The 56,114-nt window shown below is 73.7% G+C and carries 51 protein-coding genes, 2 tRNA genes and 1 other RNA gene (2 of these 54 cut by a window edge); 29 read left to right on the top strand and 25 right to left on the bottom strand.

What is annotated here, in order from left to right:
* Window positions 1–200, top strand: partial view of an isocitrate lyase/phosphoenolpyruvate mutase family protein gene (locus ACFVVX_RS29385; protein ID WP_387949922.1) — the end only. It extends 583 nt beyond the left edge of the window; 200 of the gene's 783 nt are visible here — the last part of the coding sequence; its start codon lies beyond the left edge, outside the window; its stop codon occupies window positions 198–200.
* A 112-nt stretch (window positions 201–312) separates the two neighbouring features.
* Here the strand turns inward: ACFVVX_RS29385 and ACFVVX_RS29380 are convergent, their stop codons facing one another.
* Complete coding sequence (locus ACFVVX_RS29380) at window positions 313–810, bottom strand: carboxymuconolactone decarboxylase family protein (protein WP_387949920.1); 498 nt, start codon at window positions 808–810, stop codon at window positions 313–315.
* Between the two features lie 112 nt (window positions 811–922).
* Complete coding sequence (locus ACFVVX_RS29375) at window positions 923–4,165, bottom strand: BTAD domain-containing putative transcriptional regulator (RefSeq protein WP_387949918.1); 3,243 nt, start codon at window positions 4,163–4,165, stop codon at window positions 923–925.
* Between the two features lie 232 nt (window positions 4,166–4,397).
* On the opposite strand from ACFVVX_RS29375, the gene ACFVVX_RS29370 reads away from it, so the two are divergent.
* A complete protein-coding gene (locus ACFVVX_RS29370) occupies window positions 4,398–5,408 on the top strand; it encodes an NADP-dependent oxidoreductase (protein ID WP_387949916.1) in 1,011 nt (336 codons plus the stop codon).
* The gene (locus ACFVVX_RS29365; protein WP_387949914.1) at window positions 5,405–6,079 is read left to right on the top strand and encodes an NAD(P)H oxidoreductase; all 675 of its coding nucleotides are present in this window, start codon (window positions 5,405–5,407) and stop codon (window positions 6,077–6,079) included. The genes ACFVVX_RS29370 and ACFVVX_RS29365 overlap by 4 nt, the downstream gene beginning before the upstream one ends.
* Before the next feature lie 34 nt (window positions 6,080–6,113).
* Here the strand turns inward: ACFVVX_RS29365 and ACFVVX_RS29360 are convergent, their stop codons facing one another.
* Window positions 6,114–6,779 (bottom strand): NAD(P)-binding domain-containing protein, encoded by a 666-nt coding sequence (locus tag ACFVVX_RS29360; RefSeq protein WP_387949912.1) that lies wholly within the window; start codon window positions 6,777–6,779, stop codon window positions 6,114–6,116.
* Between the two features lie 96 nt (window positions 6,780–6,875).
* Between ACFVVX_RS29360 and ACFVVX_RS29355 the strand changes: the two genes are divergently transcribed.
* Window positions 6,876–7,322 carry a winged helix-turn-helix transcriptional regulator gene (locus ACFVVX_RS29355; RefSeq protein ID WP_387949910.1) on the top strand — a complete coding sequence of 149 codons (447 nt, stop codon included), beginning with the start codon at window positions 6,876–6,878 and terminating at the stop codon, window positions 7,320–7,322.
* 137 nt (window positions 7,323–7,459) lie between these two features.
* Entirely contained in the window at window positions 7,460–8,692 is a 1,233-nt protein-coding gene (locus tag ACFVVX_RS29350) for a PP2C family protein-serine/threonine phosphatase (RefSeq protein ID WP_387949908.1), read from the top strand.
* A 79-nt stretch (window positions 8,693–8,771) separates the two neighbouring features.
* On the opposite strand, the gene ACFVVX_RS29345 is transcribed toward ACFVVX_RS29350, so the two are convergent.
* The gene (locus ACFVVX_RS29345; protein WP_387949907.1) at window positions 8,772–9,596 is read right to left on the bottom strand and encodes an ABC transporter permease; all 825 of its coding nucleotides are present in this window, start codon (window positions 9,594–9,596) and stop codon (window positions 8,772–8,774) included.
* Window positions 9,593–10,648 (bottom strand): ATP-binding cassette domain-containing protein, encoded by a 1,056-nt coding sequence (locus ACFVVX_RS29340; RefSeq protein WP_387949905.1) that lies wholly within the window; start codon window positions 10,646–10,648, stop codon window positions 9,593–9,595. Before ACFVVX_RS29340 ends, ACFVVX_RS29345 begins: the two co-directional genes overlap by 4 nt.
* Before the next feature lie 72 nt (window positions 10,649–10,720).
* Between ACFVVX_RS29340 and ACFVVX_RS29335 the strand changes: the two genes are divergently transcribed.
* Complete coding sequence (locus ACFVVX_RS29335) at window positions 10,721–11,464, top strand: MerR family transcriptional regulator (RefSeq protein WP_387949903.1); 744 nt, start codon at window positions 10,721–10,723, stop codon at window positions 11,462–11,464.
* 434 nt (window positions 11,465–11,898) lie between these two features.
* On the opposite strand, the gene ACFVVX_RS29330 is transcribed toward ACFVVX_RS29335, so the two are convergent.
* The 3 genes from ACFVVX_RS29330 to ACFVVX_RS29320 form a co-directional block, all read right to left on the bottom strand.
* The gene (locus ACFVVX_RS29330) at window positions 11,899–12,156 is read right to left on the bottom strand and encodes a hypothetical protein (protein ID WP_387949901.1); all 258 of its coding nucleotides are present in this window, start codon (window positions 12,154–12,156) and stop codon (window positions 11,899–11,901) included.
* A 102-nt stretch (window positions 12,157–12,258) separates the two neighbouring features.
* Window positions 12,259–12,732, bottom strand: coding sequence for a hypothetical protein (locus ACFVVX_RS29325; protein ID WP_387949899.1), 474 nt, complete (start codon window positions 12,730–12,732; stop codon window positions 12,259–12,261).
* 855 nt (window positions 12,733–13,587) lie between these two features.
* Window positions 13,588–13,672: transfer RNA gene (locus tag ACFVVX_RS29320), tRNA-Ser, on the bottom strand.
* Window positions 13,673–13,816: 144 nt separating this feature from the next.
* Here ACFVVX_RS29320 and ffs point away from each other — a divergent pair.
* From ffs to ACFVVX_RS29270, 10 genes are all read left to right on the top strand, one after another.
* Window positions 13,817–13,907: signal recognition particle sRNA small type (ffs, locus tag ACFVVX_RS29315), an RNA gene on the top strand.
* A 72-nt stretch (window positions 13,908–13,979) separates the two neighbouring features.
* Window positions 13,980–16,283 carry a DNA polymerase III subunit gamma and tau gene (locus ACFVVX_RS29310; RefSeq protein WP_387949897.1) on the top strand — a complete coding sequence of 768 codons (2,304 nt, stop codon included), beginning with the start codon at window positions 13,980–13,982 and terminating at the stop codon, window positions 16,281–16,283.
* Between the two features lie 198 nt (window positions 16,284–16,481).
* A complete protein-coding gene (locus tag ACFVVX_RS29305) occupies window positions 16,482–16,823 on the top strand; it encodes a YbaB/EbfC family nucleoid-associated protein (protein ID WP_387949895.1) in 342 nt (113 codons plus the stop codon).
* Between the two features lie 203 nt (window positions 16,824–17,026).
* Window positions 17,027–17,626 carry a recombination mediator RecR gene (recR, locus tag ACFVVX_RS29300; protein ID WP_387949893.1) on the top strand — a complete coding sequence of 200 codons (600 nt, stop codon included), beginning with the start codon at window positions 17,027–17,029 and terminating at the stop codon, window positions 17,624–17,626.
* Complete coding sequence (locus tag ACFVVX_RS29295) at window positions 17,619–18,329, top strand: DUF5063 domain-containing protein (protein WP_387949891.1); 711 nt, start codon at window positions 17,619–17,621, stop codon at window positions 18,327–18,329. The genes recR and ACFVVX_RS29295 overlap by 8 nt, the downstream gene beginning before the upstream one ends.
* A gap of 413 nt (window positions 18,330–18,742) precedes the next feature.
* Complete coding sequence (locus ACFVVX_RS29290) at window positions 18,743–20,023, top strand: aspartate kinase (RefSeq protein WP_387949890.1); 1,281 nt, start codon at window positions 18,743–18,745, stop codon at window positions 20,021–20,023.
* Window positions 20,020–21,072: an aspartate-semialdehyde dehydrogenase gene (locus ACFVVX_RS29285; protein ID WP_387949888.1), complete on the top strand. Its 1,053-nt coding sequence runs from the start codon at window positions 20,020–20,022 to the stop codon at window positions 21,070–21,072. Before ACFVVX_RS29290 ends, ACFVVX_RS29285 begins: the two co-directional genes overlap by 4 nt.
* Window positions 21,073–21,367: 295 nt before the next feature.
* Window positions 21,368–21,910, top strand: a complete 543-nt coding sequence (locus ACFVVX_RS29280) for a SigE family RNA polymerase sigma factor (protein WP_387949886.1) — start codon at window positions 21,368–21,370, stop codon at window positions 21,908–21,910.
* Complete coding sequence (locus ACFVVX_RS29275) at window positions 21,907–23,271, top strand: hypothetical protein (RefSeq protein WP_387949884.1); 1,365 nt, start codon at window positions 21,907–21,909, stop codon at window positions 23,269–23,271. The genes ACFVVX_RS29280 and ACFVVX_RS29275 overlap by 4 nt, the downstream gene beginning before the upstream one ends.
* A gap of 129 nt (window positions 23,272–23,400) precedes the next feature.
* Window positions 23,401–24,207 (top strand): SURF1 family protein, encoded by an 807-nt coding sequence (locus ACFVVX_RS29270; protein ID WP_387949883.1) that lies wholly within the window; start codon window positions 23,401–23,403, stop codon window positions 24,205–24,207.
* 10 nt (window positions 24,208–24,217) lie between these two features.
* Here the strand turns inward: ACFVVX_RS29270 and ACFVVX_RS29265 are convergent, their stop codons facing one another.
* From ACFVVX_RS29265 to ACFVVX_RS29250, 4 genes are all read right to left on the bottom strand, one after another.
* Window positions 24,218–24,556, bottom strand: a complete 339-nt coding sequence (locus ACFVVX_RS29265; RefSeq protein WP_387949882.1) for a hypothetical protein — start codon at window positions 24,554–24,556, stop codon at window positions 24,218–24,220.
* Between the two features lie 230 nt (window positions 24,557–24,786).
* On the bottom strand, window positions 24,787–26,694 hold the full coding sequence (locus ACFVVX_RS29260; protein ID WP_387949880.1) for a S9 family peptidase: 1,908 nt from the start codon (window positions 26,692–26,694) through the stop codon (window positions 24,787–24,789).
* Window positions 26,695–26,841: 147 nt separating this feature from the next.
* Window positions 26,842–28,263, bottom strand: a complete 1,422-nt coding sequence (locus ACFVVX_RS29255; RefSeq protein ID WP_387949878.1) for an MFS transporter — start codon at window positions 28,261–28,263, stop codon at window positions 26,842–26,844.
* Window positions 28,264–28,363: 100 nt separating this feature from the next.
* The gene (locus ACFVVX_RS29250) at window positions 28,364–28,741 is read right to left on the bottom strand and encodes a nuclear transport factor 2 family protein (RefSeq protein ID WP_387949877.1); all 378 of its coding nucleotides are present in this window, start codon (window positions 28,739–28,741) and stop codon (window positions 28,364–28,366) included.
* Between the two features lie 168 nt (window positions 28,742–28,909).
* On the opposite strand from ACFVVX_RS29250, the gene ACFVVX_RS29245 reads away from it, so the two are divergent.
* Entirely contained in the window at window positions 28,910–31,699 is a 2,790-nt protein-coding gene (locus ACFVVX_RS29245; protein ID WP_387949875.1) for an ATP-binding protein, read from the top strand.
* 188 nt (window positions 31,700–31,887) lie between these two features.
* Here ACFVVX_RS29245 and ACFVVX_RS29240 read toward each other — a convergent pair.
* From ACFVVX_RS29240 to ACFVVX_RS29230, 3 genes are all read right to left on the bottom strand, one after another.
* Window positions 31,888–31,961, bottom strand: a tRNA-Pro gene (locus ACFVVX_RS29240).
* A gap of 100 nt (window positions 31,962–32,061) precedes the next feature.
* Window positions 32,062–33,003: a metallophosphoesterase gene (locus ACFVVX_RS29235; protein ID WP_387949874.1), complete on the bottom strand. Its 942-nt coding sequence runs from the start codon at window positions 33,001–33,003 to the stop codon at window positions 32,062–32,064.
* A 292-nt stretch (window positions 33,004–33,295) separates the two neighbouring features.
* A complete protein-coding gene (locus tag ACFVVX_RS29230) occupies window positions 33,296–33,958 on the bottom strand; it encodes a CGNR zinc finger domain-containing protein (protein WP_387949873.1) in 663 nt (220 codons plus the stop codon).
* 89 nt (window positions 33,959–34,047) lie between these two features.
* On the opposite strand from ACFVVX_RS29230, the gene ACFVVX_RS29225 reads away from it, so the two are divergent.
* Window positions 34,048–34,500 (top strand): GatB/YqeY domain-containing protein, encoded by a 453-nt coding sequence (locus tag ACFVVX_RS29225; protein WP_387949871.1) that lies wholly within the window; start codon window positions 34,048–34,050, stop codon window positions 34,498–34,500.
* A 203-nt stretch (window positions 34,501–34,703) separates the two neighbouring features.
* Here ACFVVX_RS29225 and ACFVVX_RS29220 read toward each other — a convergent pair whose 3' ends face one another.
* A complete protein-coding gene (locus tag ACFVVX_RS29220) occupies window positions 34,704–36,980 on the bottom strand; it encodes a transglycosylase domain-containing protein (protein ID WP_387949870.1) in 2,277 nt (758 codons plus the stop codon).
* Window positions 36,981–37,502: 522 nt separating this feature from the next.
* Between ACFVVX_RS29220 and ACFVVX_RS29215 the strand changes: the two genes are divergently transcribed.
* Window positions 37,503–37,826 carry a WhiB family transcriptional regulator gene (locus ACFVVX_RS29215; RefSeq protein ID WP_030240986.1) on the top strand — a complete coding sequence of 108 codons (324 nt, stop codon included), beginning with the start codon at window positions 37,503–37,505 and terminating at the stop codon, window positions 37,824–37,826.
* A gap of 137 nt (window positions 37,827–37,963) precedes the next feature.
* Here the strand turns inward: ACFVVX_RS29215 and ACFVVX_RS29210 are convergent, their stop codons facing one another.
* Both ACFVVX_RS29210 and ACFVVX_RS29205 read right to left on the bottom strand, forming a co-directional pair.
* On the bottom strand, window positions 37,964–39,148 hold the full coding sequence (locus tag ACFVVX_RS29210) for an ArsA family ATPase (RefSeq protein ID WP_387949868.1): 1,185 nt from the start codon (window positions 39,146–39,148) through the stop codon (window positions 37,964–37,966).
* Entirely contained in the window at window positions 39,145–40,269 is a 1,125-nt protein-coding gene (locus tag ACFVVX_RS29205; protein WP_387949867.1) for an ArsA-related P-loop ATPase, read from the bottom strand. Before ACFVVX_RS29205 ends, ACFVVX_RS29210 begins: the two co-directional genes overlap by 4 nt.
* 222 nt (window positions 40,270–40,491) lie before the next feature.
* Between ACFVVX_RS29205 and ACFVVX_RS29200 the strand changes: the two genes are divergently transcribed.
* The 5 genes from ACFVVX_RS29200 to ACFVVX_RS29180 all read left to right on the top strand — a co-directional run bounded on the left by ACFVVX_RS29200 (window position 40,492) and on the right by ACFVVX_RS29180 (window position 43,166).
* Window positions 40,492–40,650 (top strand): DUF4177 domain-containing protein, encoded by a 159-nt coding sequence (locus ACFVVX_RS29200; protein ID WP_387949865.1) that lies wholly within the window; start codon window positions 40,492–40,494, stop codon window positions 40,648–40,650.
* A complete protein-coding gene (locus tag ACFVVX_RS29195; protein ID WP_387949864.1) occupies window positions 40,647–41,117 on the top strand; it encodes a RidA family protein in 471 nt (156 codons plus the stop codon). The genes ACFVVX_RS29200 and ACFVVX_RS29195 overlap by 4 nt, the downstream gene beginning before the upstream one ends.
* 101 nt (window positions 41,118–41,218) lie before the next feature.
* Complete coding sequence (locus tag ACFVVX_RS29190; protein ID WP_387949862.1) at window positions 41,219–42,085, top strand: NUDIX hydrolase; 867 nt, start codon at window positions 41,219–41,221, stop codon at window positions 42,083–42,085.
* A gap of 86 nt (window positions 42,086–42,171) precedes the next feature.
* Window positions 42,172–42,348, top strand: a complete 177-nt coding sequence (locus tag ACFVVX_RS29185) for a hypothetical protein (protein WP_387949860.1) — start codon at window positions 42,172–42,174, stop codon at window positions 42,346–42,348.
* Window positions 42,345–43,166: an MBL fold metallo-hydrolase gene (locus tag ACFVVX_RS29180; RefSeq protein ID WP_387949858.1), complete on the top strand. Its 822-nt coding sequence runs from the start codon at window positions 42,345–42,347 to the stop codon at window positions 43,164–43,166. The genes ACFVVX_RS29185 and ACFVVX_RS29180 overlap by 4 nt, the downstream gene beginning before the upstream one ends.
* Before the next feature lie 82 nt (window positions 43,167–43,248).
* Here the strand turns inward: ACFVVX_RS29180 and ACFVVX_RS29175 are convergent, their stop codons facing one another.
* Window positions 43,249–43,923 carry a Crp/Fnr family transcriptional regulator gene (locus ACFVVX_RS29175; protein WP_030392646.1) on the bottom strand — a complete coding sequence of 225 codons (675 nt, stop codon included), beginning with the start codon at window positions 43,921–43,923 and terminating at the stop codon, window positions 43,249–43,251.
* Between the two features lie 152 nt (window positions 43,924–44,075).
* Window positions 44,076–45,086: a DUF5937 family protein gene (locus ACFVVX_RS29170; protein WP_387949856.1), complete on the bottom strand. Its 1,011-nt coding sequence runs from the start codon at window positions 45,084–45,086 to the stop codon at window positions 44,076–44,078.
* Between the two features lie 336 nt (window positions 45,087–45,422).
* Between ACFVVX_RS29170 and ACFVVX_RS29165 the strand changes: the two genes are divergently transcribed.
* From ACFVVX_RS29165 to ACFVVX_RS29150, 4 genes are all read left to right on the top strand, one after another.
* On the top strand, window positions 45,423–46,262 hold the full coding sequence (locus tag ACFVVX_RS29165; protein ID WP_387949855.1) for an isocitrate lyase/phosphoenolpyruvate mutase family protein: 840 nt from the start codon (window positions 45,423–45,425) through the stop codon (window positions 46,260–46,262).
* A 166-nt stretch (window positions 46,263–46,428) separates the two neighbouring features.
* Complete coding sequence (gene nth / locus ACFVVX_RS29160; RefSeq protein ID WP_387949854.1) at window positions 46,429–47,304, top strand: endonuclease III; 876 nt, start codon at window positions 46,429–46,431, stop codon at window positions 47,302–47,304.
* The gene (locus tag ACFVVX_RS29155) at window positions 47,301–48,065 is read left to right on the top strand and encodes an NUDIX hydrolase (RefSeq protein WP_387949853.1); all 765 of its coding nucleotides are present in this window, start codon (window positions 47,301–47,303) and stop codon (window positions 48,063–48,065) included. The genes nth and ACFVVX_RS29155 overlap by 4 nt, the downstream gene beginning before the upstream one ends.
* A gap of 46 nt (window positions 48,066–48,111) precedes the next feature.
* Window positions 48,112–49,296: a MarP family serine protease gene (locus ACFVVX_RS29150; RefSeq protein ID WP_387949851.1), complete on the top strand. Its 1,185-nt coding sequence runs from the start codon at window positions 48,112–48,114 to the stop codon at window positions 49,294–49,296.
* 132 nt (window positions 49,297–49,428) lie between these two features.
* Here the strand turns inward: ACFVVX_RS29150 and ACFVVX_RS29145 are convergent, their stop codons facing one another.
* From ACFVVX_RS29145 to nhaA, 4 genes are all read right to left on the bottom strand, one after another.
* On the bottom strand, window positions 49,429–49,638 hold the full coding sequence (locus ACFVVX_RS29145) for a hypothetical protein (RefSeq protein ID WP_387949850.1): 210 nt from the start codon (window positions 49,636–49,638) through the stop codon (window positions 49,429–49,431).
* Window positions 49,639–49,772: 134 nt separating this feature from the next.
* A complete protein-coding gene (locus tag ACFVVX_RS29140; RefSeq protein WP_387949848.1) occupies window positions 49,773–50,867 on the bottom strand; it encodes an alpha/beta fold hydrolase in 1,095 nt (364 codons plus the stop codon).
* 133 nt (window positions 50,868–51,000) lie between these two features.
* Window positions 51,001–51,477, bottom strand: coding sequence for a phage holin family protein (locus tag ACFVVX_RS29135; RefSeq protein ID WP_387949846.1), 477 nt, complete (start codon window positions 51,475–51,477; stop codon window positions 51,001–51,003).
* 224 nt (window positions 51,478–51,701) lie between these two features.
* The gene (nhaA, locus tag ACFVVX_RS29130; protein ID WP_387949844.1) at window positions 51,702–53,114 is read right to left on the bottom strand and encodes a Na+/H+ antiporter NhaA; all 1,413 of its coding nucleotides are present in this window, start codon (window positions 53,112–53,114) and stop codon (window positions 51,702–51,704) included.
* Window positions 53,115–53,616: 502 nt separating this feature from the next.
* On the opposite strand from nhaA, the gene ACFVVX_RS29125 reads away from it, so the two are divergent.
* Complete coding sequence (locus ACFVVX_RS29125) at window positions 53,617–54,945, top strand: serine hydrolase domain-containing protein (RefSeq protein WP_387949842.1); 1,329 nt, start codon at window positions 53,617–53,619, stop codon at window positions 54,943–54,945.
* Window positions 54,946–55,086: 141 nt separating this feature from the next.
* Here the strand turns inward: ACFVVX_RS29125 and acs are convergent, their stop codons facing one another.
* Window positions 55,087–56,114, bottom strand: partial view of an acetate--CoA ligase gene (acs, locus tag ACFVVX_RS29120; RefSeq protein ID WP_387949840.1) — the 3' portion only. 928 nt of this gene lie beyond the right edge of the window; only the last 1,028 of its 1,956 coding nucleotides appear in the window; its start codon lies beyond the right edge, outside the window; the stop codon is at window positions 55,087–55,089.

The following is a 56,114-nucleotide window of genomic DNA, read 5'->3' as shown; positions in this document are numbered from 1 at the left end:
TCCTCCACTCCCCGGCCGGCCCGGCGCTCGCCGACCTCGCCGCGCTGGGCGTCGCCCGGGTCAGCCTCGGCTCGCTGCTCTACCGGGCCGCGCTGGCCGCCGCGGTGGACGTCGCCACCGCCGTCCGCGCGGGCCGGCCCGTCACCGCCGAGGTGCCCGGCTACGAGGAGGTCCAGGCGCTCCACCGCGACGGGGTCTGACGGCTCCCGGCCCGGCTGTTCCTCGCGGTCGGGGGCGCCGGTGCCGGCCCGCTGCTCGTTCGGTGCCGGCCCCTGGCTCGTTCGGTGCCGGTCCGCTGTTCGCTCGTGGGTGTCAGCCTGCCGCCCGCTCGTCGGTGCCGGGGACCTTGGCGGTGCTGAGGGCGATCCGGTTCCAGGTGTTGATGGTGAAGATCAGGGCCAGCAGCCGGGCCAGCTCCTCCTCCTCGAAGTGCGCGGAGGCCCGCTCGTAGACGGCGTCGGGCACGCCCCCCTGGCCGATCAGCGTGACGGCCTCGGTGAGGGCCAGGGCTGCCTGCTCCTTCCCGGTGAAGAAGTGCGCGGCGTCCTTCCAGACCGCGACCATGTGCAGCCGCTCCTCGCTCTCGCCGGCCTTGCGCGCGTCGGAGGTGTGCAGGTGCAGGCAGTAGGCGCAGCCGTTGAGCTGGGAGGCGCGGATCTGGACGAGCTCGACCATGGCCGGGTCGAGGCCCTCGCGGGCGGCGGAGTCCAAGCCGATCAGGGCCTTGAAGGCCTTCGGGGCGGCCTTGGCGAAGTTCATCCGAGGGGCCTTGGCGCTGGTGGCGGCGGCAGGTGCGGTGCTGTTCGTCATGACCGTGAATCTACGGAGACATCGACCCCCGTGCCGGGTGCATCTCCATGTCGAAATCCTGGGTCAATTCCGCGGGGCGGGGATGGCACACACGGTCCTCGGCGGGCCGGGCTCAGCGAGGGCCGAGGGCGGGCTCGAACAGCTCCGCCTGGTCCTCGGCCGTGAGCGCCCGGCCCTGCGCGAAGGCGGCCGCGAAGCCCTCCGGGCCCAGCGCCCCGCGGGCCCGGGCCGCCGCACGGTCCACGTCGAAGCGCTCGGCCCGGGGGAGGGGCGCGCCGACCGAGTCCCGGAGGGCGGCGGCGGTGCCGAGCAGGGCCGCGGCCTGCTCGTGCCGGGCCGCGGCCGACCGTGCCCCGGCCAGGCCTTCGAGGGCGAGCGCCAGGGCGCGCGGATCGCCGGTGCGGCGGGCCGCGGAGAGGCCGTCCAGGTGGAGTGCCTCGGCGAGCGCCGCGTCGCCGCGCTGCTCGGCGACGTAGCCGAGTTGCGCGAGGACCAGGGCGGTTCCGGAGTCCACCCCGAGGCGGCGGTTCCACTCCAGCCACGGCCGCAGATGGCGCTCGGCGGCGTCCAGATCGCCGCGTCGGCGCGCGCCGAGGGCGAGGCCGGTCTCGGCGAACTGCTCGGCGGACCGCTGCGACTGTGCGACGGCGAGGCGCCTGGCCCGCTCGTGGAGCTCCGTGGCCTGCGCGTCGTCGCCGGTCAGCAGGGCGATGCGGCCCTGCCGGGCGAGCTGGTAGGAGGCGTGCGTCCAGAGTTCCAGCTCCTCGGCGCTCCGTACGCCGTCCCGGTGCAGGCGGGCCGCGGCCGGGTAGTCGCCGGAGATCTCGGCGAGCACACCCAGCTGCTCCGAGGCCTGCAACTGTCCCCAACGGTCGCCCAGTTCGCCGAAGAGTGCGGCGCTGACGCCGGCCTCCCGCCGCAGGCCGTCGAGATCGCCCCGGTACATGGCCAGGGTGGCCCGGACGCTGTGTGCGGCCGCCTCCCCCCAGCGGTCGCCGAGGGCGCGGAACTCGGCGGGCAGGCCGAGGAGTTCGTCCACGGCGGCCTGGTCGTCGAAGCCGCAGCGGGCGAAGGCGAGGAGCCACCGCCCGCGTGCGTCGGCGGCGCCGAAGCCGCCCGCCGGCACCTCGTCGCCGGTGAGCAGGGTGAAGGCCGCGAGCCGCACCCGGGCCGCGTCGGCCAGAGGTCCGGGGGTGGCCGGCGAGACCAGGGCGAGTGCGCCTTCGAGCGAGCGGAGCGCCTCGCGGAGGCGGCCGCGCAGCTGCCAGTACCAGGTGAGTGCGACGGTCAGGCGGAGTCCGAGGCCGGCCGCGCCGGTTGCGGTGGCATGGTCCAGCGCGGCCCGCAGGTTGGGCGTCTCGCGGTCGAGCCGACGCAGCCAGGCGCGCTGTTCGCGGCCGTGCAGCCGGGGTGCCGCGCGCTCGGCGAGCCCGGTGTAGTGGCGGGCGTGCCGGGTCCGGGTGCGGCCGGTCTCGCCGGCCTCGTCCAGCCGTTCCAGGCTGTAGGCGGCCACCGATTCGAGCATCCGGTAGCGGGTGCCGCCGCCGTCCTCGTCCGCCACCACCAGGGACCGGTCGACCAGCCGGATGACGGCGTCCAGCACCTCGGCGGCGTCGGGTGCCGTGTCGGGGGCCGGGCCTTCGGTGGCGGGCGCGTCCGCCGTGGCGCAGATGTACTCCGCGTCCTCCAGGGTGAACCCCCCGGAGAACACGGCCAGTCGGCGCAGCACCGTCTGTTCGAGCGGGGACAGCAGCTCCCAGCTCCAGTCGATCATCGCGCGCAGGGTGCGCTGACGGGCCGGGGCGTCCCGGCGGACCTGGTTGAGCAGCCGGAAGCGGTCGTGCAGGCGGTCGGCCAGGGTGTGCACGCCCAGCGCCCGGACCCGGGTGGCGGCCAGCTCCAGTGCGAGCGGAATGCCGTCGAGGCGGCGGCAGATGAGGGCGACGGCCTCGCGGTTGTCCGGGCCGAGGTGGAAGCCGGGGGCGGCCGCCGAAGCGCGGGCGGCGAAGAGTTCGACCGCCGCGGCCTCCGGTAGCGGTGCGACGGCGTCGAGGACCTCGCCGGAGATCGCCAGCGGTTCCTGGCTGGTGGCGAGGATGTGCAGCCCGGGCGCCCGGCGGAGCAGGCGCCCGGCGAGCGCGGCGACCGGTCCGATGACGTGCTCGCAGTTGTCGAGGACGAGCAGTAGCCGCCGGCCGGCCAGGACCCCGGCGAGCCGGGTCTCCGCCGTGTCGTCGTCGCGCTCCCGGGCGGCGTCGTCGCGCACCCCGAGGGCGGTGGCCACCGTCTCGGCCACCTCGCCCCTGTCCCCGGCGAGTTCGACGAACCGGACGCCGTCGGCGAAGGCGACCTCGCCGGGCCCGTCCGGCTCCGCCAGCCGGGCGGCGGCCGCCAGGGCGAGCCGGGTCTTGCCGACCCCGCCGGGCCCGGTGAGGGTGACCAGCCGGCTTTCGGCGACCAGTGCGCAGACCCGGGCGACGGCGTCCTGGCGGCCGATCAGCGAACTTGCCGGGACGGGGACGCCGGTCCGCGACCGTGCTTTCGCCGTGACGGTAACGGCGTTGTGGGTCAAGGTGGTTGAGGGGGTAGCGGGGGTCGGGTTCGGGTCGAGGGACGGGTCCTGGCGCAGCATCGCCTGGTGCAGGGCGGACAGCGCGGCGCCCGGGTCGACGCCCAACTCCTCGGCGAAGCGCCGATCCAGGGCGCGGTAGGCCGCCAGCGCCTCGCCCTGACGACCGGTCCGGTAGAGGGCCAACAGCTGGGCGGCCCGCAGACGTTGGCGCAGCGGATGCTCCGCCGCCAGCCCGCCCAGCTCGTCCGCCAGTGCCGCGTGTTCACCGAATCCCAGGCGCAGTTCGGCCAACTCCTCCTGGGCGGTGAGCCGCTGCTCCTCCAGCCCGGCGATCGCCGCCCGGGCGAAGTCGGCGTCCCGGAAGTCCGCGTACGCGGCTCCGCGCCACAGGCCGAGCGCGTCGGTCAGCAGCGCCGCCTTCATCCGCGGATCGGGCTCCTTGCCCGCGCGGCGCGTCAGGTCCGTGAAGCGGCCGGAGTCCACCGCCTCCCGCGCCACCCGGAGCGCGTAGCCCGCCGGACCGTACGCCACCAGGGCCCGGGCGCCGTCCTCGGCCTTCGCCAGGGCGCGGCGCAGCTGGGAGACCTTGGTCTGCAGGGAGTTCTCGGGATCCCCCGGCAGGGCGTCCCCCCACAGGTCGTCGATCAGGCGGTCCACCGGCACCGGTCGGCCGTGGTGTACCAGCAGGTCGGCGAGCAGGGCCCGGACCTTCGCCTCGGGCACCGGGACGGGCAGCCCGTCATCCGTCCGCACCGCCATCGGGCCCAGCACCTCGAAACGCATGCCGCCACGCTAACCCGTGCCCCTCGGGCGGTCGTGCGCGGACCGTCAGCGGACCGTGCGCGGGCCCCGGCACGGTAGTCCCGTGATCGCAGCCGATCGCCGAATACCACCGAGCACCACCGAGCACCGCCGAGTGCGACCGAGCGTCGCCGAGCACTGCTGAGCACCGCCGGGCGCAACCGCGCGCCGGAACCGTACGACGTCCGTTCAACTCCCCCCGGAGGGCAGCCCCATGACCGTGTCCCGTGAAGTCCGACTCGTCTCCCGTCCCGTCGGCGAGCCCGCCGCGGAGAACTTCGAGCTGGTCGCCACCGAAGTCCCGGAACCGCGCGAGGGCGAGATCGTCGTCCGGAACACCTGGATGTCCGTGGACCCGTACATGCGCGGCCGGATGGACGACGCCCCTTCGTACCTACCGCCGTTCGCCCTCGGCGCCGCGCTGGACGGCAGTGCGATCGGCGAGGTGGTCGCCTCCCGCACCGAGGCCGTTCCGGTCGGGTCGACCGTCTCGCACTTCCTCGGCTGGCGCGAGTACGCCGTCCTGGACGCGGCGGCGGCCACCGTGGTCGACACCGCCCTCGCTCCGGCGGAGGCCTACCTCGGCGCGCTGGGCACCACCGGGCTGACCGCCTACGCCGCGCTCACCCGGACGGCGCCGGTGCGCGAGGGCGATGTCGTGTTCGTCTCCGCGGCCGCCGGCGCGGTCGGCAGCGTGGCGGGCCAACTGGCCCGCCGACTGGGCGCGTCGCGGGTGATCGGCTCGGCGGGCGGCCCGGCCAAGACCAGGCGGCTGCTCGACGGGTTCGGCTTCGACGCGGCGGTCGACTACCGCCGGGGACGGCTCGCCGAGCAGCTCGCCGAGGCCGCCCCCGAGGGCATCGACGTGTATCTGGACGCGGTGGGCGGGGATCACCTCCAGGCGGCCGTCGGCGCGATCCGGCCGGGCGGGCGGATCGCCCTGGTCGGTGCGATCAGCGGCTACAACGCCACGGCACCGGCGCCGGGCCCCGACAACCTCTTCCGGGCCGCCGCCAAGGAGGCCACGCTCCGCGGCATGCTCGTCACCAGCCACTTCGACCTGTTCCCGGAGTGGATCGGCAAGGCCGCCGGCTGGCTGGCCGACGGCAGCCTGCACACCGAGCAGACCGTCGCCGAGGGCATCGCGCAGGCCCCCGACGCCCTCCTGGGCGTGCTGCGCGGCGCCAACACCGGCAAGATGCTGGTCCGGCTGGGGGACCGGTGACCGCGCCCCGGCCGCAGGCCGCCCCGGAGACCTCCCCGGAGACCTCCCTGACGCCCGCCGGGGAGACCTCCCCGGCTGCCCCGCGGACCGACCCGGCGGCCGGCCGGCACGCCCTGCTGGTCCTCGCCCACCCCCGCACCGACTCGCTGACCGCCCAGCTCGCCCACCGCTCCCGGGCCCGGCTGGAGGCCGCCGGCTTCACCGTGGACCTGCTCGACCTGCACGCCGAGGGCTTCGACCCGAGGATGTCCCCGCAGGACGAGCCGGACTGGGCGGACCAGGACAAGCGGTACTCCGCCGAGGTCCGCGCCCAGATGCGGCGGATCGACGCGGCCGACGTGATCGTCGCGGTCTTCCCGCTCTGGTGGTTCGGGCTCCCCGCGATCCTCAAGGGCTGGATCGACCGGGTCTGGAACCACGGCTTCGCCTACGGCCGCAGCAGCCCCCGCCTCCAGGGCAAGCGGATGCTCTGGATCCCGCTGGCCGCCTACCCGCAGGACCGCTTCGAGGAGCTGGGCTGGGCCGGCCTGGTCGACCGCCTGCTGCGCGAGGGCATCAGCGCCTACTGCGGCATCGAGGACGCCTCGGTCCACTTCGTCCACGACTCGCTGACCGCCGGCGAGAAGGGCCTCGACGCCGCGGACGACGCCCTCGACGCCTTCCTCGGGTAGCGGCCGGGCGGCACCGGCCGCCCCCGGAGGCGCGCTACTCGTCGTCGTCGACGGCCCCGGGGGCCAGCGCGGGGGAGGGGAAGACGTGGCGGGCCTCGCCGCCGGACCACCAGACGCCCACCGCGAAGACCGCGGCCGCCTCCAGCACCGCCGCGCGGTCCAGCCCGCCGCAGGCGAGCGGGACGCACCCCATCGAGGTGATCAGCTCCGCCGTCAGGGCGGCGGCCGCCGGGGCGTCGGTGCAGAAGGGCACCGCCAGCGGAGCCCCCTCGAAGACCGGCCGCGGCAGGGTCCAGATGCTCTCGTGGCAGACGCCGAACACCTTGGCGACCCGGGCCGCCGGTGCGGCGGCCGCCAACTGTGCGGCGACCGAGTCGGTGCCCCCGGCGGTGGTCAGGGCCGGTCCGCCGGGGCCGGGGGCCATCGGGACGGTGCAGTCCAGCACCGTCCGCCCGGCCAGCGCCGGTGCCAGCTCCGCGGCCAGCCCCGGCGCGGCCCCGGCGGGTACGGCGACCAGCACCCCCTCGCCGTACCGCGCCGCCCCGTCGGGCCCGCCGTGCCCGGCGGCGCCGATCGCGGCCGCGGTCCGGGCCGCCGCCGCGGCGTTCCGCCCGCCCACCATGACCTCGTGCCCGGCGCGTACCCAGGCCCCGCCCAGCGCCGCCGCCATGGCGCCCGTACCGAGAATGCCGATGCGCATGTCGTGCTCCCGTTCGCGTCGTGAATGCCGTGGGACAGACGCTAGGAGGGCCGATGGACACCGCGAGGTAGGCATCGGCCGGGGCAGGATGTCCGCATGGGAGAACCGGAGGACGTGGTCGACGCGGCGGCGGACGTGGTCGGCGCGCCGGGAGAAGCGGTCGACATGCCGGGAGACGCGGTCGACATGGCGGGGGACGTGTTCGCGGCGGACTGCCGGGCCCGGATCGCCTTCGAGGTCGTGGCGAACCGCTGGGACAGCGTGGTCGTCTACGTCCTCGGCGAGAGCGGCCCGATGCGGCCGCGGGCGATGCTGGACCGGATCGGCGGGATCAGCCCCAAGGTGCTCAACCAGGTGCTGCGCCGGCTGGAGTGCAACGGCCTGGTGGCACGCCACCGGTACGCCGAGGCGCCGCCCCGGGTGGACTACTCCCTCACCGAGGCCGGGACGGCGCTGCTCGGCCCGATCCGCGCCATGGGCGCCTGGGCGGCCGCTCACGGGGACGCCGTCCTCGCGGCCCAGGACCGGTTCGGCCGGTCGTAGCCGTCCTCGGCCGCGTACCGCCCGGGCCGGTCCGGTCAGCCGGGCGACGGCCTCGGGCACCGCTCGTCCGGCGGCCCCCCGGCTCCTGCTCCTATCGTTGAACCAGATCACGTGGTGCACGGTGAGGCGGGCTGATCATGAAGGGCGCCGACGCGGACATCGACTACGCGGCCATGTTCCAGGCACTGCCCGGCATGGTGGCGCTGCTGACCCCTGAGCTGGTCTACGCGGACGCGAACGAGGAGTTCGTGCGAGTGTCGGGCCGCCCGCGGGAGGCCCTGATCGGCCGCTACCTCTTCGACGTCTTCCCCGACAACCCGAACGATCCCGACGCGACCGGTGCGCGGAACCTGCTCGCCTCGCTCACCCGCGTACTGGAGACCGGGGAACGCGACGCCATGGCGCTGCAGCGGTACGACGTCGAGTCCCTGGAACGGCCGGGCACCTGGACGGAGCGGTACTGGAGCCCGGTGAACGCCCCGGTGCTCGGGCCCGACGGCCGGGTGGCCCTGCTGGTGCACCGGGTGGAGGAGGTGACCGAGCTGATCAAGGCCCGCGGCGCCCAGGACGGCAGCCGGGCCCGGGTCCTGGAGGCCGAGCTCTACACCCGGGCCCGGGAGCTGCAGGAGGTCAACGACCGGCTGCGGCAGGCCCACGCCCGGGAGCGCGAGGTGGCGCTCGCCCTGCAGGAGGCGATGCTGCCCGCCCCGAGGCCGGTCGGCCACCACCGCGCCGCCGTGCGCTACCGGCCCGCCGTGGGCGCGTTGAACGTCTGCGGCGACTGGTACGACCTGGTCGACCTGCCCGGCGACCGCATCGGGGTCGCCGTCGGTGACGTCGTCGGCCACGGCCTGCGGGCCGCCTGCGTCATGGGCCTGCTCCGCAGCGCGCTGAGCGCGGCCTCCCTCGTCGCCGACGGCCCCGCCCGGGCACTGGAGGTCCTCGGCCTGTACGCGCGCTCGGTCGATGGCGCGGAGAGCACCACGGCGGTGGAGACGCACATCGACTGGGACACGCACACCATCACGTACAGCAGTGCCGGACACCCGCCGCCCGCGCTGCTGCACGCCGACGGCACCCTCGTGTTCCTCGACCGGGCCACCGACCCGCCGCTCGGCGCCCGCCCCGAGCACGTCCCCCGCCCCGAGGCCGCCATCGCGTTCGACGAGGGCGACATGCTCGTCCTCTACACCGACGGCCTGGTCGAACGCCGCCGCGAGGACATCGACACCGGTCTCGCCCGCCTCGCCGACTCCCTGGTCCGCCACTGCGGCCTCGCCCCCGAACCCCTCGCGGACGCCCTCCTGCACGACCTGCTCCCGATCGGCGGCGCCACCGACGACACCGCCCTGGTCATCGTCCGGCTCTGACCGCACCGGCGCCCCCTGGCGGACCGAGGCCTCGGGGCACCGGAACCACCGGGACCACCGGGACCACCGGGACCACGCCCTAGCGGGCACGGTGGGAGGTGAACCCGGCGCGTGCCCAGAAGTAGCCGCCCACGGCGATGGCGATGCACCAGGCGATCGCGATGACGCCGTTGTGGCCGATCGGAGTGCCGGTCAGCAGGCCCCGGACGGTCTCGATGACGGGGGTGAAGGGCTGGTACTCGGCGAACTGGCGGATGCCGGGCGGCATCGAGCCGGCCGGGGCGAAGGCGCTGCCGACGAACGGGAGGAACACGATCAGCATGGGGCTGTTGCTGGCCGCCTCGGGAGTCGGGGACACCAGCCCGATCGCCACCGCGAGCCAGGTCAGGGCGAAGGTCAGCAGCAGGAGCAGCCCGGCCGCGGCGGTCCAGGCGGCGAGGCCGGCGGTGGGCCGGAAGCCCAGGAGCATCGCGACGGCGATCACCGATGCCGTGCTGGCCACCGTCGTGATCACACTGTTGACCACGTGTGCGGTCAAAATCGAACCCCGGGCGATCGGCATCGTGCGGAACCGGTCGACGATGCCCTCGGTCATGTCCACACACACCGCCACCGCCGTGGCCATGCTGCCGGAGGCCACCGCCATGATGATGATTCCGGGCGCGATGTAGTCGACGTACCCGCCCCTGTGGTGCCCGCCTGCCGCGGCCAGTCCGGAGCCCAGTGTCCTGCCCAGGACCCCGACGAACAGCAGCAGCATGATCACCGGGCCGAAGACGGACCCGAGCGTCATGGAGGGGTAGCGCAGGGTGTGCCGCAGGTTGCGCCGCAGCAGCGTGGCCGTGTCGGTCAGGGCGTGGCCGCGGGTGCGGGTGCGGGTCGGGGCGTGGGTCGGGGTGCTCATGCGGCGGTCTCCTTGTCGGTGGCGTGGGTGTGGGCGTGGGTGTGGGCGTGGGTGTGGGCGTCGGTGGCGCGCAGGCCGCGGTTGCCGCGCCTGCCGGTCAGGGCGAGGAAGACGTCGTCGAGGTCCGGGGTGTGCACCGAGAGCTCCTCGACGCCGACCGCCTCGGCCCTCAGCCGGTCGAGCAGGGATTGCAGCGACGCGACACCGCCGTCGCTCGGGATCTGCAGGGTCAGCGCGTCGTCGTCGCGGGAGGTCACGTCGAGGATCCGGGCCGCCGCCTCCAGCCGCGTCGCGTCGGCGAACCGCAGCCGGATGTGGCCGCCGGGGACGAGCCGCTTGAGCTCGGCCGCCGTCCCCTCGGCCACCAGCCGGCCCTGGTCCAGTACGGCGATCCGGTCCGCGAGCTGGTCGGCCTCCTCCAGGTACTGCGTGGTCAGGAAGATCGTGACCCCGTCGGCGACCAGCCCGCGGATGATCTCCCACAGGTCGCGGCGGCTGCGCGGGTCCAGGCCGGTGGTCGGCTCGTCGAGGAAGATCAGACGCGGGTCGGCGATCAGGGTCATCGCCAGGTCGAGCCGCCGCCGCATGCCGCCGGAGTAGCCGGAGATGGGCTTGCGTGCGGCCTCGACCAGGTCGAACCGCTCCAGCAGCGCATCGGCGCGGCGCCGGCCCTCGGCCCGTCCCAGGTGGTGCAGGTCCGCCATCAGGATCAGGTTCTCCCGGCCGGTCAGCAGGCCGTCCACGGCCGAGAACTGGCCGGTGACCCCGATCGAGGCCCGCACCCCGCCGGGGTCGCGGGCCAGGTCGTGGCCGACCACCTGCGCCTGGCCGCCGTCGGCCGCGACCAGCGTCGAGAGGATCTGCACCGTGGTGGTCTTGCCGGCCCCGTTCGGACCGAGCAGGGCGAAGACCGTCCCCGCGGTGACGGTCAGGTCGAGGCCGTCCAGGACGCGGTGGTCTCCGTAGGACTTGCGGAGGCCGATCGCGGTGATCGCGGCGGGTGGGGCGAAGGCGGCTTCGGTAGCCTGTCGATACGTTGGCGTCGTGTTCATGAACGGATCGTCTGACCCTGACGCAGGGTCAAGGTCAAGCGGTCCGTTCGCAAGTGCTCCGGGGGGTCGCGCGTGTTGACGATCGGCCAGGTCGCGGCCTATCTGGGTGTGACGGTGCGGGCGGTCCGCCACTACCACCAGAAGGGCCTGCTGCCCGAGCCCGAGCGCGACGTCTCGGGCTACCGGCGCTACGGGGCCGACGCGGTCGTCACCCTGGTGCGGATCAGGACCCTGTCGGACGCCGGGGTCCCGCTGGCGCGGATCGAGGAGCTGATGGGAGCCTCGCCCGCGCAGTTCTCCGCGTCCGTCAGGGCGATCGACGACGACCTGAAGCAGCAGATCGCGGAGCTGAGGCGGCGCCGGAGCCGGATCGCCGAACTCACCGGCGGCGACCGCCTGTTCCTGCCCGAGGAGGTCGTGGTCCTGCTGGACCGCCTCCAGGAGATCGGACTCAGCCCGGAGACGGTCCGCACGGAGCGCGACACCTGGATCCTGCTCGCGGCGCAGTACCCCGACCAGGTGCCGGGCTGGGCGCTGCAGAAGCAGGCGATGTTCGAGGACCCGGCCTTCCAGCAGCTCTACCTGACCTGTGACCAGGCCGCCGACTGGGACCGCGACGACCCGCGGCTGGAGGCCCTCGCGGACGATGTGAACGACTTCGGCGGCCTCCGCGCACCGGACCCGGACGGGGCCGAGCCGATCCTGGCGCTCGACGCCCTGGTCGCCGTCACGCTCATGGCCGCCCAGACCGGAAAGCCGGTGCCCGCCTGGGAACGCCTGATCGACCTCTGCCGCGCCCGAGCCCAGACCACCTGACCCCGCGGCCCGGGGCCTACTCGGCGGGTTCGTCGCCCCACACATTGGCCGCTTCATTCGTGGCGAAGCGCAGTCTCCACTCGTCGCCGATCGGTGGTGGCGGGACGTCGTCGCCGCGGGTGGGGCTCATGGCGCGAGCGAACGCCGTCAGCTGGGGTCCACACCCGTTCTGACCTGCGGCGGGGTGAGCCGCCATCCGGCGATTGAAACCTGCTTGGACGGGGGTGAACGAGACCAGAACCGAGACCGGGCGACCGGCTGTGACAGTCCATGACGGCCGAGCGGTGAAGGACGGCGAGGTCATGGTCTTGCATCGGCTGTGACGGCCAGGGGGCTGCATCAACGGCATATCGCAGAGGTCGCCCCGTTGCGTGGCCCAGATTCAGGGCCGGCGGTGCAACGGGGCTACCACCTCGTGTTGCGGCTTTCCGGGCTTATCCGTAGAAGGTCCAGAACAGAGTTCCCGAGATGATCCCGATCAGCACCGGAACGATGCCGCCGTTCCAAGGGGTGGTGCGGGTGACACTGTTCCTCGCCAGAGCGATTACCGGTCCTGCCCAGCCCAGTCCGTAGATGACCCATCCCGCCGGAGCGTCATCGCGTACTGCGAACAGGAACCACGCGAAGAGGGCGGCTCCCAGCGGTGTTTCCCAAAGGGTGCGTTCCAGGTCCTGCTTCTTCTTGGCAGCCATCTCTACCTGTCCGTTCAATCTACGTTCGGCGTCTGCCCGTTCCAGCGGTTCGAGAGACTTCGGGGCCGGTGGGTCTCGATTGCCGGAGCAGGACAGGGATCCTCAGCTGAGGATGTACTTGATGAGTTCCTCAAGGGCCCAGGCGGGGAGCTGCCCGATGGTCCAGCGAATGGGGCTCCTCCAGGACAAGCCATTGGCCCACTCCTTGACACCGGCGGCGCCCTTGGCGGCGGCCTTCTTGGCCGCGTTGACCATGCCCGGGCCTGCCTTCTTGATCAGCTCCCAGGCGGCCTTGCCCGCGCTGCTTCCCACGCTGCGCCGCTCACGCGTGTGGCTTTCCTGGTCCGCGATCGCTTGCATCCCGGCTCGCTCTTCGGCGTTGAGCTGACTCGCGAGTTCCGGCGTCGCGAGAACCTGTCGCGCCAGGGCGGGGCTGAGCTGCAGCTCCTGTGCCGTCGTGCTGACGGAAATCGGTGTCGGCGGTGCGTCAGCTGCGACGGCCGCCGGCGCAGCCACACCCATCACGATCGCAGTGGTCACCACTGCGGCCGACACTATCTTCTTCGTGGGATTCATGTGCTCGTGCCTTGTCGCTCAGAGAGGTTCGCTTGTCCTGGGAGTGGGTCATCGTGTTCGTCAACTCGCCCTCAGCGCATGCTCCGGGCATGCCCAGAGAGCCTCTCGTTGCGCCGGCCGCAGTGACTAGCCCTCCTTCGGCAGCCGTATCCCCGCCAAGTGGCCGGGATTCACCGGACGTACGTCCGGAAGGCTGATGAATCCAGGCCGGAAAGCAAGAAAGGCGGAAGCGGACATCTGGCGCCGCGCGAAATGGGTCGTCGTCGTGGAGCTGAATCCATCGGAAGCTGGGCGTGATCGACTGGCAATCAAGGTTGCCTCGACTGCGGTGACGAGCGGGTTGAGGAAGACCGATCCAGCCTGGCGGCCATCGGGACCGTGAGGGCCGAGGAGAAGTCCGCGGCGGTGATGGTTGGAGAGGATGGCGGCGACCACCTCGGCCACAGGCGGGCGGGCGCCCACGTGCGGACCAGCTCGCCCCAGTCGTCGGGTCGGAGCCGTGCAAGGCGTTGCCGACTGCGCCGCCGAGCGCCTGCGAGAGCAGGGCGGCGTTGTGGGTGACCTCGGGTTCGACGCTGGTGTCGAGGATCGCGGAGGTCCCCGGGGTGCGGGCGGCCAGCAGCATCGCGGGATCGCTGCGGCGTACAGGTGCAGGGCGATGTTCTTGCTGCCCTGCACCGCGGCCGTACCGGTCAGGGGTCGGCCACCCGTGATGTAAACGGCGCACTCGTTGGTCGTCGCGGGGTGTCGGTGGTGGGACTCTTGCCCGATCCTGTCGGCAACTGCAGCCAGGAAACGCCGAAGGCCCCGACCGCTGGGCGGTCGGGGCCTTCGGGCTGCCATGGCTGGCAGAGGCGGAGGATACGAGATTCGAACTCGTGAGGGATTGCTCCCAACACGCTTTCCAAGCGTGCGCCCTAGGCCTCTAGGCGAATCCTCCGTGGGAGAGCTTAGTACATGTTCAGGGGTGCTTGCGACCACGTATCCCGAGGGTGGGTGAGGGACGGTGCCTGCGGATCGTCGAGGGGGTCGGGTGGGGGTGGGTGGTGGAGGTGGGGGGTGCGGATCCGGTACTGTGGTGGTCAGCCCCTCGTGTGGCGTTATCTCTCTGAACCCCCCCAGGGCCGGAAGGCAGCAAGGGTAGGAGGGCTCTGGCGGGTGCACGAGGGGTCTTTGCGTTCCCGGGGCCGGGTCGGCCGGGTCGAGGGGCGGCGCGTTTGTCGGTCCGTCCCGATATCGTCGGGGGTGTGTCCCTAGCCCTGTACCGCCGCTATCGCCCCGAGACTTTCGCCGAGGTCATCGGGCAGGAGCACGTGACCGCTCCGCTCCAGCAGGCCCTGCGCAACAACAGGGTCAACCACGCCTACCTGTTCAGCGGCCCGCGCGGCTGCGGTAAGACGACGAGCGCGCGGATCCTGGCCCGCTGCCTGAACTGCGAGCAGGGGCCGACCCCCACGCCGTGCGGCGAGTGCCAGTCCTGCCGGGACCTGGCGACGGGCGGTCCCGGGTCGATCGACGTGATCGAGATCGACGCCGCCTCGCACGGTGGTGTGGACGACGCGCGTGACCTGCGGGAGCGGGCGTTCTTCGCGCCGGTGCACAGCAGGTACAAGATCTTCATCCTGGACGAGGCGCACATGGTGACCTCGGCCGGCTTCAACGCGCTGCTGAAGGTGGTGGAGGAGCCTCCGGAGCACCTCAAGTTCATCTTCGCGACCACGGAGCCGGAGAAGGTGATCGGGACGATCCGCTCCCGGACGCACCACTACCCGTTCCGGCTGGTGCCGCCCGGCACGCTGCGGGACTACCTGGCGGAGGTGTGCGGCCGGGAGCAGATCCAGGTCGAGGACTCCGTCTTCCCGCTGGTGGTCCGCTCCGGGGCCGGGTCCGTGCGTGACTCGATGTCGGTGATGGACCAGCTGCTCGCCGGCGCCACCGAGGGCGGCGTGACGTACCAGATGGCCACCTCGCTGCTCGGGTACACCGACTCGGCGCTGCTGGACGAGGTGGTGGACGCCTTCGCCGCGCAGGACGGGGCGACGGTGTTCCAGGTGATCGACCGGGTGGTCGAGGGCGGGCACGACCCGCGCCGGTTCGTGACGGACCTGCTGGAGCGGCTGCGCGACCTGGTGATCCTGGCGACGGTGCCGGACGCGGGGGAGAAGGGGCTGCTCGACGCCCCGGCGGACCGGGTCGCGATCATGCAGGCGCAGGCGGACGCCTTCGGGGCGGCCGAATTGAGCCGGGCCGCGGACCTCGTCAACACCGGGCTGACCGAGATGCGCGGGAACGCGGCGCCCCGGCTGCAGCTGGAGCTGATCTGCGCCCGTGTGATGCTGCCGGGCGCGTACAGCGACGAGCTGTCGTTGCAGGCGCGGCTGGACAAGCTGGAGCGGCAGGCCTCGGCCGGCGGCTTCGCGGCCGCTCCGATGCAGGGTGCCGCGATGCAGGTGGCTCCGATGCAGGGTGCCGCGATGCAGGTGGCTCCGATGCAGGGTGCCGCGATGCAGGTGGCTCCGATGCAGGGTGCCCCGATGCAGGTCGCTCCGGTTCAGGCCGCTCCCGTGCAGGATGCGGCGGGCCTGGGGGCGCCGATGGCGGACGCCGTGCCCGTGCCGCAACCGGTACAGGCGGCCCCGGCCCCCGTCGCTCCGGCACCGGCACCGGCCCCGGCCGCCCCCGCGCCGGGCGCGTGGCCGATTCCGCGCAGCTTCTCGGCGGGCGGCGGCGCACCCGGCGCCGCAGCGCCCGCTCCGGCACCCGCGGCCGCACCCGTGCAGCCCGCGGCCCCGGTGCCCCCGTCGGCCCCCGCCGTCCAGGCGCCCGCACCCGCTGCCGCCCCCGGCGCGCAGCCGTCCGCGGCCGCGCAGCAGGGCGCCGGGCAGGTCCGGCAGCTGTGGCCGCAGATCCTGGAGGCGGTGAAGAACCGCCGCCGCTTCACCTGGATCCTGCTCAGCCAGAACGGCCAGGTGGCCGGGTTCGACGGCAGCGTCCTCCAGGTGTCCTTCATCAACGCGGGCGCCCGGGACAGCTTCGTCAGCAGCAACAGCGACGACGTGCTGCGCCAGGCGCTGACCGACGCGCTCGGCGTGGACTGGCGGATCGAGTGCATCGTCGACCCCTCCGGGGGAGTCGGCGGCCCTGGTGGAGGCGTTGGTGGGGGCGCTGGAGGGGGTGGCAGCACCGGCGGCTTCGGCGGCGCTGCCCCCGGCGGTGGCGGCGGTGGCTGGGGAGCCCCGCCGGCGGCCCGCCCGGCCGCGCCGGCGCCCGCGATGCAGTCCGCGCCGGCGCCCGCACCGGCCGCCGCGCCCGTCGCCGCGCCCCCGGTGGCCGTGCCGCCCGCTCCCGTCCAGGCGCAGCCGCCGGCCCAGGCCGCCGTCCGGCCGCAGCAGCCGGTGGCCCCGCCGCCGGGGCCGATGGTGGCGCCGGAGGACGACATCCCGGAGGAGGACGATCCGGACCTCAACGAGCAGGCGTTCTCCGGCCAGGACCTGATCATCCGCGAGCTGGGCGCGACGGTGCTGGAGGAGATCCAGCACGGTGGCGCCTAGGACCCGCCCGGGACGGGGCGGACACGACCGGGCCCGATCGGACGGTTTCGCCGGCCCTGCGCGGGCGCGTCCGGCAGCACGTAGGCTCGTCGCGACGCACGAGCGCCACAGCGAAAGCTGATCGCAGAACGCAGAACGCAGAACGCAGAACGCAGAACGCAGAACGTTACGCAGAGCGCAGAACGCAAGGAGTGAGCCGTGTTCCCCGGTGGTGGTCAGCCCAACATGCAGCAGCTGCTCAAGCAGGCGCAGAAGATGCAGGAGGATCTCGCCCGGGCCCAGCAGGAGCTGGCCGAGACGAAGGTGAACGGTTCGGCGGGCGGCGGCCTGGTCGAGGCCACGGTGACCGGCGCCGGCGAGCTGGTGGCGCTGACCATCGCCCCGGCCGCGGTCGACCCGGAGGACACCGAGACGCTGGCCGACCTGGTCCTGGCGGCCGTCCGGGACGCGAACCAGGCGGCGCAGAAGCTGCAGGCCGAGCGGATGGGCCCACTGACCCAGGGCCTGGGCGGCGGCGGCATCCCCGGTCTGCCGTTCTGAACCCCGGCACGCGGGCACTCCGGCGGCCTGGAGCCCCGGAACCGCAGCCCCTGGTGCCTGTGAAGGTCTGAAGTTCAGGCAACAGGCCCATGTGATTTATGTGGGAGTCGGGCGTCGGACGGTGTGTCCGACGCCCGATTCGTTGGATGATGGCACCGGAGCACCACCGGAGCACCTGCAGCCGCACGAGGGAAGGCGCGACGTTGTACGAGGGCGTGGTTCAGGACCTGATCGACGAACTGGGCAGGCTGCCCGGCGTCGGGCCCAAGAGCGCGCAGCGGATCGCCTTCCACATCCTGCAGGCCGACCCGACCGACGTCCGCCGGCTGGCGCACGCGCTGCTGGAGGTCAAGGACAAGGTCCGCTTCTGCGCGGTCTGCGGCAATGTCGCCGAGGCCGAGCAGTGCCGGGTCTGTCTGGACCCGCGCCGCGACCTCGCGGTGATCTGCGTGGTCGAGGAGTCCAAGGACGTCGTCGCGATCGAGCGCACCCGTGAGTTCCGCGGCCGGTACCACGTCCTGGGCGGCGCGATCAGCCCGATCGAGGGCGTCGGCCCGGACGACCTGCGGATCCGCGAGCTGCTGTCGCGCCTCGCGGACGGCACGGTCACCGAGCTGATCCTGGCCACCGACCCCAACCTGGAGGGGGAGGCGACCGCCACCTACCTGGCCCGGCTCTGCAAGCCGATGGGCCTGAAGGTGACCCGGCTGGCGAGCGGACTGCCCGTCGGCGGGGATCTGGAGTACGCGGACGAGGTCACCCTCGGTCGCGCCTTCGAAGGGAGACGACTGCTCGATGTCTGACCGGACGATCAACCAGCAGCCCCACACGCCCCACCAGGCCGGCCCGCAGGCGGACCGGCACGCCCCGCACACCCATGCGCACGGCTCGGAGCCGGACGACTTCGCGGTGCAGATCGCGGACTCGGTGGAGAGCTTCGTGCTCGCCGTCACCGAGGTTGCCAAGGGCGACGAGCCCGGCAGCGCGGTCTCCCTGCTGCTCCTGGAGGTCTCGCAGCTGCTGCTGGCCGGCGGCCGGCTCGGCGCGATCGAGGACGTCGTCCCGGAGGACCGCTTCGAGCCCGACACCGGACCGGAGCCGGACGGTGAGCAGCTGCGCGAGCGGCTGGCCGTGCTGCTGGCGCCGATCGACGTCTACCACGAGGTCTTCGACCCGTACGGGCCGCCGGAGAAGCCGAACGCGTTCCGGATCTCGGACGACCTGGCCGGCGTGGTCAGCGAGCTCCAGCACGGTCTGACCCACTACCGCGAGGGGCGGATCAGCGAGGCGCTCTGGTGGTGGCAGTTCTCGTACCTGTCCAACTGGGGCACGACCTGCTCGGCGGTGTTGCGGGCGCTGCAGTCGCTGATCGCACACGTGCGGCTGGACAGCCCGATCGGCGCGGTGCCGGACGGCGCGGACACCGACGACGACGGGCTGACCGACGAGCAGCTGGAGCAGCAGGCCGGCGACCTGATGGCGGCCGAGCTCGGCCTCGGCCGTTAGCAACGGCTCAGGCCTCCACCGGGACAAGCCGGAAACGGACCGGCGAGGGCGAAACGGCCCGGAAACGGGCCGGAAAACGGCCCGATGGGAAGGGCCTGGTGGGAACGGATCGGCAGGAACGGATCAGCGGGAACGGATTGTGACGTAAACCTCAGGGTTTTCCGGGAAAAGGGAAAAACCCCGGGCACCGTCCGTTCACCCGCCGATTCTTCGGGGCCGTACCGAATACCCCGCAGACCTGCCGGTCGTCGCCCCGGCACCGCCGCCCACCTGCTGAAACCGGTGTCTCATCATATGGAAAGCGACAGTCGCGGCACCCCTGCTCGGTAGACTGGCGCCGACCGCACAACCTCCGCCACCCGGGGGTGCGGGGGCCTGGAGCCCCCGGAAACGACACAAGTCGAGGAGCGCACGTGGGCCTTGTCGTGCAGAAGTACGGCGGCTCATCCGTTGCGGATGCCGAGGGCATCAAGCGCGTGGCCCGTCGAATCGTTGACACCAAGAAGGCCGGCCATGAGGTCGTCGTCGTGGTGTCCGCGATGGGCGACACGACGGACGAGCTCATCGAACTGGCGGAGCAGGTGTCACCCATCCCTGCCGGCCGCGAGTTCGACATGCTGCTGACCGCTGGAGAGCGCATCTCCATGGCCCTGCTGGCCATGGCGATCAGATCCCTGGGTCACGAGGCCCAGTCCTTCACGGGCAGCCAGGCCGGTGTCATCACCGACTCCGTCCACAACAAGGCGCGCATCATCGACGTGACGCCGGGTCGCATCCGCACCGCCCTGGACGAGGGCAACATCGCGATCGTGGCCGGCTTCCAGGGCGTCTCGCAGAGCAGCAAGGACATCACCACGCTCGGCCGCGGCGGCTCGGACACCACCGCCGTCGCCCTCGCCGCGGCCCTCAGGGCCGAGGTCTGCGAGATCTACACCGACGTGGACGGCGTGTTCACCGCCGACCCGCGCGTGGTGAAGAAGGCCCGCAAGATCGACTGGATCGCGTACGAGGACATGCTGGAGCTGGCCTCGTCCGGTTCCAAGGTCCTGCTCGACCGCTGTGTCGAGTACGCGCGGCGCTACAACATCCCGATTCACGTACGCTCGTCCTTCTCGGGCCTTCCCGGCACGATCGTCAGCAACGACAACCCGAACCAGCCCGAAGGGGGCGAGATGGAGCAGGCCATCATCTCCGGAGTCGCCCACGACACTTCGGAGGCCAAGGTCACCGTCGTCGGAGTGCCGGACAAGCCGGGCGAGGCGGCGCGCATCTTCCGCGCGATCGCGGACGCCGAGGTCAACATCGACATGGTGGTGCAGAACGTCTCCGCCGCGTCGACCGGCCTGACGGACATCTCCTTCACCCTGCCGAAGACCGAGGGCCAGAAGGCCATCGACGCGCTCGGCCGGGTCAAGGAGGGCATCGGCTACGAGTCGCTGCGCTACGACGACGCGATCGGCAAGATCTCCCTGGTCGGCGCCGGCATGCGCTCCAACCCGGGCGTCACCGCGACCTTCTTCGAGGCGCTCTCCGAGGCCGGCGTCAACATCGAGCTGATCTCCACCTCGGAGATCCGCATCTCGGTCGTCACCCGCGCCGACGACGTCAACGAGGCCGTGCGCGCCGTCCACACCGCCTTCGGACTGGACAGCGACACGGACGAGGCGGTCGTCTACGGAGGCACCGGGCGATGACCCGGCGGCCGAACCTCGCCGTCGTCGGCGCCACCGGCGCGGTCGGCGAGGTGCTCCTCGGCCTCCTCTCCCTGCGCCAGGACATCTGGGGCGAGATCCGTCTCGTCGCCTCCCCGCGCTCGGCCGGCCGCAAGCTGACCGTGCGCGGGGAGCCCGTCGAGGTGGTGCCGCTCGCGGAGGAGGCCTTCGACGGGATAAACGTCGCGCTGTTCGACGTGCCCGACGAGGTCTCCGCGCAGTGGGCGCCGATCGCGGCGGCCAAGGGCGTCGTGGTGGTGGACAACTCCGGCGCGTTCCGGATGGCCGGGGACGTCCCGCTGGTCGTCCCCGAGGTCAACGCGGCCGCGCTGCGGATCCGGCCGCGCGGCATCGTCGCCGGACCGAACTGCGGCACCCTCGCGATGATCGCGGCGATCGGCGCGCTGCACGCCGAGTACGGGCTGGCCGAACTCGTCGTCGCCACCTACCAGGCGGCCTCCGGCGAGGGCCGCGCCGGGGTGGACGCGCTGCGCGACCAGGTCGCGCTGGTCGCCGGCACCGAGGTCGGCGAACAGACCGGTGACCTGCGTGCGGTGATCGCCGACCACGGGCCGTTCGCGGCGCCGCTGGCGTTCAACGCGGTGCCGTGGGCGGGCTCGCTGATGGACGACGGCTGGTCGTCCGAGGAGCTGAAGCTCCGCAACGAGTCGCGCAAGATCCTCGGCCTGCCCGGCCTCAAGGTCTCCGCGACCTGTGTGCGCATCCCCGTGATCCGCACCCACGCGCTGGCCGTGCACGCGGTCTTCGAGCGCGAGGTCACCCAGGAGCACGCGCAGCAGATCCTCCGGGACGCCCCGGGCGTGGTGCTGTACGACGACCCGGCGGCGGGGGAGTTCCCCACCCCCAACGACGTGGTCGGGACGGACCCGGTCTGGGTCGGCCGGGTGCGGCGGGCGCTGGACGACCCGGCCGCGCTGGACCTCTTCCTCTGCGGCGACAACCTGCGCAAGGGCGCGGCGCTGAACGCCCTTCAGCTCGCCGAACTGGTGGCGGGCGAGCTCTCCGGCTGACCCTCCGTCGGCGGCTGCGAACGGCGTCTGCACATTCCTGTCCGGAATCCCCCCTCGGATCCCCTGGAGGGGTCTTCCACGCATACGGAAGAATGTCCCGCGGGCTGGGCAACCATGACAGGGGATCGAGTGTCCAACGGGCGTGGCGAACGTGATGGTGGGGGTACGGGCGGGCATCTCGGCGACGGCCGCGGTGACGCTCCCGCTGCGTGCCCCGCGACCGGTGGACAGGGGCGGCCGGCGGCCCGCCGAGACGCACGTCCCGCGGCCCGCGGATAGGCCGGAAGATAGCCAGATGACGGCGGTCGCACCCGGCCCGGCGGACTCCGGGGCCGGCCTCGGCGCGGGCACCAGCGAGGACCTGCTCACCGAGACCTACCAAGCCCACTACCGCTCCCTGCTGCGGCTGGCCGCGCTGCTCCTCGACGACCTCTCCACCTGCGAGGACGTGGTGCAGGAGGCGTTCATCCGGGTGCACGCGGCCCGGCGGCGGGTGCGGGAGCCGGACAAGACCCTCGCCTATCTGCGGCAGACCGTGGTCAACCTGTCCCGCTCCACCCTGCGCCGCCGGATCCTCGGTCTGCGGCTGCTGCCGAAGCCCATGCCTGACATGGCCAGTGCAGAAGAAGGCGCCTACGATGCGCTGGAGCGCGATCAGTTGAAGGCCGCGCTGCGGGGTCTGCAACGCCGTCAGCGGGAGGTTCTGGTGCTGCGTTACTTCGTGGACATGACGGAGGCGCAGGTCGCAGAGGCCCTGGGCATCTCGCTCGGCTCGGTGAAGGCGTACGGCTCGCGGGGGCTGGCCGCATTGCGGGTCCAGATGGAGGCCGGGACATGAGTGACGATCGGCAGGGCGAGCAGGGCTCCGCCGACCCGGTCGGCCCGGAACGGCGGACCGCCGGGGCGCCCCTCGGCGATGCGTCCGCTGCCGGTGCTCCCGTCGCCGGTGCGCCCCTCGGTGGCGCCTCCCCCGGGGGCGGACCCACCGGGGGCGGACCCACCGGCGGCGCGGACGGTCCGGACCAGGAGGAGCGCCTGGTCCGCGCGCTGATGCAGCGGGCGGTGTCCGACGTCCAGCCCGACCCCGCCGGCCTGCACCGGATCCGCCGCGCGGTACCCCGCCGGCGGGCCGCCCGGCGCGGCGCCTGGACCGGGGCCGCCGCGCTCGCGGTCGCGGTGGCCGTCGCCCTGCCGACCCTGCACGACGACGAGCACCTCGGCCTCTCCGGCGGCCCCGGCTCGCCCTCCGAGCACAGCAGCGCCGCCCCGGTGGCCACCGGCGGCCCGGGGACGACCGGCGGCGGCTCCGCCGGTCCGGTCTGGCCGCCGCGCCCCGCCACCAGCGGTACCGGCGGCACCGGCAGCCCGTCCGGCTCCGCCAGCGCCTCGCCCAGCGCCTGGACGAGCACCACCGGCCCGGGCACCGGCCCGGCGGCCTCCCCCGCCGCGTCCACCTCGGGCGGTACCGAGGGCCCGCCCGTACCGCTCTGTATCCGCGCCGACCTCGGACAGGGCACCTCCCAGGTCGGCGCGCCCGACGGCGACGGCCGGATCTACGGGTCCTTCACGGTGGTCAACACCTCCGGGCACAGCTGTCTGCTCGGCGGTCCGGGCGCGGTCGCGGTCAGCGGCGCCAGCGGTACGGACCCGGCGCGGATCAGGGTCGTCGACCACACGGCGGGTGACCCGGCGACCGGGCTGCCCGCGCCCGTCGGTGCGCCGGCCGCGGCCGGGGACGGCCCGGGGCTGGTCCTCGCCCCGCAGGCCGGGTACCGGGTGGAGTTCGGCTGGGTGCCGGACACCGGCTGCCCGGCGCCGACCGGGCCCTCGCCCACCACCGCACCCGTCGGCCGGATCGGCGTTCCGGGCGCCTCCGCGGCGGCCCAGCCCGGCAGCTCGGGCGGCTCCACCGGGGCGGCCCCCGCCCTGGGAGCCTCCGCGCCGCCGAGTGCGGCGCCCCCGGCCTCCGCCTCCCCGACGGCCGGTACGACCGGCGTCCCGAGCCCGACGGCCACCGCCACCACGGGCCCGAGCACCCCGCCGCCCACCGTCACCCTCGCCCACACCCCGGCGCCGGGCAGTCCGACCGCCGCCACCGCCGTCCTGCTCGGTGCCTGCTCCGGCACGGTCTACCGCACCCAGGCCGAGCCCGCCCCCGCCCCGACCCCGCGCCCGACCGGCTCCCCGACGGCGGGCTGACCCGACCGGCGCCGGTCCGCCCGGCCCGGCCGGGCGGCTCCGACCCCGACCCCGACCCCGCAGGGCCCGGGCGGTGTGGCGGGGACCCCTGTGGTCGGGAGGAGTGTGAAGAGTCGTTACCGTGGGGGTGTGTACCGGTTCCTCCTCACTCCGCGCTGGCTGAGCGGCACCGCGCTGGCCGTGGCCGCCGTCGCGGTGTGCGTCTGGCTCGGCACCTGGCAGCTCGGCCGCTTCGAGGACAAGGTCTCCTCGCACCAGGACGTCGAGCAGGCGGCGAGCACGGCCGGTCCGGCCAGGCCGCTCGGCGACCTGCTGAGCGCCGCCCAGCCGCAGGTCACCACCGACACCGTCGGCCGGCCGGTGACGGTGACCGGGACCTTCGACCAGGCGAACCAGCTGCTCGTCCCCAACCGGGTGGTGGACGGCAAGCAGGGCTACTACGTCCTCACCCCGCTGCGCACCGGCGACGGCCGCACCGTCGCCGTCGTCCGCGGCTGGGCCCCGGGTACGCCGGCCGGGGACGCGTCCGCCGGGGGCGGGCCCGCGGTGGCCCCGGCGCCCGCGGGCGAGGTGAGCGTGACCGGCCGCCTGCAGGCCGGCGAGACCAGCGGCAGCGGCGGAGCGGTGGCCGGCGGGCTCCCGGCGGGCCAGCTCGGCACGATCAACCGCGCCGCGCTCGTCAACAAGCTCTCGGACGACGGCTGGTACGACGGCTGGGTGTCCGCGGACGCGGTGCCGGCCGGGCTGAGCCCGGTACCGACCGTGCAGCCGCAGGGGGGCAACGGGCTCAGCCTGCGCGCGTTCCAGAACCTGGGCTACACCCTGGAGTGGTTCGTCTTCGGCGGGTTCGTGGTCTTCATGTGGTTCCGCCTGGTCCGCCGCGAGGCGGAGGCAGAGCAGGACCGGGCCCTCGGGCTGGACCCGGTCCTGGAGTAGCGCGCCCCGCTCAGCGGCTCGGCTTCGCGGGCGGCACGGGGGGTACGGCCGGCACCGCCGGCTTGGACGGGACCGGCACCGCCGTGGGCGCCGCAGGTGTGGCCGGCCTGGCGGGCGTCGCCGACGGGGACACCGTGGGCGACTGCGAAGGCGGCGGCTGGTTGCCGCAGCGGCTGCTGTTGCCGCTACCGCTGCCGCTGCTGTCGTCGTCCGAGTCGTAGGTGTTGCTGTGGTGGCGGGTGGTGCGTCCCTTGGACGACCCCTTCGAGCCCTTGGACCCCTTCGACCCGGAGGACTTGGCCAGCAGGACCGCGCCGCCGCCCTCTCCGCCGGGAAGGGTTGCCGGCACGACGCCGCCATCCCCGGTCCGGAAGGCCGCCCGCACGGCGCCGCCTCCCGCCGCGCCCATGGCCCGCGCACTCGCCGAAGCCGAAGGCGCAGTAGGGGTGGCGGTGGCCGTGGCGGTGGCCGTGGGACCCGCCGGTGGCGGGCAGGCCGCCTCGGTGTCGTCCTGACCCGAGCAGCCGGTGAGCACGAGCACCGCGGCCACCCCCACCCCCATGATCGTCAGCGCACGTCTCACACGGTCCCCCTGTCGACTCTCCCGGCCGGGCCGTCCCCGACGGGAGCCTCCCCGGTCGGATTCTGCCTGACCCCCGCCTCCGCGAGGTGCCGCCGGACGAAGTCGATCTCCAGCCGCAGCTGCTTGATCCGCTCCTCCACCACCAGCGAGCCGTGCCCGGCGTCGTACCGGTAGACCTCGTGCGGCGTGCCGAGTCCCTCCAGCCGTTCGACGTAGTTCTCGATCTGGCGGATCGGGCAGCGCGGGTCGTTCACCCCGGCGCTGATGTAGACAGGTACCCGCACCCGCTCCACGTAGGTCAGCGGCGACGAGGCCGTCCACCGCTCGGGGACCTCCGCGGGCGTGCCGCCGAAGAGCGTGCGGTCCAGCGACTTCAACGCCTCCATCTCGTCGTCGTACGCGGTGAGGTAGTCCGCGACGGGGACGGCGGCGACGCCGAGCGTCCAGAGCTCCGGCTGGACACCGAGCCCGAGCAGGGTGAGGTAGCCGCCCCAGGAGCCGCCGGTGAGCACCAGCCGCTCCGGGTCGGCGAGCCCGCTCGCCACCGCCCACGCGCGCACCGCGGCGATGTCCTCCAGCTCGATCAGGCCGACCCGCTCGCGCAGCGCGTCCGTCCAGGCCTGCCCGTAGCCGGTGGAGCCGCGGTAGTTGACCCGGACCACCGCGAAGCCGTGGTCCAGCCAGGCGGCCGGCCCGGCGGCGAAGGAGTCGCTGTCGTGGTGGGTCGGACCGCCGTGGATGTCGAAGACGGTCGGGAACGGGCCCTGGCCGGCCGGCCGCTGGACCAGGGCGTGCACCCGCCCGCCCGGCCCCTCCACCCAGACGTCCTCGACCGGCACCGAGCCCGGCGGCACCGGGCCGGGCGCCCGCAGCACCACCGTCCCGGCGGTGGAGCGCACGGCGGACGGCTCGGCGGCGGAGGACCAGAGGAACTCCACCGTGCCGTCCGGGCGGGCGGTCGCCCCGCCGACCGTGCCGCGCGGGGTCTCCAGCCGGGTCAGCGTCCCGGTGTCCAGGGAGTAGGAGAACAGCTCGCTGCGCGCCTCGTACTCGTGCTCGACCAGCAGCGACCGGGCCCCCGGGCGCCACTGCGCCGAGACGTCGCCGGGCAGCTCGCGCCCCTGCTCGTCGCGCAGCTCCAGCGCCGTCTCGGCACCGGTCGCGACGTCCCAGAGCATCGGCTCCCAGCGGCCGCTGCGCTGGTGGGCGACCAGCAGCCGGGTGTCGCCCTCGACCGGGGCGAAGCCGAGGCAGGCGACGCCGCGCGGCTCGGCCCGGCCGGTGACCTCGTCCAGCTCGGCGACGGTCGTACCGTCGGCCAGCCGGACCACCCGCAGCGCGGAGTGCATGGCGTCGCCGTGCTCGGTGTGGTCGATGGCCAGCAGGGTGCTGTCGTAGCTGAGGTCCCCGATGCCGCCGTACTCCTCGTGCCGGTAGATCTCGACGGCCTCGGCCGCCCCCGGGCGGCGCAGGTGCAGGGTGGTGCCGTCCTCGTCGGTGGAGCGGCCGACCACCACCGTGCCGTCCCGGCCGAGCGCCAGGCCCGCCGAGTAGGAGGCCGCCAGACCCGGCACGGCCTCCTCGTCGGGGCCGTCCGCGCCGTCCGGCCGGCCCGCGAACGGCTGGCGGCGCCAGATGCCGAACTCGTCGCCGTCGTGGTCGTCGAACCACCACACCCACGCGCCGTCGGGGGACAGCTCGGCGTCCGTGGTGCCGTTCGGCCGGTCGGTGACCCGGCGGTGGGTGTCGTCGGCGCGGTCCCAGGCGTACACCTCGTAGGTACCCGTCGCGTTGGACACGTACAGCGCCCGGGCGGGGGCGTCCTCCGCCCAGTCCGGCAGTGAAACCCGGGCCGCCCTGAACCGCTGCTCCCACGCCGGTACGGCGCTCTTCTCCTCGCTCATCCGCCCATCCAACCCGATCCGCGGGAGGGAACGGAACGGGCGGGCGGGCCCGATCGGCCCACCCGCCCTGCTCCCGCCGCCCCGCTCGGGTCCGTTCCGGCCGCCCGGTGCGGTCCGTTCCCGTCGCCCGGTGCGGCAGTGGCCGCATCAGCCCGCGTCCGCCCCCGCCGTCCGGCGCGGCAGCAGCTGGACCAGGCCCGCCAGCAGCAACTCCAGTACCGTCAGGGCCGCGAGGCTCCGGCCGAAGGCCGCGACCGGGTCGCCGGCGCCGTAGTAGAGGATGCCGATCAGCGCGATCCCGAGCGCCCCGGCGACCTGCTGGACGGTGGCCAGCACCCCGGCCGCCGAACCGGCCAGCCGCGGCTCGACACCGGCCAGCACCACGCCGGTCACCGGGGCGATCACCAGGCCCATCCCCAGACCGTCCACGAACAGGCCCGGCACCAGCCACCAGACGCTGCCGGTCGTCCCGCCGCCGTACACGGCGAGGCCCAGCAGGGCCAGCCCGGCCGCCATCAGCAGCCCGCCGAGCGCGACCGCCTGGCGGCCGAGGCGGGCGGCGACCAGGTGCGCCCGGGTGGAGGTGAGCAGATAGCCGAGGCCGATCGCGGTGAACACCAGGCCCGCGCCGAGCGCGTCCAGGCCCCGGCCCAGCTGCAGGTGCAGGGCGAGCACCAGGAAGAAGGACGCCTGGCCGAGCCAGAAGGCCAGCTGGGCGAGCAGACCCGCGGTGAAGGCCCGGCTGCGGAAGAGCCCGGTGTCCACCAGCGGCGTACCGGTGTGCCGGTGCTGGTGGACGGCGAAGACGGCGAGCAGCGCGGCGGCGCCGCCCAGGCAGAGCCAGGTCCACAGCGGCCAGCCCTGCTCACGGCCCTGGATCAGCGGCAGCACCAGACCGGTCAGCCCGAGGGTGACCAGCAGCACGCCCACCGGGTCCAGACCGGGGCGCTGCGGGGCCCGGGACTCCGGCAGGCAGCGGCGCACCAGGGCGAGGGCGGCGAGTCCGATCGGCAGGTTGATCAGGAAGCAGCTGCGCCAGTCCAGGCCGAGCACGTCCGCCCGGATCAGCACCCCGCCGATCAACTGGCCGAACACCGCACCGACGCCCATGGTCAGCCCGTACATCGCGAAGGCCCTGGCCTGGGCCGCGCCGCTGAACGACGTCCGCAGGATGGCCAGCACCTGCGGGCCCATCAGCGCCGCCGCCAGGCCCTGCACCACCCGGGCCCCGACCAGCGCGGACGCCGTCGGGGCCAGACCGCAGCCCGCCGAGGCGAGGGTGAACAGGGCCAGACCGAGGGCGAACACCCGGCGCCGCCCGTAACGGTCGCCGAGCCGGCCGGCGGTGACCAGGCCGGCGGCCAGTGCCAGGCCGAACCCGGCGATCACCCATTGGACGGCGGACGGTCCGGCTCGTAGGTCGGCTTGGACGGACGGTACGGCCACGTTGACGATGAAGAAGTCGAGCGCGGTCATGAAGGTGGTGGTCAGCACGACCGGCAGCAGCCCCCGGGTGGAGGGGTCCGGGCTCTTCGCCGTGGTCGGCCTGGTCCGCAGGGCGGTGCTCATCTCGGGTGCTCCTCAAGGGGGTTCGGCGCGGTGGGCGGCTCGGTCGCCGCGGCGGTGGGCGGGGGCGGCCGGATGCCGCCCCCACCCGGTGGCGCAGGGCTCAGGCGCCCGGGACGCGGTCCAGGAAGCCGTACACGGAGGCGATCCGCCCGTCCGGGCCGGCCACCAGGACGTCGAAGCCGACCACCAGGGGCTCGGCCCCGGCCGGCCCGAGGTTCCAGGTGAACCGGGCGATGTCGTGGTGGGCGTCGACCGGGCCGAGGGTGAACTCCAGCCCGGCGAACTGGCCCTGGGCCGCGGCGATCACGGCGTCGATACCGTCCCGGCCGGTGACGGCCGCCAGCGGGTCGGTGTAGCCGCCGTCCTCGCTCCACAGCTCGTCGATCAGCTTGCGGCGGGCCGCCGGGTCGGTCTCGTTCCAGGTGGCGAGGTAGCGCTCGGCGAGCTGGCGGAGGTCGTTGCCCTGGATGGCGTTCATGGTCTTCTCCCTTGTCCTGGTGGGTGGTTGAGCGACTCTCCGACGCCGTCCCACCGCTTGTTCCCGCTGCTTGTTCCTGCTGCTCATGAAGGTACGGACGGCGCGCGGCGGGCGAATCCGTCACGCATAGGTAGGGGTGTACGTAGGGCGCGCCGGTAGGGTCGGGGCATGCTGTACGGGAGGGAACGGGAGCAGGCGCTGATCGACGGCCTGCTCGACGGGGCAAGGGGCGGCCGCAGCGGGGTGCTGGTGCTGCGCGGGGAGCCCGGCATCGGCAAGACCGCGCTGCTGGAGCACGCGGTGGCGGCGGCGGGTGACGCGTTCCGGGTGGTCCGCGTGGCCGGTGTCGAGTACGAGGCCGAACTGCCCTTCGCCGGGCTCAGCCTGCTGCTCGCCCCCGGCCTCGACCGGCTCGCCGCCCTGCCGGGGCCTCAACGGCGTTCACTGGAGGCGGCGTTCGGACTCAGCGATGTTGCCGCCACGCCCGGGGGAGCGCCCGCCGACCGGCTGCTCACCGGCCTGGCCACCCTTGGACTACTCGCCGAACTAGCCGCCGACCAGCCGCTGTTGTGCGTCCTGGACGACGTCCAGTGGCTCGACCGGGCCTCCCTGGACGCGGTACTGCTGGCCGCCCGCCGACTCCAGGCGGAGGGTGTCGCCCTGCTGCTCGCCGCGCGCGACGGCGGACCGGGCGCCGGCCCGGGTGGCGCCACCGACGTGCTTCCGCTGGCCGGACTGCCGGAGCTCCGCCTGGCCGGGCTCGACGAGCCGGACGCCGACCGGCTGCTCGCCGCCCGCCTGCTCACCGTCCGCGCCGGGACCGTCCTCCCGGGCGAGGTGCGCCGCCGGCTGCTCGCCGAGGCGGCCGGCAACCCGCTCGCCCTCACCGAACTGCCCACCACCTCGGCCGCCCCCGCCGATCCGGGCGCCCTCCCGCTCACCAGCCGGCTGCAGATCGCCTTCCACGGCCAGGTCACCGGCCTGCCGCCGGCCACCCAGACGGTCCTGCTGGTCGCCGCCGCCGAGGAGAACGGAGACCTGGACGTCATCCTCCCGGCCGCCGCCGCGCTCGGGGTTCCGGCGGAACACCTCGCCCCCGCCGAGGAGTCGGGCCTGGTCTCCACCACCGCCGACCGCCGGCTCGCCTTCCGACACCCCCTGCTGCGCGCCGCGATCATCCAACGCGCGCCGCTCCAGCAGAAACTGGCCGTCCACCGGGCCATCGGCGAGGCCCTGGGCGAGGGCGACCGCCGTACCTGGCACCTCGCCCTCGCCGCCACCGCGCCCGACGCCGACCTCGCGGACGCGCTGGAGCGCACCGCCCTGCGCGCCGAGGCCCGCGGCGGCCACGGCGGCGCGGCCGCCGCGTACGAGCGCGCCGCCCGCCTCACCCCCGACCGCGACGGTGCCACCCGCCGCCTGGTACTGGCCGCCGAAGCCGCCACCGAGGAAGGCAAGTTGGCGCAGGCCGAGGCGCTCGCCGACCGCGCCGCCGCCCGTACCGACAGCGTCTTCGCGCACGCCCTGCTCGACCACGTCCGGGCCACCGCGCACTTCTGGCGCGGCTCCTACCAGGCCGCCTACCGGCTGCTGTTGGACGCGGCCGCCACCGACATCGAGGCGCCGCACGCCGCACGGATGCTCTTCCAGGCGTTCCACGCCGCCTGGTACGCCGGCGAGGAGCCGGTCGTCACGGTGCTCGACCGGCTGGCCCGGCTCCCGCTGCCCGAGGGCGATCCGCACACCGCGCTGGCCCGCCACCTGCCGGCCGCCGTCCTCCCGGCCCTGGGCCGCCCCGCGGCGCCGCTGCCCACCGCCCGCGACACCGCGGCGGCCGCCCGCCGGGCCGGCGCCGAGACCCCGAGCGACCTGGTCCAGCTCTGCGGCGCGACCCTGATCCTCGGCCGCGACGCCGAGACCATCGACCTCGCGGGTGAACTCATCGCCGAGGCCCGGTCCAAGGGCACCCTCGGCGTCCTGCCCACCCTGCAGTTCTTCCTCGCCGAGGCGGAGCTCTTCCACGGCCGCCACCGCGACGCCGAGGCCACCGCGGGCGAGGCGCTGGCCCTCGCCCGGGACAGCGGCCAGCACCAGTGGGTCAGCCAACTCAGCGCCCTGCTCGCCTGCCTGGCCGCCCTCGGCGGCGCCGCCGAGGAGTGCGTCGCCCTGGCCGCCACCGCCCTGACCGGCCCGGACCCGGCCGCCGACGCGCCGCGGTCCGCCGCCCCCGCCCCCGGCGAGCCCTGGGCCCAGTGGGCGCTGGGCCTGCTCGACCTCGGCCAGGGCCGGGCCGCCGACGCCGCCGACCGGCTCCAGGCCCTCACCACCGGCCGCTACCGCCACCACGTCTGCGCCACCCGCGCGATCCCCGACCTGGTCGAGGCCGCCGTCCGAATCGGAGCCCCCGACCGCGCCGCTGAACCGTACGAGCGCCTGGCCCGCTGGGCCCGCGCCGCCGACCGGCCCTGGACCGAGGCCCTGCGGCTGCGCTGCCAGGCCCTGCTCGGCCCGGACGAACTCGCCGAGTCCGCCTACCGGTCCGCCCTGGAGCTCCACGACGGCACCGACCGCCCGTTCGAGCAGGCCCGCACCGCCCTGCTCTACGGCGAGTGGCTGCGCCGCGAACGCCGCCGCACCGACGCCCGCCCCCACCTGCGCGCCGCCCTGGAGACCTTCGAACGCCTCGCCGCCCACCCCTGGGCCGAGCGCGCCCGCACCGAACTCACCGCCACCGGCACCACCGTCCCCGCGGCCACCCCCGCCGCCGCCCCCGAGGGCTCACTCGCCGCCCTCACCCCGCAGGAGCTCCAGATCGTCCGCCTCGCCGCCCAGGGCCTCACCAACCGCGACATCGCCGCCCAGCTCTTCCTCAGCCCCCGCACGGTAGGCCACCACCTCTACAAGGCCTACCCCAAGCTCGGCATCACCTCCCGCACCGACCTCCCGGCCCTCCTCTGACCCCTCGGCGCCCTCGACCCCTCATCAGGCCGGCAGCCCCACAGCCGCTTGCGCTCCCGGACGAACGAGCCGCCCACCAGGCGACGTTCTGGAGATGAGTTCTCCGGGAGTTCTCCGGAGAGCCCGGGGAAAAGCAGTCAGGGCCGGTGTCCTGTGAAGGACACCGGCCCTGAGCTGGTGTTACTGGGTCGGGGTGGCGGGATTTGAACCCACGGCCTCTTCGTCCCGAACGAAGCGCGCTACCAAGCTGCGCCACACCCCGGTCCTGCTGTTTGTCGCTCCGTCTCCTTCGCGACGAGTAGAACTCTACCGGACGCTCGCCGAGAGACGAAATCCGATTCCCGGGGGGCGTCCGTCGCAGGTCAGCGGGGTGGAGTGAGGGTGAGGAGGGTGGCCTCGGGGGGGCAGGCGAAGCGGACCGGGGTGTAGCGGTTGGTGCCGCAGCCGGCCGAGACGTGCAGGTAGGAGCGGCGGCCGCCGGCCTGGTGGGTGGAGAGGCCCTTGACCCGCTTGGCGTCGAGGTCGCAGTTGGTGACCAGGGCGCCGTAGAAGGGGATGCAGAGCTGGCCGCCGTGGGTGTGGCCGGCCAGGATCAGCGGGTAGCGGTCGGCGGTGAAGGCGTCCAGGACCCGGAGGTAGGGGGCGTGGACGACGGCGATCGAGAGGTCGGCGTCGGCGGACGGGCCGCCGGTGACCTCGCTGTAGCGGTCGCGCCGGATGTGCGGGTCGTCCAGGCCGGTGAACTCCATGTCGAGCCCGCCGACGGTCAGCCGGCCCCGGGTGTTGGTGAGGTCGAGCCAGCCGGCGGCGTCGAAGCCGTCGCGCAGCTTCTCCCACGGGTTGTGCACGGCGCCGCTGATCCCGCGGCCGGCGGTGCCGTCGGGGTTGTTCATGCCGTGGATGCCGCTGCGCATGGCCTGGAGGTACCGGGCCGGGTTCTTGCGGGCGGGTCCGTAGTAGTCGTTCGACCCGAAGACGTACACGCCGGGGAAGTTCATCAGCGGCCCGAGCGCGTCAAGGGTGGCGGGGACGGCGAGCGGGTCGGAGAGGTTGTCGCCGGTGTTCACCACCAGGTCGGGGCGGAGTCCGGCGAGGCTCTGCAGCCAGCGCTGTTTCTTGCCCTGTCCGCTCACCATGTGGATGTCGGAGACCTGCAGTACCCGGATGGGACGGGCGCCCCGGGGCAGGACAGGGGCCTCGATCCGGCGCAGCCGGAAGGAACGCACCTCGTACCCAACCGAGTAGGCGAGGCAGACGGCGCCGGTGGCGGCGATTCCGAGGGGGACGGAGTACAGCGGTCGCATCGCTCCATGCTCTCAGACGGCGGATCAGCTGGTGAACGTCCGGTGGGCGCGGGGGGACACGCGGGCGTACTCCATGCGCCTTCGGCGCGGTGCGGGGCCGGCTGCCGCGGCGGTGCGCCCGGTCGGCCGCCAGGCGAGCCGGATCCGGGTGCCGTCGGGCAGGCTCCGCGGCTCGCCCGTGGAGCCGTCCGGGGCTTCGCCGATCCCGCCGACCCGTTGGGCGAGTCGGGCGTCGGAACCCGGTGGCCTCCGGGGGAGGACGAAGAGGGAGGGGGCGGGCCCTGTGCGGCGATCAGCCCGCCTCCCGGCCGCCCGGATGCTGGTCGGAGTGCTCGTCGGGATGCTCGTCCGGGTGGTCGCGTCGGGCCCGGAGTGCCCGGACCTTGTGCCGGTTGCCGCACCGCTCCATGGAGCACCAGCGCCGACGGCCGGGCCGGGAGGTGTCGACGAAGAGCAGCTGGCAGTTGTCGGCGCCGCACGCGCGGATCCGGTCCGCGTACGGGCCGGTGAGCAGGGCGATCGCGTCGCGCGCGACGGTGGAGACGAGCTGGTCTCCGTCGGCCGGCAGCGGCGCCGCGGCGGTGCCGTCGGGGCCGATCTGCGGGACCAGCGGGGGGTGCGCGGCGGCCCGGTTGAGCGCGGTGTAGTCCGCTGCCGCCCCGGCTTCCCCGCGGACGCGCGCTTCGGCGAGCCGCCAGAGCGCGTCGCGCAGGGCCCGCGCGGAGGCGAGCTGCTCAACGCTGACGGCGATCCGGTCGGCCGGCTGCCGCAGCCGCGACTGCGGCAGCCACGCGGCGAGGTCCTCCGGCCGGTGCAGCACCTCGTACCGTGCGTAGGCTCCCGGCCCGCCGGTCACGAGCAGCTCCAGGCAGAGCGCCCCGGGGTCGAAGAGGAACCGCGCGCCCCCGGGCGTGTTCAGCACCAGCCCGGAGGGCGGTTCGTCGGAAGCAGTCATGTAACCATTATGAGGAGTTACAGCTGCTGGGGGGAAGGCCGGGCGTTAATGCTGGGCGATCGAACCGCGCAGGTGGGAGACTCGGGCCCATGACGACGCTCAAGGCGCAGCTGCAGGAGGACCTCACGGCTGCCATCAGGGAACGGGACGAGCTTCGCTCGTCCACCATCCGGCTCACGCTCGCCGCTGTCACCAGCGAGGAGGTGGCGGGCAAGGAGAAGCGGGAGCTTTCGGACGCTGAGGTGCTGAAGGTGCTCGCCCGCGAGGCGAAGAAGCGCCGGGAGGCCGCCGAGGCGTTCGACAACGCGGGTCGGACCGCGCAGGCCGACCGGGAGCGCGCCGAGGGCGTGGTGCTCGGCGGGTACCTGCCCAAGCAGCTGACCGACGAGGAGCTGGTGGCGATCGTGGCCGCCGCCGTCGCCGAGAGCGGCGCGACCGGGCCGCAGGGCATGGGCGCCGTGATGAAGCTGGTGAAGCCGCAGGTGGACGGTCTGGCCGAGGGTGGCCGGGTGGCCGCCGTGGTGAAGGCCGCGCTTTCCTGAGCACGGGCTCTTGTGCCGGTACGGGCCCGCACGCCAAGGCCCGCCCGCACGCCAAGGCCCGCCCGCCCGCCAGGGCCCGCGCCGCTGACGAGGGCCGTGCCCACGGCGAGGACCGTGCCCACGGCGAAGGGGCGCCCCCCGAGTGATCACTCGGGGGGCGCCCCTTTCCGTCGGTCCGCGCCGTCCGGCGCTCCGTCAGCGGATCAGTGGTGGCCGCCGCCGTTGCCGTTCCCGCCGCCGTTCCCGCCGATGATCCCGGGCGGGAGGGTGAACCCGCCGCCGATCATCCCGCCGGCGTTGGTCGCGCCCCCGGGGTTGCCGCCGCCGGGGTTGCCACCTCCGGGGTTACCGCCGGGGTTGCCACCGGCCGGGTTGCCGCCCGCAGCCGCGTCGCCGCTCGGCGGGGTGGCGCCGGCCGTCGGGGTGGCGTTGGGGTCGGGCTTGGGAGCCGGGTCCGGGATGTTGACGGTCTGGAAGGTCTCCTTGGCGGAGCCCTTCAGCGCCTGGTCCATCGCCAGCTTCCAGATCGGGCCGGGGCCGGTGGCGCCGAAGACGCCGTCGCCGCCGTAGTAGGTGTCGCCGATCTTGATGTTCTTCATCTCCACACCGCCGGCCGGGCCGCCGATCCAGACGGCGGTGGCGAGCTGCGGCGTGTAGCCGTTGAACCAGGCGGCCTTCTTCTTGTCGGTGGTACCGGTCTTGCCGGCGATCTGGCGGCCGTCCTCCAGACCGAGCGAGGCGCCGGTACCCTTCTCCGTCACGTTGAGCAGCACGGTGTTGAGCGCGTCGGCGGTGCTCTCCGACATCGCCTGGCTGCAGCTGGAGGCCGGGACCTTGATGTCCTTGCCGTCCACCGTGGTGATCTTGTTGACCGCGATCGGGGTGCAGTACTTGCCGCGGGCGGCGAAGGTCGCGTAGACGTTCGCCATGGTCAGCGGGGACATCTCCTGGGTGCCCAGGGTGATGGCCGGGACGACGTCCAGCTTGTCACCGCTGGCCCGGGTGGTGATGCCGAGCTTGTTGGCCATCTGCTTGACCGGGCAGAGGCCCATCTCGGCCTCCATCTGGACGAAGTAGGTGTTGACCGAGAGGGCCATCGCCTGCTTCAGCTCGTACGGGCCGACCTCGCTCTTGCTCTCGTTCGGGACGTACCGCTTGTCGCCCTTCTCGGTGTTCTTCCAGGTGCCTTCGCAGGTCTTCATCGTCGGCCACTCGATGCGGTTCTCCGACGGGTACGCCTGGGTGGGGGAGATCCCGGACTCCAGCGCCGCGGCGGCGATGATCGGCTTGAAGGTCGAGCCCGGCTGGAAGCCGTTGCCGCCGCCCATCGCCGCGTCGACGTTGAGGTTGACGACGGTCTGGTTCTTGTTCGGGTCCAGGCCGTACGGGCGGGTCTGGGCCATCGCCAGGATCTTGCCGCTGCCCGGCTCCATCATGGTCGCGGCGGCCGACACCGAGTCGGTGACCTTGACCCTGCTGGTCACTGCGTTCTGGGCGGCGGCCTGCTTGTCCGGGTCGAGGGTGGTGTAGATGTTCAGGCCGCCCTGGTCCCAGAACTTCTTGCGCTCGGCGGCGGTCTTGCCGAACACCGGGTCCTGCTTGACCACGTGCCGGACGTAGTCGCAGAAGAAGCCCATCCCGGCGTTGGCGGTGATGCAGCCGTTCTGCGGGTCCTTGTACTTCAGACCCAGCGGGGCGGCCTTCGCCTCCTTCGCCTGGTCGGCGGTGATGTGCTTGTTCTCCAGCATCTTGTCGATCACCACGTTGCGCCGCTTCACCGTGTTCTCGGGGTAGCGCACCGGGTCGTACTGGGAGGGGTTCTGCACCACGCCGGCCAGGGTGGCGGCCTCGGCGACGGTCAGGTCCTTGTTGTTCTTGCTGAAGTACCGCTGGGCCGCCGACTCCACGCCGTAGGCCTGGTGACCGTAGAAGGTGATGTTCAGGTAGTTGGTGAGGATCTGGTCCTTGGTCAGGTCCTCCTCCAACTTGATCGCGACCTTCAGCTCCTGGATCTTGCGGCCCAGGGTCTTGCGCTGCGCCTCCAGGACGGCGGCCTGGTCGTCGCCGGCCTTCTCGACGTTGACGTTCTTCACGTACTGCTGGGTCAGCGTCGAGGCGCCCTGCGAGGCGGTGCCGCTCTCGGCGTTCTTGCTGACCGCGCGGAGCACGCCCTTGAGGTCGACGGCGCCGTGCTCGTAGAAGCGCGCGTCCTCGATGTCCACCTGCGCCTGGCGCATGAAGGGGGACATCTGGTCGGCGGTGAGCACCGTGCGGTCGCGCTCGTAGACCTTGGCGATCAGGCCGCCCTTGGCGTCGAAGATCTGGGTGGCCTGGGTGAGCGGCGGGGTCTTGAAGTCGTCGGGGATGTTGTCGAAGCTCTCCGCGGTGTTCTTCGCGGTGAGCCCGAGCGCGCCCACGGCGGGCAGGGCCATGCCGGCGAGAAGGACTCCGGAGAGCACGCTGACACCCAGGAACTTCACTCCGTGTCCCGCGAACTCGAGCGGTGACCCGCGGCGCCGGCCGCGCGGAGCTCCGTTGTTGCCTGGGCTCTGGGATGCCTGGGGGCGCTTCGGTGCCATGGGGAGAACCCTACGTCGCCGAATACTGCACAGAGGCGCAGGTGTTCGCCTAGGCTTGTCACAAGCTTGCGACAGCTTCGGTGCGTCAACATCGCTCACTCTTGTGAGTGATGAGGTTTGCCCGAATTGTCCCCTGATGGACCGTTTTTTAGGCAGCTGTCACCTGCTGCGCCCCTGTTTTTGGTGGCGCTCTGTGACGACGCGCGTGGCGAGAGTGGCGCCCGTGTTCCTGGCAAGGCTTGCGACCTGCGATCACTCCAACGAGTGAGCTGAGTGATACCCATAGTCCAATCGGGTCATTCGAGATTGAGCCCGAAGGGGCTGTTGCAACCTGTCGTTCTTCCGTAACGTCCTCAACTGGCAACGGTGAATATGCCGTTGCCGCCGTGGGGGAGCCTCGATTCGGGAGAGGACGGCGCCGGCATGGGCTGGGTAGACGACTGGAGTGCGCAGGCCGCCTGCCGCACTAGTGATCCGGACGAATTGTTCGTCCAGGGGGCGGCGCAGAATCGCGCCAAGGCGGTGTGCAGCGGGTGCCCCGTTCGGACGGAGTGCCTGGCGGACGCACTGGACAACCGGGTGGAGTTCGGGGTCTGGGGCGGTATGACGGAGCGCGAGCGCAGGGCGCTGCTGCGCCGCCGTCCGACGGTGATCTCCTGGCGGCGGTTGCTGGAGACGGCCCGCACGGAGTACGAGGAGTCCCTCGCCACCGGCGTGATACTGACGGACTACGCCCAGGCGGGCTGAGCACCAGCGGCCGGTTGAGCACCAGCGGTCTGCCGGGCGGAACGCCCGGCACGCGCCGCGTCACACACACCGCGCCCCTTGAGCTGCACGGCGCCGCCGAGCTGTATGGCGCCGCCGAGCTGTATGGCGCCGCCGAGCTACACGGCACCGCTCAGGCGGTCCCCGATGGCGCGCAGCCCTTCCAGGTCGTGGACGTCCCCGGGCAGCGCGCCGACCTCGACGATCGACACGTCCGGGTACACCGAGACGAAGCGGTCACGGGTGCGGCGCTCCCTCGTGAGGATCTGCATCCGCTCGGCGTGCAGGCGCAGGAGCCCGGCGGCGAGCAGTTCCGCTTCGGGGGAGGCGTTCTCCGAACCGTTCTCCTCCAGTGCCTCGGCCGCCGCCAGCGCGCGCTCGGCGGTCAGCTGCGGGGCCCCCGTACCGTGCACCCGGTTGAGCACCAGGCCGGCCAGCGGCATCCGGTCGGCCGCCAGCCGGTCGACGAAGTACGCGGCCTCGCGCAGTGCGTCCCGCTCGGGCGCCGCCACCACCAGGAACGCCGTGCCCGGCGCCTTGAGCAGCTGGTACGTCCGGTCCGCGCGCTCCCGGAAGCCGCCGAACATCGAGTCCATCGCGCTGACGAAGGTCTGTACGTCGGTCAGCAGCTGGGCCCCGAAGATCTTGCCGAGGGTGCCGGTGAGCAGGCCCATCCCGGCGTTGAGGAACTTCATCGCGCTGCGCCCGCCGACCTTGGCCGGCGCGGTGAGGATCCGGATCACCTTGCCGTCCAGGAAGGACCCGAGCCGGTTCGGCGCGTCCAGGAAGTCCAGCGCGGAGCGGGACGGCGGGGTGTCGACGACGATCAGGTCCCACTCCTCGGCCGCGCGCAGCTGGCCGAGCTTCTCCATCGCCATGTACTCCTGGGTGCCCGCGAAGCCGGCCGACAGGGACTGGTAGAAGGGGTTCTCCATGATCGCCTTGGCCCGCTCGGGCTCGGCGTGGGCCAGCACGACCTCGTCGAAGGTCCGCTTCATGTCGAGCATCATGGCCTGGAGCTCGCCCTCGCCGGTGACGCCCTTGACGACCCGGGGGGTGTTGTCCAGCTCGGTCAGGCCCATCGACTGGGCCAGCCGGCGGGCCGGGTCGATCGTCAGCACGACGACCTTGCGGCCGCGTTCGGCGGCCCGCAGCCCGAGCGCCGCGGCGGTGGTGGTCTTGCCGACCCCGCCCGAGCCGCAGCAGACGATGATCCTCGTCCCCGGGTCGTCGATCAGCCCGTCCACGTCGAGACGGGTGCCGTTCCCGCGCACTCCGTTGCCCCGCCCACCCTGCCCGCTCACGCCGCCCCCTGACGCTTCAGTTCGCCCGCCAGCCGGTAGAGGCCGCCGAGGTCCACACCCTCGCCCAGCAGCGGCAGCTCGTACGTCGGCAGCTTCAGCTGCTGCAGGTCCGCGCGCTGCTCGCGCTCCAGCTCCACCCGCTCGGCGTGCTCCCGGGCCTGCTCCAGCAGCGGGTCGATCAGCGGCTCCACCGCGGCCCGGACGGTCTCCGGCTTGCGGGATCGCCCGCCGAGCCCCGCCTCGCCGAGGGCCAGCGCGACCTCCTCGCGGTGGTCCCCGTCCACGGCGGCGACCGCCGCCGCGTCCAGCACCGGCGGCCGGACCATGTTCACCATCACCCCGCCCACCGGGAGGGCGGCCTCGCGCAGCTCGGCGAAGCCGTCGACCGTCTCCTGCACCGGCATCTCCTCCAGCAGGGTGACCAGGTGCACCGCCGTCTCCGGCGACTTCAGCACCCGCATCACGGCCTGCGCCTGCGTGTGGATCGGCCCGAACCGGGCCAGTCCGGCCACCTCGGAGTTGACGTTGAGGAAGCGGGTGAGCCGCCCGGTCGGCGGCGCGTCCATCACGATCGCGTCGTACTTCCGGCGGCCGTCCGGGCCCTTGCGCCGGGACGCCTCGCAGGCCTTGCCGGTGAGCAGCACGTCCCGGACGCCGGGTGCGACGGTGGTGGCGAAGTCGACGAAGCCGACCTTCTGCAGCGCCTTGCCGGCCCGGCCGAGCTTGTAGAACATGTCGAGGTACTCGAGCAGCGCCAGCTCGGTGTCGATGGCCAGCGCATAGACCTCGCCGCTGCCGCTGCCGCTGCCGCTGCTGCCACTGCCACCGCTGCTGCCGCCGGCGCCTGCGGGCGGGGCCGGGGGCAGGCCGAGCTGGGCCCGGGAGACCGAGGCGATCCGGCGCTCCTCGTACGGCAGCGCGGCGATCCCGAACAGCTCGGCGATGCCCTGGCGGCCCTCGACCTCTATGAGCAGGGTCCGCCTGCCCTCGGCGGCGAGCGCCAGTGCCAGCGCGGCGGCCAGGGTGGTCTTCCCGGTGCCGCCCTTGCCGCTGACCACGTGCAGCCGTACGCCCTCCCAGTCGGGATCGCGCCGGGCCGCCTGGCCGGGGGTGCGTGCCACGCTCCGTCTCCGTCCGTCTTCGAGGGCCGTGGGCCGCTCCGCCGGCCGGCACCGTTCCGGTGCCCTTCCACAGGTGCCCTCCCGCGAGGGTAACCAGGGACCGCGCCGGATGCCGGGACCATCAGGGGGGCCGGACCTGAATCATGCCCGGTTTGTGGCCCACCTCACACGCCGGGCCGCGGCCCGCGCGGATCGCCGCGAAGGCTCGTCTAGAGTCTGGCCATGACCAAGTGGGAATACATGACCGCCCCTCTGCTCGTGCACGCCACCAAGCAGATCCTCGACAACTTCGGCCACGACGGCTGGGAGCTCGTCCAGGTCGTGCCTGGCCCGAACCCGGAGCAGCTGGTGGCCTACTTCAAGCGGGAGAAGAGCGCATGAGCAAGGTCGAGGAGAAGCTCGCCGAGCTGGGCCTGAGCCTGCCGCCGGTGGCCGCCCCGGTCGCCGCGTACGTGCCGGCCCTGCGGTCGGGCGAGTTCGTGTTCACCTCCGGCCAGCTGCCGATGGTGGGCGGCAAGCTGCCGAACACCGGCAAGGTCGGAGCGGAGGTCACCCCCGAGGAGGCCAAGCAGCTCGCACAGATCTGCGCGCTCAACGCGCTGGCCGCCGTGAAGTCGGTGATCGGCGACCTGGACCTGATCGAGCGGGTCGTGAAGGTGGTCGGCTTCGTCGCCTCCGCCGCCGACTTCACCGGTCAGCCGGGCGTCATCAACGGTGCCAGCGAGCTGCTCGGCAAGGTGCTGGGCGAGGCCGGCGTGCACGCCCGCAGTGCCGTCGGCGTCACCGTGCTCCCGCTGGACGCCCCGGTCGAGGTCGAGCTCCAGGTCCGGGTCAAGCCGGGCGTGTGATCGTGCGGCGCGGCGCGCCCCGGGCCGAAGGGCGCGCCGCCGCCGAACGGGGGACCGGGCGGCTCTGTCCAAGCCCACCCCCCGGCGCTTAGCATCCGGGCATGGACCATCGAGCAACGACGCTCCCGATGCCGCCCGGCTGGCCTGCCCGGATCCGGGCGGTCGAGTCCGGCGAGCTGACCCCGCCGGTGCCCAAGCCCTCCGCCACCGTGGTGCTGCTGCGGGACGCGGCCGACGGGCCGGAGGCGTACCTGCTGCGCCGGCGCACCTCGATGGCCTTCGCCGCCGGTATGTACGCCTACCCGGGCGGCGGGGTGGACCCGCGGGACGCCGAGGCCGAGCTCGGTTGGGCCGGCCCGGGCCCGGCGCAATGGGCGCGACGGCTGGGCGTGGACGCCCGGACCGCGCAGGCGGTGGTCTGCGCCGCCGTCCGGGAGACCTTCGAGGAGGCCGGCGTCCTGCTGGCCGGACCGGACGCCGACAGCACCGCCGAGCCCCGGGACTGGACCGCCGAGCGGGCCGCCCTGGAGGCGCACGAGCTCTCCTTCGCCGACTTCCTCCGCAGCCACGGCCTGCTGCTCCGCAGCGACCTGCTGGCGGGCTGGGCCCGCTGGGTCACCCCGGCCTTCGAGGAGCGCCGGTACGACACCTGGTTCTTCGTCGCGGCCCTGCCGCCCGGTCAGTGCGCGGCCCAGGAGGTCGGCGAGGCCGACAAGGTCGCCTGGCTCTCCCCGGCCGAGGCCGTCAGCGGCTACGAGGAGGGCCGGTACGGCATGCTGCCGCCGACCGTCACCGTGCTGCGCGAGCTGCTGCCGGTGCGCGATGCCGCCGGGGCCCTGGACGCGGCCGCGGGCCGGTCGCTGGACCCGATCCTCGGCCGCGCCGAGGTGAGGGGTGATCGAATGACGGTTCGATGGTCGGGGTATGAAGAGCTGACCATCGATGGAGACTTTCCCGAGAACCGCTGACCCCGGGGCCGCCGACCCCGACAACGGCTGAGACCCCTCAGCCCGCCGATTTCCGTACCGCCGACCCGAGGAAGGACCGACGCCCGATGACCCACAACGATGTGGCTCGCCGGACGGCACGCGAGATGCCCGCCCGCAGCCTGACCCCCCGCACCCTGGCCTTCGAGGCCGAGATCGTCGAGGAGGGCGGTCGCGGCCTGCGCGACCTCCTCCGGGCACTGCCCCCGCGCGTGCTCGGCCACCCCGGTGGGGGCGGCCGGTGAGCGGACTCCTCCCGGGTGACCCCGCCGCCGGCATCGGCGGCGAGGCCACCCCCCGGGCACTCTGCGTGCTGGCGCCCAACCCGTCACCGATGACGCTGGACGGCACCAACACCTGGCTGCTCTCCGAGCCCGGCTCGGACCTGGCCGTGGTCGTCGACCCCGGCCCGCTCGACGACGGCCACCTGCGCCGGGTCGTCGACGCCGCCGAACAGCAGGGCAAGCGCATCGCGCTCACGCTGCTCACCCACGGCCACGCCGACCACGCCGAGGGCGCGGCCCGCTTCGCGGAGCTGACCCGGACCGAGGTGCGCGCGCTGGACCCGGCGCACCGCCTCGGCTCCGAGGGCCTCACCCACGGCCAGCGCCTGGACGTTGGCGGCCTGGACCTGCGGGTGGTCGGCACCCCCGGGCACACCTCGGACTCGCTGACCTTCCACCTCCCGGCCGACGGCGCGGTCCTCACCGGGGACACCGTGCTCGGCCGCGGCACCACGATGGTCGCCCACCCCGACGGCCGGCTCGGCGACTACCTGGACTCGCTGCGCCGCCTGCACACCATGGCCTCCGAGCACGGCGTGCGGACGGTACTGCCCGGCCACGGGCCGGTCCTCGCGGACGCCCTCGGGGCCGTGGACTACTACCTGGCCCACCGGGCCAACCGCCTCGCGCAGGTGGAGACGGCGGTCGAGGCCGGCTGCCGGACGGCACCCGAGGTGGTCGCCCGGGTCTACGCGGACGTCGACCGCTCGCTCTGGCCGGCCGCCGAGCTGTCCGTCCGCGCCCAGCTGCAGTACCTGGAGGAGCACGGGTTGATCTGACCCGCTCCGGCCGCCCCGGACATGCGCGAGGGCCCGTGCACCGATCGGTGCACGGGCCCTCGTCGTCGGCCGGACCGCTAGGTCAGCGCGAGCGGCGGGACAGCCGCTCGACGTCCATCAGGACCACCGCGCGGGCCTCCAGCTTCAGCCAGCCGCGGCCGGCGAAGTCGGCGAGCGCCTTGTTGACCGTCTCGCGGGAGGCGCCGACCAGCTGGGCCAGCTCCTCCTGGGTGAGGTCGTGGGCGACGTGGATGCCCTCGTCGGACTGCACGCCGAACCGGCGGGAGAGGTCCAGCAGGGCCTTGGCGACGCGACCGGGCACGTCGGAGAAGACCAGGTCGGACATCACGTCGTTGGTCCGGCGCAGGCGCCGGGCGATGGCGCGCAGCAGCGCGATCGAGACCTCGGGGCGGGCGTGCAGCCAGGGCTGGAGGTCCCCGTGGCCGAGGCCCAGCAGCTTGACCTCGGTCAGCGCGCTGGCGGTGGCCGTGCGCGGGCCCGGGTCGAACAGCGACAGCTCGCCGATCATCTCGCTGGGGCCGAGGACGGCGAGCATGTTCTCCCGCCCGTCCGGCGAGGCGCGGTGCAGCTTGACCTTGCCCTCGGCGACGACGTACAGCCGGTCTCCCGGGTCGCCCTCGTGGAACAGCGACTCGCCACGGGCGAGGGTGACCTCGGTCATGGAAGCGCGCAGCTCGCCGGCCTGTTCGTCGTCGAGTGCCGCGAAGAGTGCGGCGCGCCGCAGAACGTCGTCCACGTGCTTCCTCCTTCTCGGCCGTTCGGCGGTGGGGCCGTCCGGCGCAAGTTTCGTACAGTGCTCTGCATCACCAAGCATGGCGCATGTCGCTCCGATCATATGAGGAGGGGGTACGCCGAGGGGTGCTGCGAGGGGCCATTCGTACCGACGGGTTACCCGGCGGGGTGTCCGGGGCCGTCCGACGGCGCGAGCAGGGCGTCGGCCACGGCGGTGCGCGCGTAGAGCACCGTGCGGCCCGCCCGGTGGGCGGTGGTCAGGCCGGCCGCCCGTAGTGCGGTGAGGTGTTGGGAGACCCCGGCGGCCGACATTCCGCTCCGGCGGGCGAGCTCGGTGGTCGAGGCGGGTGAGTCCAGTTCGGTCAGCAGCAGGGTGCGGGAGCGGCCGAGCACGGCGGCGAGCGCGTCGGAGTCGCTCCCCCTCCGGGGCTCCCACAGGGTGGCGATGCCGCGGGCGGGGTAGGCGAGCTGCGGCGGGTCGGGCGGCAGCGAGCGGGTCAGGACGCGCGGCCAGGCGAAGGCGGACGGGACGAGCAGCAGCCCGGCGCCGGCCTCGATCCGCTGGACGGCGCAGTGCCGCTGGGCCAGCCGGAGCGCCCGGCCGTCCCACCGGACGGTCTCGTGCAGGTCGTCGAGGACCCGGGCGGTGCCCTGCTCGGCGGCCTGCCGGGCCCGGTGGAAGACGTCCGCCTCCAGCACCGCGCGGATCCTGGCCCAGTAGGGGGCGAGCGCCAGCTGCCAGTAGGCCTCGATCTCGGCGGCGACCCTGGGGAGCTGGGCGGCCGGCTCCCGGTACAGCGGCCAGAGCCGTGCGGGGAGCCGGCCGTCGTACTCGGCGGCCAGGTAGTCGAGGTCGGTCCGGACCTGCTCGTCGGTGGTGGCGGTGATCGCGGCCAGCTCGTCGGCGAGGGCGGGGGAGGGGCCGGCCGGCGAGGGGTTGAGGAAGTCGGGGAGGTGGCCGGTGGGCGGGACCATGGCGGCGAGCCGCCCGCGGTCCAGTCCGGCTGCGCCGAGCCGGGGCCGGACCTGCTCGGCCCAGCGGCGGTGCAGGGCCGGGGCGGTTGAGCCGGCCAGGGCCCGGAGGCTGGTCACGACCTCCCACATCGGCGAGACGGCGAACCGGGTCTGCGCCAGGTCGTTCGCCGAGAACGCCAGCTCGGTCCTCATCGCGGTACCCCCTCAGGATTCGGCCCCAGCTTAATCAATGGAATCGGCGGTGGCCCGGGAGCAGGATTCACCTCGGCAGCCCGGCACCTCGGCCGCCCAGCACCTAGTGCCGCGTCAGGCAACCTTCGCCCCGTCGCGACGCCCGGCACGCACTCTCGCCGCACCGGCCGAAAGCCCAAGTACGTCCAGTACGAGGGCTTCCGGCCGGCACGCCGATAGCACGCACCGGACGCCGCTCCTTGACGGGCAAAAGTTGCCTGACGCGGCACTAGGCCGCCCGGTACCCCGGCCGCCCGACGGCCCCACGCCCGACCGCATGAAAGACGGTGACCCCTGATGTCCGCTGACACCACCACCATCACCACCCCGCTCCGCGACCGGGCCCTGCGGCTGCGGGCGCTCGTCTCCGACGGCGTGCTCGTCCTGCCGAACGCCTGGGACGCCGGCAGCGCGGCCGTGATCGCCTCGGCCGGTGCGGGCGCGATCGCCACCACCAGCGGCGGTGTCTCCTGGTCGCTCGGGCGCGGCGACGGCCAGCAGCTCGGCCGGGAGGAGATGGTCGAGGCGGCCCGCCGGATCGTGGCCGCCGTCGATCTGCCGGTCTCCGTCGACGCCGAGGGCGGCTACGGTCCGAAGCCCTCCGATGTCGCCGACACCGTCCGGGCGCTGATCGGCGCCGGTGCGGCCGGTGTGAACCTGGAGGACTCGATGGCCGTCGGCGGCCCGCTCTTCCCGGTGGCCGAGCAGGCCGCGCGGCTGCGCGCGGCCCGGGAGGCGGCCGCCGAGGCGGGCCTGCCCGAGCTGGTGGTCAACGCCCGCACGGACGTCTTCCTGTTCGGGCTGGGCGGTCTCGACGACGTGCTCGTCCGTGCGCAGGCGTACGCGGAGGCCGGTGCGGACGGCCTCTTCGTCCCCGGCCTGCTGGACCTCGACGCGCTGGCGCGGCTGTGCGCCGCGTCCCCGCTGCCGGTGAACGCGATGGCGATGGCGGGCGGGCCGAGCGTGGCGGAGCTCGCGGCCACCGGCGTGCGGCGGATCAGCGTCGGCACCGGCCTGGCCCAGCACGCGTACACCGCCGCCCACCGGGCCGCCGCCGAGCTGCTCGGGGCGGGCACCCTGAAGGAGCTGGACGGCGCGCTGGGCTTCGGAGAGCTGGACGCGCTGTACCGGCGCTGACCGGGCGGCCGCCGACGGCCCGGGGACCATCGGCGGCCACCCGGCCGTGCCGTTCCTCGGAGCGGCATCGAGCCGGCGGGTGCACCGGCACCCACAGGGGGGCGCCGGTGCACCCGCTGACCTGCTTTGTCCACGGAGGCCCGCCCGTCCGGCGTAGCCTTCGGGCATGGCAGAGAGCAAGGTCCGGAAGGCCGCGGCCAAGCCGGCGGCGGCGAGGGCGACCGTGAAGCCGAGGAAGCCGGAGTCGCACCTGGCGATGGTGCGACGGGCCCGGAGGATCAACCGGGAGCTGGCGGAGCTGTACCCGTACGCGCATCCCGAGCTGGATTTCGACGATCCCTTCCAGCTGCTGGTGGCCACCGTGCTGTCGGCGCAGACCACCGACCTGCGGGTGAACCAGACGACGCCCGCGCTGTTCGCGAAGTACCCGACACCCGAGGACATGGCGGCGGCCGAGCCGGAGGTGCTGGAGGAGGTCATCCGGCCGACCGGCTTCTTCCGGGCCAAGGCCAGGTCGCTGATCGGCCTGTCCATCAAGCTGCGGGACGACTTCGGCGGTGAGGTCCCCGGCCGGCTGGAGGACCTGGTCACGCTGCCGGGCGTCGGGCGGAAGACCGCGAACGTGGTGCTGGGCAACGCCTTCGGGGTCCCGGGGATCACCGTGGACACCCACTTCGGACGGCTGGCGCGGCGGTTCGGATGGACGGCCGAGGAGGACCCGGAGAAGGTCGAGGCGGCCGTCGCGGAGATCTTCCCGAAGTCCGAGTGGACGATGCTCTCGCACCGGGTGGTCTTCCACGGCCGACGGATCTGCCACTCCCGCAAGCCCGCCTGCGGGGCCTGCCCGATCGCGCCGCTCTGCCCCTCCTACGGGGAGGGCGAGACCGACGCGGAGAAGGCGAAGAAGCTGCTCAAGTATGAGATGGGCGGTCAGCCGGGCCAGCGGCTGCGGCCGCCCGCCGACTTCCCGGGCGAGGCGGCGGCGCGGGCCGACGCCGCGGTGCACCAGGGCGTGGTCGCGGACCTGGCGGTGGCCGGGTGACGGCGCGCGAGGAGGAGCGGAGCGGGGCCGCCGCCCCGCGGATCGAGCGGGACGGCCTGCCGTCCTGGCTGCTTCCGGTGCGCGAGGCCGCCGAGCAGGTGCTGCCCGAGCAGCTGAGCCGCTTCCTGCCGCCCGCCGAGGGCGGGCGCGCCGCGGCCGTGCTGATGCTCTTCGGAGAGGGCCCCGGTGGCCCGGACCTGCTGCTGATCGAGCGGGCCCGCTCGCTGCGCTCGCACGCCGGCCAGCCCTCCTTCCCCGGCGGTGCGCTGGACCCGGAGGACGGCGACCCGGACGGTTTCGGGCCGGTCGCGGCGGCACTGCGCGAGGCCTGGGAGGAGACCGGGCTGGACCCGGCCGGGGTGCAGGTCTTCGCCACCCTGCCCGCCCTCTACATCCCGGTCAGCCGCTTCGTGGTGACCCCGGTGCTCGGCTGGTGGCGGCAGGAGACGCCGGTCCGGCCGGTGGACACGGGGGAGACCGGCGCGGTGTTCCGGGTGCCGGTCGCCGAGCTGACCGACCCGGCGAACCGGGCCCGGCTGAGGCACCCCTCGGGCCACCTGGGCCCGGCCTTCGCGGTCGGCGGCCGACTGGTCTGGGGGTTCACCGCCGGGGTGATCGACCGGGTGCTGCACTACAGCGGCCTGGAGCTGCCCTGGGACACCACCCGGGTCGTCGACCTCTCCGAGGAGGCGCTCGCCCTGGTGCAGGGCGACCGCGACCGATCCCGCGCGCTGCTGGGCGGCGACGCCAGGACCACGTGAGCGCCCGCCTGCGCGGCCCCGCCGCCCGCCATGGGAGGGTGTTCGGGTGAACGTCCTGGATCTGCTGCTGATCGCCGCCGCCGTGGGATTCGCCGTGTCCGGCTACCGGCAGGGCTTCGTGGTCGGCATCCTGTCGGTCCTCGGCTTCCTCGGCGGCGGCCTGCTCGCCGTCCAACTGCTGCCGCTGCTGCTCGACCACCTCAGCCCCGGGACCACCGCCTCGGTGATCGCGGTCGTGGTGGTGATCGTGTTCGCCGCGATCGGACAGGCGGTCACCACCCACTTCGGCTGGAAGCTGCGCGGCCACATCGACAGGCGTCCGGCCAAGGCGCTGGACGCGGCCGGCGGCGCGGTCGTCAACGTCCTCTCGATGCTGCTGGTGGCCTGGCTGATCGGCTCCGCGCTCGCGGGAACGTCCCTGCCGACCGTCTCCAAGCAGGTCCGCAGCTCGGCGGTGCTCGGCGGGGTCCAGGACGCGCTGCCCTCCGACGCGCCGAACTGGTTCTCCGACTTCTCCAAGGTGCTCGCCCGCAACGGCTTCCCGCAGGTCTTCAACCCCTTCGAGCACGAGCCGATCACCCAGGTCGACACGCCCGACCCCGCGCTGGCCGGTGGCCCGGCCGTGGCCAAGGCGAAGCAGAGCCTGGTGAAGGTGGTCGGCACCGCCACCTCCTGCGGCAAGACGCTGGAGGGCAGCGGGTTCGTCTACGCCCCGCACCGGGTGATGACCAACGCCCACGTGGTCGGCGGCGTCGACGAGCCCACCGTGCAGATCGGCGGGGTCGGCCCGCTGTACGACGCGACCGTGGTCCGCTACGACTGGCAGCGCGACATCGCGATCCTGGACGTGCCCAAGCTGAACGCGCCCCCGCTCGTCTTCGCGGGCGAGGCGAAGACCAACGACAGCGCGATCGTCGCCGGCTTCCCCGAGAACGGCGCCTTCAACGTCCAGCCGGCCCGTATCCGCGGCCGGATCCAGGCCAACGGCCCGGACATCTACCACCGCGGCCAGGTGGTCCGCGACGTCTACTCGGTGCGCTCGCTGGTCCGCCAGGGCAACAGCGGCGGTCCGCTGCTCACCCCGGACGGGCAGGTGTTCGGCGTGGTCTTCGCCAAGTCGCTGGACAGCGCGGACACCGGGTACGTGCTCACCTCCGCCGAGGTGCGCGAGGACGCCGAGAAGGGCAGCACGGCGACGGCCCGGGTGGACACCCAGGGCTGCGCGCTCTGAGAGCTCCGGCGCTCTCCGGGGCCCCTCGGCGGATCCTCCGCGCGGGACCGCCCGGCCGGGCGGGACGGCTCTTCCGTTCTTGCGTTCGTCCGGGCGGTGTTCGTCCGGCCGGTGCCGAGGCGGTGCGGGGCCTCAGGTGTCGCGCCGCAGGCGCGCGCCCACCCAGCGGGCGCGGCGGCCGAGGATGTGCGGGATGCCGAGCTGGCGCTGCGCCGATCGCTGACGGCGGTCCACGCCGTCGTATCCGAGGTCGTCCGCCCAGTCGGAGCGGTGGGCGGACCTCTGCGAGCTGTTGTGGCGTCGGCCGCGCGGGGCGCTGCCGCGATCGGGCATCCAGGTCATACCGCAATGGATGCCCCAGGGCCGGTCGGAGTAACCACCCGTGGGGCTTCCAAAATGGCCTATGCGTTTGTCATATGAGCACAACATAAAGGGAGTTGGAATTCCCGACCCGCCCGCCCGGGGCCGACCGCCGGTCAGTCCTTGTGGCGGCCGATCCAGTCCAGCAGCTCCGCCGTGAACTGCTCCGGCGCCTCCTCGTGCGGGAAGTGCCCGATCCCCGGCAGCAGCCGCCAGCGGTACGGCGCCGCCACGTACTCGCCGCCGCCGAGCGCGGTGTGCGACAGCAGCACCGGGTCCGCGGCGCCCTGGACGTGCAGGGTGGGCGCGGTGATCGGCTTCTTCATCCGGCGGGCGAACTGGATGCCGTCCGGGCGGGCCATCGAGCGCAGCAGCCAGCGGTACGGCTCGATCGAGCAGTGCGCGGTGCTGGGGATCCGGATCGCCTGCCGGTACGCGGCCACCGCGGCCCGGTCCAGCTGGTTGGGGCCGGTCCAGGCGTCCAGGTAGCGGCCGACCAGCGCGGCGTCGTCGGTGACCAGGCGGCGCTCCGGTATCCACGGCCGCTGGAAGCCCAGCACGTGGTCGAAGGCGGCCATCTGGCGGCGGTCCGTCAGCAGGGCGCGGCGCAGGTCCCTGGGGTGCGCGGCGGAGACCGCGGTGAGGCTCTGGATCACCGACGGGCGCATCACGGCCGCCACCCAGGCCAGCGTGCCGCCGGAGGCGTGGCCGACCAGGTGCGCCCGGCGTTCGCCGAGCGAGCGGATCACCCCGGTGATGTCCAGCGCGAGGTTGCCCGGGTCGTAGCCGCGCGGGGTGCGGTCACTGCCGCCGATGCCGCGCAGGTCGAGCGCGACGGCCCGGTACCCGGCCTCGGCGAGCGCGGTCAGCTGGTGGCGCCAGGCCCACCAGTACTCGGGCCAGCCGTGCACCAGCAGGACCAGCGGGCCCTGACCCAGTTCGGCGATGTGGAAGCGGGCGCCGTTGGCCGCGAGGTCGCGGTGCGTCCACGGGCCGGGCTGCCGGATGTCCCAGGGGGCCTCGGGCGCCGGCTCCGGCGCGGTGCCGGCCGCCTCCTGCGCCGCCGTCCCGGCGACGCCGTCCGCGCTGCCCTCCCCGGCCGCCCGGGCGGTGCCCTCCGAGCTCCTTGCGGCGGAGTCCTGACCGGTTGCGCGGTCGGGGCCGGAGCCGGCGGACGGCTGCGAGGGCAGGGGTTTCTGGTCGAGCGGCATACCGAGAGCGTGTCACATCCGTGCGCCGGACACGTGCCCGGCACTCGCTCCCGGTCCGCCCGATGCCGTACGGGCGTGGGGCGGGGTGCCCGGACCGGCTCCGGGCCGGCTCCCGACCGGGGTCTTTCGAGGGTTACGGGATGCGGCCCAGGGCCCGGTCGATCTCCTCCTGGGTGGCGGGGCGCGGCCGGGCGTTCTTGAGCACGTCCGCGGTCTTCTGGGCGCCCTCGATGGTGCGGTGCGGCTTCTCGATCCGCTTGAACGAGCGCAGCGCCAACAGCCCCAGCAGGACCGCCAGCAGCAGGTACGCACCGGCCACGATCAGGAACGACCAGCCGAGCGACAGGCCCAGCGCGTGGATCCCGTACGCCGCCGCGGCGCTCAGCATCGGGACGGCGGCCAGCGCCACCACACCCGCGACGGCCAGTGAGACGCCGCCGGAGACCCCGCGCTTGAGGTCCGCCCGGAGCTCGGCCTTGGCGAGCGCGATCTCGTCGTGGACCAGCGCGGACAGGTCGGCGGTGGCCGCCGAGAACAGCTGCCCGACCGAACGCTCGCCCTCGTAGGGCGCCCGGCCGTTGCTGGACGGGTCTGCGGCTCCTGCGGGCATCAGCGGTTCTCCTTCTGCGGCTGTGCGGCGTGACGCCGCCGTACGGTGCGATTCCCCGGGATGCCCCGGGACGGTTCCCGGGACCGGTGGGGGCCCGGCGGCGTCAGTGGACTGTCGACAGCTCAGATCATGCCCCTACCGGTCAGTCGGACACCACTCCGGGGCCCCGCCGGAGGGACGTGTCCCCTCGGCGGGGCCCGGGTTCCGCCGGTGTGGCGGGCCGATCAGCGCGGTGCGGCGGATCCGGGACCGGGGTCGGATCCGGCCTCGCCGTCGGGCCCGAGCTCCACCGGGCGCTCCGCCCGCTCTGCCATCCGGGCCTGCCAGGCCGGGTCGTCCTGCTGGTAGACGTCGGGGATGCCGTCGCCGTCCAGGTCGCGCTCCTCGTCCTCGCACAGCTGGCGGTAGTGCCGGTTGCGCAGCTTGAGCAGCACGGTGGCGACCAGGGCGCAGAGCAGCGAGCCCACCAGGACGGCCGCCTTGGACTTGTCGGCCAGCGCCGGATCGTCGGGGAAGGCCAGCTCGCTGATCAGCAGTGAGACCGTGAACCCGATGCCGGCCAGGACCGAGACCGCGAACATGTCCGCCCAGGTGAGCTGCGGGTTCAGCTCGGCGCGGGTGAAGCGGGCGGCCAGCCGGGTGCCGCCGAAGATGCCCACGGTCTTGCCGACCAGCAGGCCGAGGACGATCCCGAGCGGGGTGGCCTGGGTGAACACCTCGCCGAGCGCCGGCCCGGAGATCGTCACCCCCGCGGCGAACAGGGCGAAGACGGGTACCGCCAGCCCGGCCGAGAGCGGGCGGACCAGGTGCTCGATGTGCTCACCGGGGGACTGCTTCTCGTCACCGACCCGGTGGCAGCGCAGGATCAGGCCCATCGCGACGCCCGAGACCGTGGCGTGCACGCCGCTCTCGTGCATCAGCGCCCAGATCACGAAGGCCAGCGGCACGAACAGGTACCAGCCGTGCACCCCGCGCCGGTGCAGGAACCAGAACAGCACCAGGCCGGCGAAGGACAGCCCGAGCGCCCAGAACTTGATGCCGGAGCTGTAGAAGATCGCGATGATCAGGATCGCGATCAGGTCGTCGACGACGGCGAGGGTGAGCAGGAAGGCGCGTAGCGGGGAGGGGAGGTGACTGCCGACCACGGCCAGCACCCCGAGTGCGAAGGCGATGTCGGTGGCGGTCGGGATCGCCCAGCCACTCGGGTTGCCCCCGCTGCCGGAGTTGGTGACGGCGAAGACGATCGCCGGCAGTGCGACACCGCAGACCGCCGCTATGACGGGGAGGAACGCGGCGCTCGGCGTGCGCAGCTCGCCCGCCACGAACTCGCGCTTGAGCTCGATGCCGGCCACGAAGAAGAAGATCGTCAGCAGGCCGTCCTTGGCCCACGCGTCGAGGGTGAGGTCCAGGTGGAGCGGGGTGGACGGGCCGACGGTGTAGTCGAGGACGCTCTCGTAGGCGCTCGGCCAGACGTTCGCCCAGATCAGGGCCACCACGGCGGCGCTCAGCAGCAGGACGCCGCCGACCGTCTCGGTGCGCAGGGCGTCGGTGATGAAGGTGCGCTCGGGCAGTGACAGCCGGCCGAGGAGCTGGCGGCGTCGGGTCGTCGGCTCGTTGACAGGGGGCGGGCTGGTCACGAGGACCTCCTGGGGCGGGGGAACGGTATGCGGATGCACCTGTAGTGCAGTGCCGACCAGACTTCCCGGCGCGCCCCATGACACAGCGGACCTCCTGGCGGAGATCTTGATGCGTCTTTGACATTCTAGCGGGAACCGCGAGGCGACATCCTGATTGTCATATTTCAGGACCTAGGTCGGTATGTCTTGTTGTGCACTCTGCCTGCCCCGCGCGTCCGCTACGCCGCTGTGGGCGGCACCTGATCGGCACCCGAGTCAGCACCCGAGTCGGCACCTGATCGGCACCCGAATGGCCGTGGCCGCATGCAGACGGGTGAACGCCTCCTTATCGTCGGTCGCAGGCGCCGACCCGATCGGGTGGCGTGATCCCCGTTCGTTTTGGAGGCACGACGATGCCCAGACCGCCCCTCTTACCGCCCCGTGACCGGGCCGCCCGATGAACGGTCCGCTTCCCGGCCCGGCCGCCGCCCTGGACCGGGCAGTCGCCCGTGACCAGGCTGCCGTGCCCGATCCGACCGCCGGGTTCGACCTGGCGGACGGGTTCGACCTGACCCGCGGGTCCGCTCTGCGCCGCCCGACCGGCGGCTTCGATCCGACTGCTGTGCGCGGCCCGGCCGTGGCGTCCGACTCCGGGTCAGGGCTCGAACCGGGGCCGGATCTCGACCACCTGCTCCGCCCGCTCTTCCGCGCCGCCGCCCCCGGCGGCGGGGTCGCCGTCGTGGTGATCCGCGGGGACCAACGGACGGTCGCCTGCCGCGGCCACTCCGACCGCTCCGCCGAGCGGCCCGTCCGGGCCGACACCAGGTTCGAACTCGGCTCCGTCACCAAGACCTTCACCGGACTGCTGCTCGCCGAGATGGCGGCCCGGGGCGAGGTGGGGTACGACGACCCGATCGACCGCTACCTGCCGGCCGACGCCGCCCCCGGTTACCCGCACGAGCGGCCGATCACCCTGCTCCACCTGGCCACCCACACCTCGGGGCTGCCCCGCCTGCCCGTCGGACTCCTTCCGGCGGCGGCCCCCCGCTGGTTCACCCGCCCGTACGCGACGTTCGGTCCGGCCCACCTGCTCAGGGCGCTGCCCCGGACCCCGGTCCGCGGGACCCCGGGCGCCCAGGTGCGCTACTCCAACCTCGGCTGCGGCCTCCTGGGCCTGTTGTTGGCCAATGCGGCCGGGCAGCGCTACGACGACCTGCTGGCCGCCCGGGTCTGCGGGCCGCTCGGCCTGGTGGACACCTCCTGCGGCCCCGGCCGGGAGGAGGCCGCCGGCTACCGGCGCGGTCGGCGAGTCCCGTCCTTCCGGCTGCCGGCCCTGCCCGGCGCGGCGGCGCTGCGCTCCACGGCGGACGACATGCTCCGCTACCTCCAGGCCCATCTGGCCCTGGACGCCGTCCCGCTGCCCGAACGGGCGGACGCGGCGGCGCTGCGGACGGCCCTGGGCGAGGTCCGCCGACCGAGGGCCGGTCGGCGCCGCAGCGGGGCGCGGATCTGCCTGGGCTGGAACCAGCGCTCGGTCGCGCCCGACAGCGGCGGGGCCGCGGAACGCAATGGCGGCGGCGACGGTGACCGAGGCGGGGGCGGCGGCTTCGGTGACGGTTTCGGCGGCAGCTTCGGCTACGGCGGTGAGCGGGGCGTGGAGGTCGACGAGGTCGTCTACCACGCCGGTGCCACCAGAGGGTTCACCACCTTCGTCGGCTTCAGCCCCCGGGCCCAGGTCGGGTTGGCGGTGATGGCCGGCGCCCTGCCGCTGCGCAGTCGGGGCCTCGTCCAGAGCGCGTACGACACGCTGCGCACCCTGGTGGCGGAGCGTCGGGAGGAGCCGCCCCGGTAAGGGCGGGCGGGGGCGCGGCCGGCGCGGCGGGGGACGAGGGCAACCGGTGGGGGAACGGCGCGCGCGTACACGGCTGTGCCCCGGGCGGTCACGACCGCCCGGGGCACAGCGCTGCTCAGCTCGAAGTGCTCAGCGGGGTGCTCAGCCCTCGCTGCCCGCGGCGGGGAGCTGGGACTGGATCAGGCTCATCACCGAGCTGTCGGCGAGGGTGGTGGTGTCACCGACCTCGCGGCCCTCGGCGATGTCGCGCAGCAGACGGCGCATGATCTTGCCGGAGCGGGTCTTCGGCAGCTCGCCGACGACCTTGATCTGCTTGGGCTTGGCGATCGGGCCGAGCGTCCTGCCGACGTGTGCGCGCAGTTCCTCGACCAGTTCGGGGCTGTCGGTGGCGGTGCCGCGCAGGATGACGAAGGCGACGATGGCCTGGCCGGTGGTGGCGTCGGTGGCGCCGACGACGGCGGACTCGGCGACCGAGGGGTGGCCGACCAGGGCCGACTCGACCTCGGTGGTGGAGATGTTGTGGCCGGAGACCAGCATGACGTCGTCGACCCGGCCGAGCAGCCAGATGTCGCCGTCCTCGTCCTTCTTGGCGCCGTCACCCGCGAAGTAGCGGCCCGGGAAGCGCGACCAGTAGGTGTCGATGTAGCGCTGGTCGTCGCCCCAGATGGTGCGGAGCATCGAGGGCCAGGGCTCGGTGAGGACGAGGTAGCCGCCGGAGCCGTTGGGGACCTCGTTGGCCTCGTCGTCGACGACGGTGGCAGCGATGCCGGGCAGGGCGCGCTGGGCGGAGCCGGGCTTGGTCTCGGTGACGCCCGGGAGCGGGCTGATCATCATGGCGCCGGTCTCGGTCTGCCACCAGGTGTCGACGATGGGGGTCTTGCCGGCGCCGATGTGCTCGCGGTACCAGATCCAGGCCTCGGGGTTGATCGGCTCGCCGACGCTGCCCAGGACGCGCAGCGAGGAGAGGTCGAACTTCGCGGGGATGTCGTCTCCCCACTTCATGAACGTGCGGATCGCGGTGGGAGCGGTGTAGAGGATGGTGACGCCGTACTTCTGGACGATCTCCCAGAAGCGGCCCTGGTGGGGGGTGTCGGGGGTGCCCTCGTAGATGACCTGGGTGGCGCCGTTGGAGAGCGGGCCGTAGACGATGTAGGAGTGGCCGGTGACCC

It is taken from the genome of Kitasatospora sp. NPDC058170 (assembly GCF_042883905.1).
Taxonomy (GTDB): domain Bacteria; phylum Actinomycetota; class Actinomycetes; order Streptomycetales; family Streptomycetaceae; genus Kitasatospora.
The sequence above is the reverse complement of the archived record's forward strand: the minus strand, read 5'-3'. Positions and strand labels throughout refer to the sequence as shown.

Coding starts and splice junctions, on each gene's coding strand:
- nth (WP_387949854.1), top strand. CDS start 46,429: ATGGCAGAGAGCAAGGTCCGGAAGGCCGCGGCCAAGCCGGCGGCGGCG.
- ACFVVX_RS29235 (WP_387949874.1), bottom strand. CDS start 33,003: ATGCGACCGCTGTACTCCGTCCCCCTCGGAATCGCCGCCACCGGCGCC.
- ACFVVX_RS29325 (WP_387949899.1), bottom strand. CDS start 12,732: ATGAATCCCACGAAGAAGATAGTGTCGGCCGCAGTGGTGACCACTGCG.
- ACFVVX_RS29165 (WP_387949855.1), top strand. CDS start 45,423: ATGTCCGCTGACACCACCACCATCACCACCCCGCTCCGCGACCGGGCC.
- ACFVVX_RS29355 (WP_387949910.1), top strand. CDS start 6,876: ATGGGAGAACCGGAGGACGTGGTCGACGCGGCGGCGGACGTGGTCGGC.
- ACFVVX_RS29145 (WP_387949850.1), bottom strand. CDS start 49,638: ATGACCTGGATGCCCGATCGCGGCAGCGCCCCGCGCGGCCGACGCCAC.
- ACFVVX_RS29350 (WP_387949908.1), top strand. CDS start 7,460: ATGAAGGGCGCCGACGCGGACATCGACTACGCGGCCATGTTCCAGGCA.
- ACFVVX_RS29330 (WP_387949901.1), bottom strand. CDS start 12,156: ATGGCTGCCAAGAAGAAGCAGGACCTGGAACGCACCCTTTGGGAAACA.
- ACFVVX_RS29230 (WP_387949873.1), bottom strand. CDS start 33,958: ATGACTGCTTCCGACGAACCGCCCTCCGGGCTGGTGCTGAACACGCCC.
- ACFVVX_RS29225 (WP_387949871.1), top strand. CDS start 34,048: ATGACGACGCTCAAGGCGCAGCTGCAGGAGGACCTCACGGCTGCCATC.
- ACFVVX_RS29260 (WP_387949880.1), bottom strand. CDS start 26,694: ATGAGCGAGGAGAAGAGCGCCGTACCGGCGTGGGAGCAGCGGTTCAGG.
- ACFVVX_RS29380 (WP_387949920.1), bottom strand. CDS start 810: ATGACGAACAGCACCGCACCTGCCGCCGCCACCAGCGCCAAGGCCCCT.
- ACFVVX_RS29190 (WP_387949862.1), top strand. CDS start 41,219: ATGGACCATCGAGCAACGACGCTCCCGATGCCGCCCGGCTGGCCTGCC.
- ACFVVX_RS29275 (WP_387949884.1), top strand. CDS start 21,907: ATGAGTGACGATCGGCAGGGCGAGCAGGGCTCCGCCGACCCGGTCGGC.
- ACFVVX_RS29255 (WP_387949878.1), bottom strand. CDS start 28,263: ATGAGCACCGCCCTGCGGACCAGGCCGACCACGGCGAAGAGCCCGGAC.
- ACFVVX_RS29295 (WP_387949891.1), top strand. CDS start 17,619: ATGTCTGACCGGACGATCAACCAGCAGCCCCACACGCCCCACCAGGCC.
- ACFVVX_RS29140 (WP_387949848.1), bottom strand. CDS start 50,867: ATGCCGCTCGACCAGAAACCCCTGCCCTCGCAGCCGTCCGCCGGCTCC.
- ACFVVX_RS29375 (WP_387949918.1), bottom strand. CDS start 4,165: ATGCGTTTCGAGGTGCTGGGCCCGATGGCGGTGCGGACGGATGACGGG.
- ACFVVX_RS29345 (WP_387949907.1), bottom strand. CDS start 9,596: ATGAGCACCCCGACCCACGCCCCGACCCGCACCCGCACCCGCGGCCAC.
- ACFVVX_RS29360 (WP_387949912.1), bottom strand. CDS start 6,779: ATGCGCATCGGCATTCTCGGTACGGGCGCCATGGCGGCGGCGCTGGGC.
- ACFVVX_RS29200 (WP_387949865.1), top strand. CDS start 40,492: ATGACCAAGTGGGAATACATGACCGCCCCTCTGCTCGTGCACGCCACC.
- ACFVVX_RS29340 (WP_387949905.1), bottom strand. CDS start 10,648: ATGAACACGACGCCAACGTATCGACAGGCTACCGAAGCCGCCTTCGCC.
- ACFVVX_RS29215 (WP_030240986.1), top strand. CDS start 37,503: ATGGGCTGGGTAGACGACTGGAGTGCGCAGGCCGCCTGCCGCACTAGT.
- ACFVVX_RS29250 (WP_387949877.1), bottom strand. CDS start 28,741: ATGAACGCCATCCAGGGCAACGACCTCCGCCAGCTCGCCGAGCGCTAC.
- ACFVVX_RS29195 (WP_387949864.1), top strand. CDS start 40,647: ATGAGCAAGGTCGAGGAGAAGCTCGCCGAGCTGGGCCTGAGCCTGCCG.
- ACFVVX_RS29370 (WP_387949916.1), top strand. CDS start 4,398: ATGACCGTGTCCCGTGAAGTCCGACTCGTCTCCCGTCCCGTCGGCGAG.
- ACFVVX_RS29135 (WP_387949846.1), bottom strand. CDS start 51,477: ATGCCCGCAGGAGCCGCAGACCCGTCCAGCAACGGCCGGGCGCCCTAC.
- ACFVVX_RS29285 (WP_387949888.1), top strand. CDS start 20,020: ATGACCCGGCGGCCGAACCTCGCCGTCGTCGGCGCCACCGGCGCGGTC.
- ACFVVX_RS29280 (WP_387949886.1), top strand. CDS start 21,368: ATGACGGCGGTCGCACCCGGCCCGGCGGACTCCGGGGCCGGCCTCGGC.
- ACFVVX_RS29245 (WP_387949875.1), top strand. CDS start 28,910: ATGCTGTACGGGAGGGAACGGGAGCAGGCGCTGATCGACGGCCTGCTC.
- ACFVVX_RS29185 (WP_387949860.1), top strand. CDS start 42,172: ATGACCCACAACGATGTGGCTCGCCGGACGGCACGCGAGATGCCCGCC.
- ACFVVX_RS29170 (WP_387949856.1), bottom strand. CDS start 45,086: ATGAGGACCGAGCTGGCGTTCTCGGCGAACGACCTGGCGCAGACCCGG.